The sequence below is a fragment of the Bradyrhizobium sp. CCBAU 65884 genome (assembly GCF_028128835.1).
GTDB lineage: Bacteria > Pseudomonadota > Alphaproteobacteria > Rhizobiales > Xanthobacteraceae > Bradyrhizobium > Bradyrhizobium ottawaense.
Genome location: NZ_LBJU01000005.1, coordinates 38,988 through 95,496 on the forward strand (window position 1 = coordinate 38,988; position 56,509 = coordinate 95,496).

General features: G+C 64.6%; 52 protein-coding genes and 2 tRNA genes (1 of these 54 running past the window's edge). 17 read left to right on the top strand and 37 right to left on the bottom strand.

Going from position 1 to position 56,509, the window contains the following annotated elements:
• The 7 genes from XI03_RS00345 to XI03_RS00375 form a co-directional block, all read right to left on the bottom strand.
• A partial coding sequence (locus XI03_RS00345) for an O-linked N-acetylglucosamine transferase, SPINDLY family protein (protein ID WP_271590985.1) occupies positions 1-1,693 on the bottom strand: 1,693 nt, incomplete at its 3' end.
• Between the two features lie 116 nt (positions 1,694-1,809).
• On the bottom strand, positions 1,810-4,083 hold the full coding sequence (locus XI03_RS00350; protein ID WP_271590986.1) for an O-linked N-acetylglucosamine transferase, SPINDLY family protein: 2,274 nt from the start codon (positions 4,081-4,083) through the stop codon (positions 1,810-1,812).
• Positions 4,084-4,196: 113 nt separating this feature from the next.
• Positions 4,197-6,437, bottom strand: coding sequence for an O-linked N-acetylglucosamine transferase, SPINDLY family protein (locus XI03_RS00355; protein WP_271590987.1), 2,241 nt, complete (start codon positions 6,435-6,437; stop codon positions 4,197-4,199).
• A gap of 101 nt (positions 6,438-6,538) precedes the next feature.
• Positions 6,539-7,276: an amino acid ABC transporter ATP-binding protein gene (locus tag XI03_RS00360; RefSeq protein ID WP_271590988.1), complete on the bottom strand. Its 738-nt coding sequence runs from the start codon at positions 7,274-7,276 to the stop codon at positions 6,539-6,541.
• Between the two features lie 11 nt (positions 7,277-7,287).
• Entirely contained in the window at positions 7,288-8,808 is a 1,521-nt protein-coding gene (locus tag XI03_RS00365; RefSeq protein WP_271590989.1) for an amino acid ABC transporter permease, read from the bottom strand.
• A complete protein-coding gene (locus XI03_RS00370; RefSeq protein ID WP_028144714.1) occupies positions 8,805-10,010 on the bottom strand; it encodes an amino acid ABC transporter permease in 1,206 nt (401 codons plus the stop codon). Before XI03_RS00370 ends, XI03_RS00365 begins: the two co-directional genes overlap by 4 nt.
• 24 nt (positions 10,011-10,034) lie before the next feature.
• Positions 10,035-11,051, bottom strand: a complete 1,017-nt coding sequence (locus XI03_RS00375) for an amino acid ABC transporter substrate-binding protein (RefSeq protein WP_028144715.1) — start codon at positions 11,049-11,051, stop codon at positions 10,035-10,037.
• A 389-nt stretch (positions 11,052-11,440) separates the two neighbouring features.
• Here XI03_RS00375 and metC point away from each other — a divergent pair, with 389 nt between their 5' ends.
• Entirely contained in the window at positions 11,441-12,625 is a 1,185-nt protein-coding gene (gene metC / locus XI03_RS00380) for a cystathionine beta-lyase (protein ID WP_271590990.1), read from the top strand.
• A gap of 154 nt (positions 12,626-12,779) precedes the next feature.
• Positions 12,780-14,471, top strand: a complete 1,692-nt coding sequence (locus XI03_RS00385; RefSeq protein WP_271590991.1) for a Na/Pi cotransporter family protein — start codon at positions 12,780-12,782, stop codon at positions 14,469-14,471.
• Positions 14,472-14,488: 17 nt separating this feature from the next.
• Here XI03_RS00385 and XI03_RS00390 read toward each other — a convergent pair whose 3' ends face one another.
• From XI03_RS00390 to XI03_RS00425, 8 genes are all read right to left on the bottom strand, one after another.
• Positions 14,489-15,394: a DMT family transporter gene (locus XI03_RS00390; RefSeq protein ID WP_028144718.1), complete on the bottom strand. Its 906-nt coding sequence runs from the start codon at positions 15,392-15,394 to the stop codon at positions 14,489-14,491.
• Between the two features lie 69 nt (positions 15,395-15,463).
• Positions 15,464-16,024: a TetR/AcrR family transcriptional regulator gene (locus XI03_RS00395; RefSeq protein WP_442869675.1), complete on the bottom strand. Its 561-nt coding sequence runs from the start codon at positions 16,022-16,024 to the stop codon at positions 15,464-15,466.
• Between the two features lie 134 nt (positions 16,025-16,158).
• Complete coding sequence (locus XI03_RS00400; RefSeq protein WP_028144720.1) at positions 16,159-16,497, bottom strand: lipid-A-disaccharide synthase N-terminal domain-containing protein; 339 nt, start codon at positions 16,495-16,497, stop codon at positions 16,159-16,161.
• Positions 16,494-17,246, bottom strand: a complete 753-nt coding sequence (locus XI03_RS00405) for a glycosyltransferase family 2 protein (protein ID WP_271590993.1) — start codon at positions 17,244-17,246, stop codon at positions 16,494-16,496. Before XI03_RS00405 ends, XI03_RS00400 begins: the two co-directional genes overlap by 4 nt.
• Positions 17,247-17,309: 63 nt before the next feature.
• The gene (locus tag XI03_RS00410; protein WP_271590994.1) at positions 17,310-18,155 is read right to left on the bottom strand and encodes a phosphatase PAP2 family protein; all 846 of its coding nucleotides are present in this window, start codon (positions 18,153-18,155) and stop codon (positions 17,310-17,312) included.
• A 1-nt stretch (position 18,156) separates the two neighbouring features.
• Positions 18,157-19,899 (bottom strand): ArnT family glycosyltransferase, encoded by a 1,743-nt coding sequence (locus tag XI03_RS00415; protein WP_271590995.1) that lies wholly within the window; start codon positions 19,897-19,899, stop codon positions 18,157-18,159.
• A 50-nt stretch (positions 19,900-19,949) separates the two neighbouring features.
• Complete coding sequence (gene pbpC / locus XI03_RS00420) at positions 19,950-22,058, bottom strand: penicillin-binding protein 1C (protein WP_038970279.1); 2,109 nt, start codon at positions 22,056-22,058, stop codon at positions 19,950-19,952.
• A gap of 134 nt (positions 22,059-22,192) precedes the next feature.
• On the bottom strand, positions 22,193-27,397 hold the full coding sequence (locus XI03_RS00425) for an alpha-2-macroglobulin family protein (RefSeq protein WP_271590996.1): 5,205 nt from the start codon (positions 27,395-27,397) through the stop codon (positions 22,193-22,195).
• Between the two features lie 408 nt (positions 27,398-27,805).
• Here XI03_RS00425 and XI03_RS00430 point away from each other — a divergent pair.
• Positions 27,806-27,882 (top strand) — tRNA-Arg (locus tag XI03_RS00430).
• Between the two features lie 144 nt (positions 27,883-28,026).
• Positions 28,027-28,254 (top strand): hypothetical protein, encoded by a 228-nt coding sequence (locus XI03_RS00435; protein WP_157158010.1) that lies wholly within the window; start codon positions 28,027-28,029, stop codon positions 28,252-28,254.
• Between the two features lie 33 nt (positions 28,255-28,287).
• Here the strand turns inward: XI03_RS00435 and XI03_RS00440 are convergent, their stop codons facing one another.
• Entirely contained in the window at positions 28,288-29,574 is a 1,287-nt protein-coding gene (locus tag XI03_RS00440; protein WP_271590997.1) for a hypothetical protein, read from the bottom strand.
• Between the two features lie 116 nt (positions 29,575-29,690).
• On the opposite strand from XI03_RS00440, the gene XI03_RS00445 reads away from it, so the two are divergent.
• The gene (locus XI03_RS00445) at positions 29,691-29,918 is read left to right on the top strand and encodes a DUF2171 domain-containing protein (RefSeq protein WP_028144728.1); all 228 of its coding nucleotides are present in this window, start codon (positions 29,691-29,693) and stop codon (positions 29,916-29,918) included.
• A 152-nt stretch (positions 29,919-30,070) separates the two neighbouring features.
• Here XI03_RS00445 and XI03_RS00450 read toward each other — a convergent pair whose 3' ends face one another.
• Both XI03_RS00450 and XI03_RS00455 read right to left on the bottom strand, forming a co-directional pair.
• Complete coding sequence (locus XI03_RS00450) at positions 30,071-30,289, bottom strand: hypothetical protein (RefSeq protein WP_028144729.1); 219 nt, start codon at positions 30,287-30,289, stop codon at positions 30,071-30,073.
• 283 nt (positions 30,290-30,572) lie between these two features.
• Positions 30,573-30,734, bottom strand: a complete 162-nt coding sequence (locus XI03_RS00455) for a hypothetical protein (protein ID WP_162832224.1) — start codon at positions 30,732-30,734, stop codon at positions 30,573-30,575.
• Positions 30,735-30,980: 246 nt separating this feature from the next.
• On the opposite strand from XI03_RS00455, the gene XI03_RS00460 reads away from it, so the two are divergent.
• On the top strand, positions 30,981-31,154 hold the full coding sequence (locus XI03_RS00460; RefSeq protein WP_271591010.1) for a hypothetical protein: 174 nt from the start codon (positions 30,981-30,983) through the stop codon (positions 31,152-31,154).
• Positions 31,155-31,206: 52 nt separating this feature from the next.
• On the opposite strand, the gene XI03_RS00465 is transcribed toward XI03_RS00460, so the two are convergent.
• The 4 genes from XI03_RS00465 to XI03_RS00480 form a co-directional block, all read right to left on the bottom strand.
• Positions 31,207-31,518, bottom strand: a complete 312-nt coding sequence (locus tag XI03_RS00465) for a hypothetical protein (protein WP_271590998.1) — start codon at positions 31,516-31,518, stop codon at positions 31,207-31,209.
• A complete protein-coding gene (locus XI03_RS00470) occupies positions 31,509-32,300 on the bottom strand; it encodes a hypothetical protein (RefSeq protein ID WP_028144731.1) in 792 nt (263 codons plus the stop codon). Before XI03_RS00470 ends, XI03_RS00465 begins: the two co-directional genes overlap by 10 nt.
• A 187-nt stretch (positions 32,301-32,487) precedes the next feature.
• A complete protein-coding gene (locus tag XI03_RS00475; RefSeq protein ID WP_271590999.1) occupies positions 32,488-32,718 on the bottom strand; it encodes a hypothetical protein in 231 nt (76 codons plus the stop codon).
• Positions 32,719-32,795: 77 nt separating this feature from the next.
• The gene (locus XI03_RS00480) at positions 32,796-33,032 is read right to left on the bottom strand and encodes a hypothetical protein (protein WP_271591000.1); all 237 of its coding nucleotides are present in this window, start codon (positions 33,030-33,032) and stop codon (positions 32,796-32,798) included.
• A 266-nt stretch (positions 33,033-33,298) separates the two neighbouring features.
• On the opposite strand from XI03_RS00480, the gene XI03_RS00485 reads away from it, so the two are divergent.
• Complete coding sequence (locus tag XI03_RS00485; protein ID WP_028144734.1) at positions 33,299-33,646, top strand: DUF6481 family protein; 348 nt, start codon at positions 33,299-33,301, stop codon at positions 33,644-33,646.
• A 108-nt stretch (positions 33,647-33,754) separates the two neighbouring features.
• On the opposite strand, the gene XI03_RS00490 is transcribed toward XI03_RS00485, so the two are convergent.
• Positions 33,755-34,000 carry a pentapeptide MXKDX repeat protein gene (locus XI03_RS00490; RefSeq protein WP_271591001.1) on the bottom strand — a complete coding sequence of 82 codons (246 nt, stop codon included), beginning with the start codon at positions 33,998-34,000 and terminating at the stop codon, positions 33,755-33,757.
• A 332-nt stretch (positions 34,001-34,332) separates the two neighbouring features.
• Here XI03_RS00490 and XI03_RS00495 point away from each other — a divergent pair, with 332 nt between their 5' ends.
• Genes XI03_RS00495 through XI03_RS00505 form a run of 3 tightly spaced genes read left to right on the top strand, consistent with a single transcriptional unit; the run spans position 34,333 to position 37,261 of the window.
• Positions 34,333-35,355 (top strand): TRAP transporter substrate-binding protein, encoded by a 1,023-nt coding sequence (locus XI03_RS00495; RefSeq protein ID WP_028144735.1) that lies wholly within the window; start codon positions 34,333-34,335, stop codon positions 35,353-35,355.
• Entirely contained in the window at positions 35,352-35,906 is a 555-nt protein-coding gene (locus tag XI03_RS00500; protein ID WP_038946715.1) for a TRAP transporter small permease, read from the top strand. The genes XI03_RS00495 and XI03_RS00500 overlap by 4 nt, the downstream gene beginning before the upstream one ends.
• Positions 35,903-37,261, top strand: coding sequence for a TRAP transporter large permease (locus XI03_RS00505; RefSeq protein WP_018323135.1), 1,359 nt, complete (start codon positions 35,903-35,905; stop codon positions 37,259-37,261). Before XI03_RS00500 ends, XI03_RS00505 begins: the two co-directional genes overlap by 4 nt.
• A 117-nt stretch (positions 37,262-37,378) precedes the next feature.
• Here the strand turns inward: XI03_RS00505 and XI03_RS00510 are convergent, their stop codons facing one another.
• Entirely contained in the window at positions 37,379-38,071 is a 693-nt protein-coding gene (locus XI03_RS00510) for a GntR family transcriptional regulator (protein WP_028144737.1), read from the bottom strand.
• Positions 38,072-38,287: 216 nt separating this feature from the next.
• Between XI03_RS00510 and XI03_RS00515 the strand changes: the two genes are divergently transcribed.
• From XI03_RS00515 to XI03_RS00530, 4 genes are all read left to right on the top strand, one after another.
• Entirely contained in the window at positions 38,288-38,911 is a 624-nt protein-coding gene (locus XI03_RS00515; protein WP_038946713.1) for a TRAP transporter small permease, read from the top strand.
• Positions 38,911-40,176: a TRAP transporter large permease gene (locus XI03_RS00520; protein ID WP_028144739.1), complete on the top strand. Its 1,266-nt coding sequence runs from the start codon at positions 38,911-38,913 to the stop codon at positions 40,174-40,176. The genes XI03_RS00515 and XI03_RS00520 overlap by 1 nt, the downstream gene beginning before the upstream one ends.
• Positions 40,177-40,200: 24 nt before the next feature.
• Positions 40,201-41,184: a TRAP transporter substrate-binding protein gene (locus XI03_RS00525; RefSeq protein ID WP_028144740.1), complete on the top strand. Its 984-nt coding sequence runs from the start codon at positions 40,201-40,203 to the stop codon at positions 41,182-41,184.
• Positions 41,185-41,258: 74 nt separating this feature from the next.
• Positions 41,259-42,185 (top strand): dihydrodipicolinate synthase family protein, encoded by a 927-nt coding sequence (locus XI03_RS00530; protein WP_271591002.1) that lies wholly within the window; start codon positions 41,259-41,261, stop codon positions 42,183-42,185.
• A 96-nt stretch (positions 42,186-42,281) separates the two neighbouring features.
• On the opposite strand, the gene XI03_RS00535 is transcribed toward XI03_RS00530, so the two are convergent.
• From XI03_RS00535 to XI03_RS00550, 4 genes are read right to left on the bottom strand one after another with little or no spacing between them, the layout of a single operon-like run.
• Positions 42,282-43,202: a hydroxymethylglutaryl-CoA lyase gene (locus XI03_RS00535; protein ID WP_271591003.1), complete on the bottom strand. Its 921-nt coding sequence runs from the start codon at positions 43,200-43,202 to the stop codon at positions 42,282-42,284.
• Position 43,203: 1 nt separating this feature from the next.
• Positions 43,204-45,207 (bottom strand): acetyl/propionyl/methylcrotonyl-CoA carboxylase subunit alpha, encoded by a 2,004-nt coding sequence (locus XI03_RS00540; RefSeq protein WP_161966454.1) that lies wholly within the window; start codon positions 45,205-45,207, stop codon positions 43,204-43,206.
• Between the two features lie 4 nt (positions 45,208-45,211).
• Positions 45,212-46,816, bottom strand: a complete 1,605-nt coding sequence (locus XI03_RS00545) for a carboxyl transferase domain-containing protein (protein WP_271591004.1) — start codon at positions 46,814-46,816, stop codon at positions 45,212-45,214.
• 24 nt (positions 46,817-46,840) lie between these two features.
• On the bottom strand, positions 46,841-47,968 hold the full coding sequence (locus XI03_RS00550) for an isovaleryl-CoA dehydrogenase (RefSeq protein ID WP_271591009.1): 1,128 nt from the start codon (positions 47,966-47,968) through the stop codon (positions 46,841-46,843).
• A 166-nt stretch (positions 47,969-48,134) separates the two neighbouring features.
• Here XI03_RS00550 and XI03_RS00555 point away from each other — a divergent pair, with 166 nt between their 5' ends.
• Complete coding sequence (locus tag XI03_RS00555) at positions 48,135-49,163, top strand: AraC family transcriptional regulator (RefSeq protein WP_271591005.1); 1,029 nt, start codon at positions 48,135-48,137, stop codon at positions 49,161-49,163.
• Positions 49,164-49,306: 143 nt separating this feature from the next.
• On the opposite strand, the gene XI03_RS00560 is transcribed toward XI03_RS00555, so the two are convergent.
• The 3 genes from XI03_RS00560 to XI03_RS00570 form a co-directional block, all read right to left on the bottom strand.
• A complete protein-coding gene (locus XI03_RS00560) occupies positions 49,307-49,603 on the bottom strand; it encodes a DUF3551 domain-containing protein (protein ID WP_038946709.1) in 297 nt (98 codons plus the stop codon).
• 250 nt (positions 49,604-49,853) lie between these two features.
• On the bottom strand, positions 49,854-50,345 hold the full coding sequence (locus XI03_RS00565; RefSeq protein ID WP_038946708.1) for an Lrp/AsnC family transcriptional regulator: 492 nt from the start codon (positions 50,343-50,345) through the stop codon (positions 49,854-49,856).
• 278 nt (positions 50,346-50,623) lie between these two features.
• Positions 50,624-50,929: an ETC complex I subunit gene (locus XI03_RS00570; RefSeq protein ID WP_028144749.1), complete on the bottom strand. Its 306-nt coding sequence runs from the start codon at positions 50,927-50,929 to the stop codon at positions 50,624-50,626.
• Positions 50,930-51,182: 253 nt separating this feature from the next.
• Here XI03_RS00570 and XI03_RS00575 point away from each other — a divergent pair, with 253 nt between their 5' ends.
• Complete coding sequence (locus XI03_RS00575) at positions 51,183-52,358, top strand: OpgC domain-containing protein (protein ID WP_038946707.1); 1,176 nt, start codon at positions 51,183-51,185, stop codon at positions 52,356-52,358.
• A gap of 100 nt (positions 52,359-52,458) precedes the next feature.
• On the opposite strand, the gene XI03_RS00580 is transcribed toward XI03_RS00575, so the two are convergent.
• The 5 genes from XI03_RS00580 to XI03_RS00600 form a co-directional block, all read right to left on the bottom strand.
• The gene (locus XI03_RS00580; protein WP_028144751.1) at positions 52,459-52,653 is read right to left on the bottom strand and encodes a hypothetical protein; all 195 of its coding nucleotides are present in this window, start codon (positions 52,651-52,653) and stop codon (positions 52,459-52,461) included.
• Positions 52,654-53,405: 752 nt separating this feature from the next.
• Positions 53,406-53,482: transfer RNA gene (locus XI03_RS00585), tRNA-Pro, on the bottom strand.
• A 121-nt stretch (positions 53,483-53,603) separates the two neighbouring features.
• A complete protein-coding gene (locus XI03_RS00590; RefSeq protein WP_028144752.1) occupies positions 53,604-54,089 on the bottom strand; it encodes a DUF192 domain-containing protein in 486 nt (161 codons plus the stop codon).
• Positions 54,090-54,258: 169 nt separating this feature from the next.
• The gene (locus XI03_RS00595; protein WP_026202878.1) at positions 54,259-54,921 is read right to left on the bottom strand and encodes a cold-shock protein; all 663 of its coding nucleotides are present in this window, start codon (positions 54,919-54,921) and stop codon (positions 54,259-54,261) included.
• Positions 54,922-55,118: 197 nt separating this feature from the next.
• Entirely contained in the window at positions 55,119-55,880 is a 762-nt protein-coding gene (locus XI03_RS00600; RefSeq protein ID WP_028144753.1) for an SIR2 family NAD-dependent protein deacylase, read from the bottom strand.
• A 242-nt stretch (positions 55,881-56,122) separates the two neighbouring features.
• Here XI03_RS00600 and XI03_RS00605 point away from each other — a divergent pair, with 242 nt between their 5' ends.
• The gene (locus tag XI03_RS00605) at positions 56,123-56,287 is read left to right on the top strand and encodes a hypothetical protein (protein WP_162832225.1); all 165 of its coding nucleotides are present in this window, start codon (positions 56,123-56,125) and stop codon (positions 56,285-56,287) included.
• A 68-nt stretch (positions 56,288-56,355) separates the two neighbouring features.
• On the opposite strand, the gene XI03_RS00610 is transcribed toward XI03_RS00605, so the two are convergent.
• Positions 56,356-56,509, bottom strand: the 3' portion of a protein-coding gene (locus XI03_RS00610) for a hypothetical protein (RefSeq protein ID WP_028144754.1). Its footprint extends 137 nt past the window's final position; the window shows 154 of its 291 coding nt (coding positions 138-291); the start codon falls outside the window, past its right edge; its stop codon occupies positions 56,356-56,358.

Consider the following 56,509-nt stretch of genomic DNA (forward strand, 5'->3'; position numbering starts at 1 on the left):
CGCGGATCGCCTCGTCCGAGATCTTGTTGACACGGTTGAACACGCCGAAAGTGACATGGCCGTTGCGGAGCATGGGAAGCTCCGAAGGCGGCACGTCCAGGATCGGATCGATGGTGTTGAGACACGGCAGGTCAAAGACCTTTTCGGCGAGCAGATGCCGTGCCGATTGCGGGATGAAGACGGGGTCCGCGAGCACATAGTCCATGGTCTGCATGCCCGTGCCCGTCGCGTGTCCGAATCCGGTGGCCTGGATCGGGGCCGGCTTCCGCGCGAAGACCTGCAGCCTGTTGCCGGTCGTGTGGCCCGAAACGTCGATCAGGATGTCGACCTTGTCGGCCTGGATGCGATCGGCGAGTTCGTCGTCCGAAAGCTGCCATGCATCGACCCAGACGTCCGCCAATGAGTTGAATTTGGCGGTCATCTCGTCTCGTGACGGCGAGCACGAATAGCAGATGATCTTGAAGTTGACGTGATCGTGATGACGCAGCACCGGCAACAAGGTGAGTCCCGCCGAGTGTTGTCGGAATTCGTTAGCGACATAGCCGACCACAATCTGCCTTTCCGGATCGAGCGACCGCTTCGGCAGCGTCCTTTGCGGCAGCCTGGAGCCGATCCGATCCCACCAGGATCTTCGTACCTCCTGCTGGACCGCGAAATCGGCCTCGGCGCGGAAGTCCTGCAAGAAGATCTTTCCCCGGATCGCATCTTCATAATCCGCCCGGATCGCCAGCGCGCGATCAAGATATTCGATGGCGGCGTCCATTTCTCCCTGGTTCGAATGAGCAAAGCCCATCAGCGCCAGCCCCGTCTCCGAGCGCGGATTTCGTTCGATCAGGGCGGCTGCGGCCGCCATCGCCTGCGCTGTCTTTCCCATCACGAGGCACGCCTGTGCCTTGCCCCGGAGAGCCAGTTCGAGCTTGGGCGAAATCGCAAGCGCCGCCTCGAAATCGGCAACCGCCGGCTCCAGGCGCTGCAGCTCGTAATTCAGCCGCCCGCGTTGCGCCAGTATCTTCGCCGAACCGGGCCTGATTGCGAGCGCCGCTGCGAGAGCAGCTTCCGCGTCATCGTAATGCTTGAGCTCGAGGCCGACCACGCCTTTGCCGACGAGCGCCTCGGCGTGACGCGGTTGAAACAACAAAGCACGCTCGAAGCTTTGCCTGGCGCGCTCAAACTGGCCCAGCGCCAGCTCGGCCAGACCACGATTGCAGAGCGCATCGGTATAATCGGGCTTCAGCTTGATGGCGCGATCGTACATTTCGATCGCCTGTTCGGGCAGGTTCATCTGGAGCAAGGTATTGCCGAGGCCCACCAGGGCCGGCAGAAAATTCGGCTTCAGCGCGATCGCCTTCTCCTGGGACGCACGGGCGGCCTCAAATTTTTGAAGGGCCAAGTGCACAGCCGCGAGATTGTTATGGGCCTCGTGCGAACGCGGATCGATCGCGATCGCGCGCTCGAGCAGCTGTTGCGCCTCCTCCAGGCGCCCGCCGTGTTGCGCGCTCAGGCCGAGCAGATGCGCAGCGTCGAAATGATCCGGAACGGCCTGCAGGATCTGACGGCAGAGTGCCTCGGTCTCCGCATATCTGCCCTGGCCATAGGCATTCGCCGCGGCAGGGATGATGGCGTCGGCCTGCTTCTTCAATTTCTTCTGCAACCGCGCATTCTGGAATGCGCGCGCGCCGGCGCTGCTCTGCAAGATGTCTCTCCGGAAGATGGCCCGCGGCGAGTCTAACTGATTCGCGTTCCGGGCCGGCCGGTCGGCGGGACTGGAAATCCTTCCGGGCTATTCCGGGGCTCGCTGCAGGATCCGGCTCAGGAACCGCCAGGTGCGTCTGCCCCGCTTGCCGCAGCCTCGTCGCTCTCCGCGGCGGCGGTACAATAGTCGCGCCAGAACTGACGATAACCCGCTTCGAGCTCGCGCGTGTAGATCTCGACATTACCGGCGGGCGAGGCTGCGATCCGAGCCGGCAATCCCGCGCGCAACTTCGCCAGATGCTCGGGCTGCGACGCAAATCTGCGGGCGATCTCGACATAGCCGTCGTCATCCTCGGCGACCCAGTCGCCGAGACCGACGGCGGCCACGATGGAGGCGCCGGCACGCGAAGAGGCTCCAATGCCGAGCTTGGCGACGACGGGAACGCCCTTGTAGAGGGATTCCCAGGTGCTGATGCCGCCATTCTGCGGGAACGTGTCGAGCGAAATATCGATCTTGTCGAAGGCCATCAGGTGGTCGTCGCGCGAGGTGGTGCCGAGGCAGGTGATGTCCTCCTCCGCAATGCCCTGCGCGATGAAGCGTGCGATCAGGCTATCGCGCAGCAGGGCATCATCGAGCAAACCATGCTTGAGGATGATCTTCGATCCCGGCACCTCCCGCATGATGCGCGACCACACACGGATCGCATCATCCGAAATCTTGTAGATGCGGTTGAACACGCCGAAAGTGACGTAGCCGTTGCGGAGCATCGGCAGCTCGGAGGGCTGCAGATTGGTGACTGGCTCCATCGTGATCAGGCACGGCAGATCGTAGATCTTTTCCGGAAACAAATGCCGAGCCGATGGCGGAATGAAGATGGGATCCGCGAGCACATAGTCCATGGTCTGCATGCCCGTGCCCGTCGCGTGCCCGAATCCCGTGGCCTGGATCGGAGCCGGCTTCCGCGCGAAGCATTGCAGCCGATTGCCCGTCGTGTGGCCGGAAACGTCGATCAGGATGTCGACGTTGTCGGCCTGAATACGATCGGCGAGCTCGTCGTCCGACATCTGCCAGGCGTCGACCCAGACGTCCGCCATTGACTTGAACTTGGCGGTGTACTCGTCCGCTCCCGGCCAGGAATAATAGCAGATGATCTCAAACTTGGCGTGATCGTGGTTGCGCAGCACGGGCAGCAGGGTAAGTCCCGCCGAATGCTGCCGGAATTCGGCGGCGACGTAGCCGACCACGATCCGCTTGTCCGGATCGAGCGGCCGCTTCGGCAGCGTCCTTCGCGGTATCTTCGAGCCGATCGCATCCCACCAGGACTTGCGTACCGCCTGCTGGACCGCGAAATCGGCGTCCGCGAGGTAGTCCAGCAAGAAGATCTTGCCCCTGATCGCGTCTCCATAATCCGGTCGGAGCGCAAGCGCGCGATCGAGATATTGGATCGCGGAGTCCATGTCTCCCTGGTTGGAATAGGCGAAGCCCAGCAGCGCCAACCCCATCTCGGAGCGCGGATTTCGCTCGATCAAGGTCGTCGCCGCCGCCATCGCCTGCGCGGTCCGTCCCATGACGAGGCAGACCTGCGCCTTGCCCCGAAGGGCCAGCTCGAGCTTGGGCGAAATCGCAAGCGCCGCATCGAAGTCCGCAAGCGCGGGCTCCAGGCGCTGCAGCTCGTAACTGAGCCGCCCGCGCTGGGCCAGGATCCTCGGCGCGCCGGGCTTGATCGCGAGCGCCATGGCGAGCTTGGCTGCCGCCTCCTCGTGGTGCCGCAGCTCCATGCTGACCATGCCGCTGCCGACGATGGCCTCCGCGTGACGCGGCTGAAACAGCAGGGCCCGATCGAAACTCTCCTTGGCGCGCATGATCTGCCCAAGCACGATCTCGACCATGCCGCGATTGCAGAGTGCGTCGGCATAATCCGGTTTGATCTTGATGGCGCGCTCGTGCAGCTCGAGCGCCTGTTCGTATAGCCCGAGATGCATCAGCGTGTTGCCAAGATTGGTCAGCGCAACCGCGAAATTGGGCTTCAGCGCGATCGCCCTCTCCTGGCATCGCCGCGCCTCCTCGTAATTGCCGAGGTCGAAATGCACGGTTGCGAGGTTGTTATGGGCATCGTGCAGGCGCGGATCGAGCGCAATCACGCGCTCCAGCAGCTCTTTCGCCTCCTCGAGGCGCCGGCCGTCATGGGCGCACATGCCGAGCAGATGCACAGCGTCGACGTGATCCGGAAGGGCTTTCAGGATTTCGCGGCACAGCGCCTCGGTCTCGGCATAGCGGCCCTGGCCATAGGCGTTCGCCGCAGCGGCGATGACGGCGTCGGCCTGCTTCATCAACTTCTTCTGCAATCGCGCATTCTGGAATGCGCGCGCGCCGCCGCCGCTGTTCTGCAAGGTGTCTCTCCGGAGGATGCCCTCAGAGGAGTCTAACTGATTCGCAGCCCTGGCCGGCTCGTCAGCAGACCGGCATCGCCTCCGGGATTTCCCGGGGGCGGCGCAAGGTCGGACTACGCCACCTCGCCGCGTTCCGAGGCGCCGGCACAATGATCCTGCCAGAACCGGCGATAGGCCGCCTCGACCTCACGCGTATAGAGTTCGACGTTGCCGGCAGGCGAGGTTGCGATCCGAGCCGGCAGTTCCGCCCGCAACGTCGCCAGATGAGCGGGCTGCGCCGCATATTTGCACGCGATCGCGGCGTAGCCGTCGTCATCCTCGGCGACCCAGTCGTCGAGGCCGACGGCCGCCACGATCGAGCCGCCGGCGCGCGACGAAGAGCCGTTGCCGAGCTTGGCGACGACCGGAACACCTGCATAGAGAGATTCCCAGGTGCTGATGCCGCCATTTTGCGGGAAGGTATCGAGGGAGATGTCGACTTGCGCGAAGGCCAGCAGATGCTCGTGGCGCGTGGTCGAGCCCAGGCAGGTGATGTTCTCTTCGGCAATGCCCTGGGCCACGAACCGTGCGATCAGGCCGTCGCGCAGCAAGGGATCGTCGAGCAGCCCGTGCTTGATGATGATCTTCGAACCCGCCGCCTCGCGCATCACTTTCGACCACACCCGGATCGCCTCATCCGAGATCTTGTAGATGCGGTTGAACACACCGAAGGTCACGTGGCCGTTCCGGAGCATGGGAAGCTCCGAGGGCGGCACGTCCAGGATGGGATCGATCGTGATCAGGCAGGGCAGATCATGGACCTTCTCAGTCAGCAAATGGCGCGCCGATTGCGGAATGAAGATTGGATCGGCGAGCACGTAATCCATCGTCTGAAGGCCCGTGCCCGTGGCGTGTCCGAAACCCGTGACCTGTATCGGGGCCGGTTTGCGGGCAAATACGGGGAGCCTGTTGCCAGCCGTATGCCCGGACACGTCGATCAGGATATCGATCTTGTCCGCCTGGATGCGATCGAGGAGCTCGTCGTCCGAAAGCTGCGCGGCATCGACCCAGACGTCCGCGAGAGGTTTGAACCTCTCGGTGATCTCGTCATGCAACGGCCAGCAGGAATAGCAGACGATCTCGAACCTGGCGTGATCATGATGGCGCAGCACCGGCAACAGCGCGAACGCTGCCGAGTGGTTCCTGAATTCCGAGGCGACATAGCCGACGACGATCCGCCTGTCCGGATCGAGCTCCCGGGGCGGCAGTGTCCGTTGCGGCAGTCGGGCGCCGATCGCATCCCACCAGGATTTTCGCGCCGCCTGCTGGACCGCGAAATCGGCCTCCGGCAGATAATCCAGGATGAATATCTTGCGGGCGATCGCATCCGCATAGTCAGGTGAAATCTCGAGCGCCGCGTCGAGATGCTCGAGTGCCGTCGCGACGTCTCCCTGGTTCGCATAGCAGGCGCCGAGAAGCACGATTGCGTAGTCGGACCGCGGATTGTCCTCAAGCAGGATCTTGACGGCCGCGATCGCCTGCGTCGTGTTCCCCAAGAGAAGGTTGACTTGCGCCTTGCCACGCAGCGCGAGCTCAAGCCGCGGCGATTGCGCCAGTGCCGCATCGAAGTCCGCCGCCGCCTGCTCCAGCCGGTGCAGATCGAAATTGAGCCGTCCGCGCTGGGCCAGAATCCGCGGTGAACCCGGCTTGATCGCGAGCCCTGCTGCGAGGGCGGCCTCCGCCTCCTCATAGTGCCGGAGCTCGATGCACACCATGCCCTTGCCGGCGATCGCTTCCGCATGACGCGGCTGAAACGACAGGGCGCGATCGAAACTCTCCTTGGCGCGCTCGGACCGGCCGATCAACAGCTCTGCCATGCCGCGGTTGCAAAATGCATCGGCATAGTCGGGCCGCAGCCCGATAGCGCGTTCGTGCAGCCCGATCGCCTGTTCGCCGAGGCCGACATTCAGGAGCGTATTGCCGAGATTGGTCAGGGTGATCGGACAATTCGGCTTCAGCGCAATGGCCTTCTCCTGGCATGCGCGGGCGTCCTGAAATTTCTGGAGATCGAAATACACGGCGCCGAGATTGCCATGGGCATCGGGCGAGCGCGGATCGAGCGCAACCGCGCGTTCGAACAGTCGTTGCGCCTCCTCCAGCCGCCCGCCCTCATACGCGCGCAGGCCGAGCAGGTGCGTGGCGTGGAAATGATCCGGAACCTCCTCCACAATGCCGCGGCAGAGCGTCTCGGCCTCGGCAAATCGGCCCTGCCGCAGCGCCTCGACCGCGAGCGACATGACGGCGTCCGCCTGCTTCCTCAACTTCTTTTGCAATCGCGCATTCTGGAATGCGCGCGCGCCGACACTGCTCTGCAAGGTCTCTCTCCGGAAGATGGCCCGGAAAGAGGCACAGCTGATTCGGATGGTGCCAGGCTGGCGGGTCAGTCAGGCCGGCGCGGCCTCCGGATGGCGAGTGCTCAGCGCAGGATCTGGCTCAGGAACAGTTTTGTGCGGGCGTGCTGGGGCGCCGCAAAGAACTCGTTCGGCGTGTTGGCCTCGATGATCTGGCCGGCGTCCATGAAGACCACGCGGTTGGCGACCTCGCGGGCAAAGCCCATTTCGTGGGTGACGACCAGCATGGTCATGCCTTCCTCGGCGAGGTCCACCATGGTGTCCAGCACCTCCTTGACCATCTCGGGGTCGAGCGCCGAGGTCGGCTCGTCGAACAGCATGACCTTCGGGTTCATGGTCAGGGCCCGCGCGATCGCGACGCGCTGCTGCTGGCCGCCGGACATCTGACCCGGAAACTTGTTGGCCTGATGCGGGATCTTGACCCGCTCCAGGAACTTCATCGCGTTGATCTCGGCGTCCTTCTTCGGGATGTTGCGCACCCAGATCGGCGCCAGCGTGCAGTTCTCCAGCACGGTCAGATGCGGGAACAGGTTGAAGCTCTGGAACACCATGCCGACTTCCCGGCGCACCGCGTCGATGTGCTTGAGGTTGGGGCCGAGCGCGATGCCGTCGACGACGATCTCGCCCTCCTGGAATTCCTCCAGCGCGTTGATGCAGCGGATCAGGGTCGACTTGCCGGAGCCCGAGGGTCCGCAGATCACGATGCGCTCGCCCTTCTCGACCGCGAGGTCGATGTCGCGCAGCACGTGGAAGTCGCCGTACCATTTGTTGAGGCCGAAAATCTTGACGATGGGGTCGGACATGGTGACCTCGATCAGTTGCGACGGTGGGCGTTGAGGCGGTGCTCGACGAACAGCGAGTAGCGCGACATTCCAAAGCAGAAGATGAAGTAGATGATCCCGGCGAAGGCGAAGCCGGTGAACGCGGTCGAAGGCGTTGACCATTTCGGGTCCGAGAACGAGGCCCTGAGCGAGCCGAGCAGATCGAACAGCGCCACGATCGAGACCAGCGAGGTGTCCTTGAACAGCGAGATGAAGCTGTTGACGAGGTTCGGAATGACGTGACGCAGCGCCTGCGGCAGCACGATCAGCGAGGTCGTCTTCCACCAGGACAAGCCGAGGGCCGCGGCGGCCTCGCCCTGCCCGCGCGGGATCGCAGCGAGCCCGCCGCGGACGTTCTCGGCCTGATAGGCGCCCGTGAACAGCGCGATGCCGATCAGCGCGCGGACGAGGCCGTCGACGGTGAAATTGCCGGGCAGGAACAGCGGCAGCATGTAGGTGGCGAAGAACAGCACGGTGATCAGCGGCACGCCGCGCCAGAACTCGATGAAGGCGATCGAGAATATCCGGATCAAGGGAATGGTGGAGCGGCGGCCGAGCGCCAGCGCGATGCCGATCGGCAGCGAGGTGACGATGCCGGTGACGGAGACCACCAGCGTCACCAGGAGGCCGCCCCACAAATTCGTCGTCACGACCGGCAGTCCACCGCGATCGAGCCCCATCAGCTTGATCACGATAGCGATGGCACCGAAGGCAACGATGCTCGAGGCCAGAGCGCGCCAGCCGGTGCGCAAGCCGCCGCCGAAACCGAAGGCGATCAACGACACGACCGCGGTGGTGACGGCGAAATCGGCCCAGATCGACTGACCCGCGCCCTGGATCTGATCGCGCAGCCAGGTCAGCGGAAGGATCAGCCAGGAGATCGCCGTGCCGACCAGCACGATAAAATTCCCGACCACCCACAACAACGGCGCGGCGGCGGATGTCTTGCTGAGACCGAGCACGGCCTGCCCGGCGCCGATGATGCTGTCGTCGAACAATTCCAGCAGGCCGGCGGTCCAGCTGAGACCAAAGCCCTTGATGCCGCCACCGTGCAGCAGAAAGAACGCGACCACAGGAAATGCGAAGAAGAACAGACTGGCGTTGAGCCCCTTCGCCGGCAGACGCGGCACGAGCAGCGGCACCAGCAGGGCCACCGCAAGAATGAAGGTGAGGTTGACCCGCCAGCGCTCGGCCTCGGGATAAAAACCGTAGATCAATTGCGGCAGTTTGGCCTGGATGTAGGGCCAGCAGGCGCCGACCGCAAAGCCGGCGTTCTCCGCGAGGCACGCCGTGCGGTCCTTGCCGCTCCAGACCGCATCGACCATCAGGAACCTGACCGAGGGAACGATGGTGAACCACAACAGCAAGGCGCCAACGATCGTGAGCAGGATGTTGGTCGGCGAGTTGAACAGGCGCGTGCGCATCAGCCCGACAAAGCCCGTGGTCTTCACAGGCGCGGGACGTTCGGTGAGCAGGTCCCGGCGGACGAAGCTGCTCGAGGCGATATCGCTCATGCGCCCAGACTCCGGCTGACGCGCCACCCGTAGACGCTCATGATCGCGCTGGTGAGGAGCGAGATCAGGAGATAGATGCCCATGGTCATCGCGATGATCTCGATCGCCTGCCCGGTCTGGCTCAGCGACGTGCCGGCGAACACCGAGACGAGGTCAGGATAGCCGATCGCGACCGCCAGCGACGAGTTCTTGGTGAGGTTGAGGTACTGGTTGGTCAGCGGCGGCACGATGACGCGCATGGCCTGAGGCACGACGACCAGCCGGAGCGTGGTGCCGCGGCTGAGGCCGAGCGAGGCCCCCGCCTCCATCTGCCCCTTGTGGACCGACAGGATTCCGGCGCGCACGATCTCGGCGATGAAGGCGGCGGTATAGGTCGACAGCGCCAGCGTCAGCGCCACGAACTCCGGAATGATCCGCGATCCGCCGGCGAAATTGAAGCCCTTCAGCTGCGGCAGCTCGAAGGTAAAGGGCAGACCGAACACCAATATCGTGGCGAGCGGCAGCCCGAACAGCAGGCCAAGCACAGTGGGCCAGATCCGGATCATCCGCCCTTCCTGAAACAGCGCGCGCCGCGCATAGAAGCGCAAGGCCAGGGACGCGACGATACCGAGCGCCAGCATCGCCAGAAATGGCTCCAGGCCGCTTCCGCCGACCGGGCTTGGAATGACGAGGCCCCGATTGCTGATGAAGGCGACGCCGAGCAGCGAGATGCTCTGCCGCGGATTGGGCAAGGCCGCCAGCACCGCGAGGTACCAGAACAGGATCTGGAACAGCAGCGGCAGGTTGCGGATGAGCTCGACATAGATCTCGCCGACGCGGGACAACAGCCAATTGGGTGACAGCCGGCACAGCGCGACGATGAAGCCGATCAAGGTGGCGAAGACGATGCCCACCACCGAGACCACGAGCGTGTTCAGGAGCCCGACCACGAACACGCGCAGGAACGTGTCCGAGCCGGTATAGGAGATCAGGGTCTGGTTGACGTCGAAGCCGGCATTATTCCTGAGGAAGCCGAAGCCGGCGGCAATGTGCTGGTTTTCGAGGTTGGCGCGGGCATTGGAGACGATCTCATAGCCGATCCAGCCCAGGATCGCCGCGAAGGCAAACTGGACGGCAACGCCGTTCCAGCCTGCCTTGCCACCCAGAACGCGCCTGATCTTCAGCGCGATCTGGGGTGGCGGTTTTCGGGCCTCGGTGCTCATGCCGCTGCCAGCGGATCAGGATGATCAGCGGATCGGCGGCGCGTACTGAAGACCGCCCTTGTTCCAGAGATTGTTGAGACCGCGATTGATGGCGAGCGGCGAGCCCGCGCCGACATTGCGATCGAACACCTCGCCGTAATTGCCGACCGCCTTCACGATCCGCACCACCCAGTCCTTGGTCAGGCCGAGCTGTTCGCCGAAATTGCCGTCGGTGCCGAGGACGCGCTTCAACTCGGGATTTTCCAGCTTTGCTTTCTCGTCGACGTTCTTCGAGCTCACGCCAAGCTCTTCGGCGGTGACCATCGCGAACAGCGTCCACTTCACGATGTCGAACCACTGATCGTCGCCGTGGCGCACCATGGGGCCGAGCGGCTCCTTCGAGATGATTTCGGGAAGCACCATGTGGTCGTTGGGATTGGCAAGCTTCAGGCGATTGGCGTACAGGCCCGACTGATCGGTGGTGAAGACGTCGCAGCGTCCGGCCTCATAGGCCTTGACCGTTTCGTCGTTGGTGCCGAACGCGATCACCTCGTACTTCATGTTATTGGCTTTGAAGTAGTCGGCCAGATTCTGCTCGGTGGTAGTGCCGGTCTGCACGCAGACCGAGGCGCTGTTGAGCTCGAGCGCCGAATTCACCTTGAGCGACTTCTTCACCATGAAGCCCTGCCCGTCATAATAGGTCACGCCGGTAAAATTGGCGCCGAGCGAGGTATCACGCGAGATGGTCCAGGTGGTGTTGCGCGAGAGCACGTCGATTTCGCCGGATTGCAGCGCGGTGAAGCGGTCCTTGGCGGACAGCGGCACGTACTTGACCTTGGTCGCATCGTTGAAGATCGCCCCGGCGATCGCCTTGCAGACGTCGACGTCGAGGCCGGTCCAGTTGCCCTTGTCGTCGGGCGAGGAGAATCCCGGCAGGCCCTGGCTGACGCCGCAGGACAGCATGCCCCGGTCCTTGACCGTCTTGAGCGTTTGCGCATCGGCGGCCTGGGCGGAGAGGCCGGCGGCGAGAGCAAGGGTGAGAGCCAGGGTTACGCGTTTCATGGGCTTTGGGCCTTTCAAAGTCGTATCAAGGAACGTTGTCTCAGGATCATCCCTGCCAGGGCCAGGCGTATCAAGGCCAGCCCTGCAAGAGTCATGCTGGAAAACCTTGCCGAACACCCGCCGATCCCGAAAGGCCATACCTTAATCCCCGCCGCAGGCGCCGGCCGATATGGCTGTGACGCAAGGTCCGGTCAGACGATGGATCGAAGGTCGCGGCAGGCCCCTCAACATGCGGCGACTGAATAGCACCTGCGCATCACAGAACGACTGGCGTGCCGGGTCAAGGGGTTGACGGGACTCTTCTGTGTTCTGTTATTGACGACAGCGGCCTTTCGGCCAGCCCGTCAGGCGCCAAGCCCGAGCGGAAACGCGGTTTTGAAAGCAGACGCATGGATTCCTCGCACCCCCAAGAGCAGCAGGCCGAAACCCGGCTGGTCACCTCCGGCCGCGACACCAAGGCGCAGAAGGGGTTCGTCAATCCGCCGGTCTTTCACGGCTCGACCGTGCTCTACCCGACCGCGGAGGACCTGCACGCCCATCGCGGCGAGTTCACGTATGGCCGCCACGGTTCCCCTACCACCAAGGCGTTCCAGGAGACGCTGATGGCGCTGGAGGGACCACAATGCGCCGGCGTCGGCATCGTCCCGTCCGGGCTGTCGGCGATCTCGACCACCCTGCTCTCGGTGCTCAAGGCCGGAGACCATCTCCTGGTCTGCGACAACGTCTATCGGCCCTCGCGCAATTTCTGCAACGGCATGCTCACCCGCCTTGGCGTCGAGACCAGCTATTTCGATCCGATGATCGGCGCCGGCATCGACAAGCTGTTCAAGCCCAACACCCGGGCCGTTCTGGTGGAGGCCCCGGGCTCGCAATCGTTCGAGATGCCGGACATTCGCGCCATCGCCGAGGTCACGCATGGGCACGGCGCGCTCGTCATCGACGACAATACCTGGGCGACGCCGCTCTATCACCGCTCGCTCGAACAGGGCGTCGACATCAGCATGCAGGCCGCCACCAAATATATCGGCGGCCATTCCGACATCATGTTCGGCACGATCTCGGCCAACGCCAAGGCGTGGCCGATGGTCACTGAAGGCATCCGCCTGCTCGGCGTCTGCGCCGGACCCGACGACGTCTTCCTGGCGCTGCGCGGCCTGCGCACGCTGTCGGTGCGGCTGGCACAGCATCACCGCTCCGGGCTCGACATGGCGCGTTGGCTCGCTGCTAGACCCGAGGTCGCGCGCGTGCTGCATCCCGGCTTGGAGACCGATCCCGGTCACGCGATCTGGAAGCGGGACTTCACCGGCGCCTCCGGCCTGTTCAGCATCGTGCTGAAGCCGGCCCCGCAGAAGGCCGTCGACACCATGCTCAACACGCTCAAACTGTTCGGCATGGGCTTTTCATGGGGAGGCTTCGAGAGCCTTGCGATTCCCTTCGATTGCGATGCGTATCGCACCGCGACCAAGTGGTCGCCGGGCGGCCCGACGCTGCGCCTGCATATTGGACTGGAGAGCGTCGACGACCTCAAGGCCGATCTCGACCGCGGCTTCGCTGCCCTCAAAGCGGCAATGTGAGCCTCCTCACAAGGCATCTCGACCGCGGACGCGCAATGTGCGCCGTGGGAACGTGCAGCTGGCGTAAACGTTAACGCCGACGCGCCAACAAAAGGTTTGAACCTCAAGCATTTGGCGCTAGCCTCACAAATCGACTCCAATCCGGACACGGAGCATGGGAACGTTGGTTCTGCTCGATCTGATGGGCGGCGTTGCGCTGTTGCTGTGGGGCCTGCACATGGTCCACAGCGGGATCTTGCGCGCCTTCGGTCCTGACCTCAGGCGGCTGCTCGGCAAGGCGCTGAGCAACCGCGGCAGCGCTTTCGCCGCCGGCCTCGGCCTCACCGCGCTGCTCCAGAGCAGCACCGCGACGGCCCTGATCACGAGCTCGTTCGCAGCCGAGGGGCTCGTCAGCCTTGCCGCGGCGCTTGCCATCATGCTCGGGGCCAATGTCGGCACGACGCTGATCGTGCAGGTGCTGTCGTTCAACATCGCAGCCGTCGCGCCGGTCCTGTTCGTGCTCGGCCTGGTCGCCTTCCGCTCCGGCCCGCGATCGCGGATCAAGGACATCGGCCGCGTCTGCATCGGCCTTGGCCTGATGCTGCTCTCGCTGCATATCCTGCTCGACACGCTGGCGCCGGCGGAGAACGCACCGGGCGTCCGCATCGTGATGTCGGCCATCACGGGCGATCCCATATTGTGCATCATCATCGCCGCCCTCGTCACCTGGGCCGTGCATTCAAGCGTCGCCAGCGTGCTGCTGATCATGTCGCTGGCCTATTCGCAGTTCATCACGCCCTACGCGGCGCTGGCGCTGGTGCTCGGGGCCAATCTCGGCAGTGCCATCAATCCCGTGTTCGAGGGCGCCAGGCGTGACGATCCCGCGAGCTACCGCCTGCCGGTCGGCAATCTCGTCAACCGCGTGATCGGGATTGCGCTCGTCCTGCCCTTCCTCGGCACGATCGCCGAGCACATGCACGCCTGGCAGCCTGATCTGGCCAAGATGACGGCGGCTTTCCACATCGCCTTCAATGTCGGCACGGCCGTCGTCTTCATCGGCCTGCTCGACACCATGTCGCGCCTGTTGACACGCCTTCTGCCGGATCGCGTGCAGGAGGCCGATCCGGCCCGCCCGCGCTATCTCGACGAGACTGCGCTGGAGACGCCATCACTGGCGCTCGCCGACGCCGCTCGCGAGACGTTGCGGATGGGAGATCTCGTCGAGGTCATGCTGCGGAAGGTGATGGCGGCGATGATGACCGGCGACCGTGCGCTGGTCGACCAGGTCTCCAAGATGGACAATTTCGTCGACGGTCTCGACGAGGCCATCAAGCTCTACGTGACCAAGCTGATGCGGGGCAGCCTCGACGAGAGCGAAGGGCGGCGCGCGATGGAGATCATCTCCTTCGCCATCAACCTCGAACATATCGGCGACATCATCGACAAGAGCCTGAGCGAGCTCGCCACCAAGAAGATCAAGCGGCGCTTCCAGTTCTCGGCGGAAGGGGCCGACGAGCTCGCCGCCTTCCACAAGCGCACCATGGACTCGCTGCGGATCGCCTTCGGCGTCTTCATGTCCGGCGACGCCAACGAGGCGCGCAAGCTACTGGTGGAGAAAACTGCACTGCGCAACACCGAGCTTGCCGCAGTCGAGCGCCACCTCGACCGCCTGCGCGAGGGCCGCCCCGAAACCATCGAAACGACCTCGCTGCATCTGGACGTGCTGCGCGACCTCAGGCGTATCCACTCGCACATCTGCTCGGTCGCCTATCCCGTGCTCGACGCGGCCGGCGTGCCTTATCGCAGGACCGAAGCGGAGACAGCGGCCCTGCCAGCCTCAGGCGCGGCCTCGGTGCTACCGCGTTAGAAGGCCGGGTGGGAATGTCATGACGGACCAATCCGGGAAGTCGACACGACACGAGGTCGAGCGGTCAAACCTGTCGAGCGCGCAGGCACCTGTGTCAGGGCGACGCCTGAGATCGCGAGTATCCCGCCAACGATCAGCTTTGGGCTCAAGCGTTCGTCGAGGAACAGAATGCTTGAAATCAATGCGAACACCGGAAGCAACAGACCGAAGGGCGCGACCCGCACCATCGAGCAACGGGCGATCAGCCAGAACCAAAGGCTAAACCCAACAATTCCTCCGATGAAAATCGTATAGGCGAGCGCCAGCCAGCCCCGTTCGTCCGCCGTGACAAGGCTTGCCATTTGTCCGGATTCCAGCAGCAACGACATCAACACGACCTGCGGGACCGTGAGCAGGGACGACCAGCCGATCAACATCAAGGGATCGAAGGGGCCGTAGCGCTTCGTCAAGACGTTGGACACCGCAAATGCGAAGGCTGCCCCGACCACGAGCAGCAAGGGAAGCGCATTTGCCGTCAGGCCTGGCCCCGCTGCCAACACAACCACCCCGACGAATGCCAGCACCACGCCGGCCGACGTGGCGAGAGACGGCCTCTCCGCGAGCAGTGGCCAGGCGAGCAGGACGGTGAAGGGCGCGGCGAGTTGATATGCGACGGCCGACATGCTTCCCGAGCCGAGCCCGAGACCAACGTAGAAGAGCCCGAAGTTCAATCCGCCAAGGAAAAGCGAAATGGCTGCAACAGGTCCGAGCTGCTGACGCGTGGGCCTTTCGACGAACGGAACGAGCAGCAGCGCGATCGCCAGGAAGCGCAGCGCGAGGAAGAAAAGCGGCGGAAACTCCGCAACGCCCACCTTGATGACCACGAATTGATAACCCCAGAGCAAGGGAACCGCCACCGCGCAGACGATCTGGATGGCAGACATGGCATGTCCTTTCACGACCAAACGGTCCAAATATCGTCACGTCGATGGGCGGAGACGTCCATGGGATACCTACCTGACGAAACGATCGAGAAGAGCGACGACGGTGGCTTCTGATGTCGTCCGCGCCGGTGCCGTCTTGCCGACCACTCGCAGCCCCTCGACGAAACAGACGAGGATCCGGGCGGCACTCGCAGGCTCGACCCTGTCGCTTAACTTGCCCGCAGCCTGCGCGCGGGAAAGTGCATCCGCCACCCTGGCCTCCATCGCCTTGAAAAAGCTCGCCACGCGCCGAGCGACCTCGGCGTCCTGGCCAGCCAGCTCCATGGCTGTAGCCACCAGCAGGCACCCGCGCCGACCATTCATCCCGCTGGTGCGCTCAACGTAGCCGGCAAGGTAGGTCCGCAAGCCCTCGACCGGATCCTTGCGGGAGTCGAATTCGATATCCATCCGCGCCAGGGCATCGGCGATGTAGCGGTCAAGCGCGCGCAGGAAGAGCGAGTGCTTGTCGCCGAAAGCGGCGTAGAGGCTGCCCCGCGACAGTTTCGTCGCGCGCAGAAGGTCCGGCAGCGCCGTGGCGTGGTAGCCACGGGACCAGAACACACCCATCGCGCTTTCGACCGCGGCGTCCACGTCGAAACTTCGGGGCCGCCCACGGGGCAATTGCATGCGGGATCGAGGGCTCATCGCCATATATGAACCAATCGGTCTTAAAATGGCAACCGAATTCGGATCAGTTCCAGCGGCGCAGCCGCGGGGAGCCCTGCTCAGCGCTCCAGCGTCTTCGACGCCTTGCCGCGGTTCTTGATGATCAGCATGATGTTGCGGATATAGATGATGGTCGCGAGCGATTGTCCCAGGATGATGACCGGCTCGCGCTTCACGACGCCGTAGACCAGCGTCATCAGTCCGCCGCCCATCGAGCAGAACCAGAACGCCATCGGCACCACGCTGTTGCCGGCGCGCTCGCTCGCGATCCACTGCACCAGGAAGCGCGCGGTGAAGAACAGCTGCGCGACGAGGCCGAACGCCAGCCAGAAATCGAACTTGGCGACGAAGACGTCGTAGAGATAGTTGCTCAGCGCCTGACCGTATTGAATGATCATGCGTTCACCTCAGTCACATCTGGTGTCGGCTTCTTGCGGCGGATCAGCCACCATACGCCGGCGAGATCCATGATGCCGATCCACAGCCGGTCGAAGAAGCCGTAGTTGGACACGCCGGAATGGCGCGGCCGGTCGATCACGTCGACATAGGCGATGTCGTAGCCTTCACGCCGGACCAGCGCCGGCAGGAAGCGATGCAGCCCGTCGAAATAGGGCATCATCAGGAAGACCTCGCGCCGGAATGCCTTCAGCCCGCAGCCGGTATCCCGCGTGCCGTCCTTCAGGATGGAGTTGCGGACGCCGTTGGCCACGCGCGACTGGAATTTCTTGAAACCGGTATCCTTGCGCCCGACACGCTGCCCCGCGGCGAGGCCGACGCGCCCTGCTCCCTTCTCGACCGCCGCGATCAGGTCGGGCAGAAAGGCCGGATTGTTCTGGCCGTCGCCATCGAGGGTCGCCACGATCGCCCCGCGCGCCGCGCGCACGCCGCTGCGCACGGCCGCGGATTGGCCACCTGATCTGGCATGGCGAAGCTGGCGCAGATTGCTCCGCCGCGCCATGATCGCCACGAGCCGCTCGCCGGTCGCATCGGTCGAGCCGTCGTTGACGTAGATGATCTCATAGGCCCAGCGGCCATCGAGCGCCGCGCCGATCTCCGCGATCAGCGGCGCGATGTTGTCGGCTTCGTTACGCACGGGAACGACGATGGAAACCGAGGGCTGGGAAACCGAAGGCTGGGACGACGACAAATCGAGGCTCGTGGTTGGAATGGGCCTTCCCGGGGAACCGGCGGCCCCGACAGGCAGCCGCTTTTATGGGGCGGATGCCCCGCGGGCAACCCTTTTGAGATGGCCCGAAACCGCCCCGGCAAGGGGCACAATGGTGCCATCGGCGCAGATGGCAAAGCCCAGCCGCCTGGCCGCGAACCAATAGCGGACCGCCATGGCGCCGACCGTGCCGACCAGGGCGCCGGCCACGACGTCGCTCGGGTGATGCGCGACCAGCACCAGACGCGTCAACAGGATCACGATTGCGTAAGTGAACATGAACACGCGCACGCGCGGCCACAATGCCGATACTGCAAATGCCAGAGCGAACGCCGCCACGGCATGGCCCGACGGCAGGCTGGCATAAGCCCCCGTCCCCTCGAACGGCATGAAGTTGAACGGATTGGCCTTGCCGCCGACAAACGGACGTCCGCGGCCGATGATATATTTCAGGACCTCGGCAACGAATGCCGACACGGCAATCGACAGAAACACAAACTGCAGCCGTGTGCCGAGACCGAGGAGCAGCGCGCGCCGAGTCCCGTGAAGTCCTGCCGCAACGACCGCCAACAGGACCAGCAAGCCCCCGAGGACCGAGAGCAGATACTCGTCCTTGCCGAAATCGGTGAGGATGCGGATCGGCCACAGGCTTGGCGTGCCGCGAGCCGGCATCAGCTGGATCTCGGTCTGGTCGAACGCGAGCATCAGCGCGATGACGAGAGCCGCGCCCGCCGCACTGAGCCACAGCGAATGCCGCGCCAGTTTTCGCGCGGCCTCTGCGCGGCGTGAATGCGAGGGCGTGCGGACGAGCTGCGCCAGCGCGCTCCGGGACACGGCGAGCAATTGCGCGGGATAGCCCGGACGGGGCGCGGGGCTGGTCGTAACAGGCATCCTATTCGGTGCCTTCCGAGCGGAAGATCGAGATCGAGATCGCGCGCCCTTGCGAGAAATTGTAGCCGTCGATGCGGGTGCCGACCTTGTAGCGCAGCCCGATCGCCTCGGCGCGCTGCACGAAGCTCCGCTCCGAACGCTGCTCGATCAGCGCAAAGCGGCAGCTCCCCTGCCTCAGGAAGTCGGCCGCGCCCGACCCGTCCGTGAGCAGGGTTTGGGTGCCCGTCAGGAAGACGAGGCTCGGCTCGTGATAGCCGGCAGCAGCCGCCTTCGGCCCGACGCAGGTGACGTTGCGCAGCGCGCGCGCGATCTCGATGCTCGGAAACAGGGGCGTCAAGGACGGCAGCACGATGCCATACACCACCACCGCCAGCATCAGGGCCGCGACCAGCGCGTTGAGCAGCGAGCGCTCGGCGCGGTTGTTGTCGTAGAGCCACCAGGCGAACAGGCCGAAGATCAGCGATGCCGCGATGAACGGCCAGGCCACAAAAGCCGGCTGCCGCGTCAGCATCACCGCACCAACCACCGCGATGATCGAGGCGGCCGCGGGGATCGCGAACCACCAGGCCGAGCCGCGCATCAGCCAGGAGCGCGACAGCACGCGCCGCTCCACCGCACCGGCGGTGAGAATGGCGATCGCCGGATACAGCGGCAGCACGTAATGCGGCAGCTTGGTCAGCACAGCCTCGAACACGATCCAGGACGGGATCAGCCAGGCCAGCAGAAACTGCGCGCCGGGCTCACGCCGCGCCCGCCACACCGCGGGTGCCGCCATCGCCGCGAGCGGCGCGCCCGGCCAGAACGTGATCCAGAACAGCGCCAGATACATACCGGGCGGCGCGCCGTGGGATTCCTGGGCGCCGATCTTGCTCAGCATGTCGCCGCCGACGGAATCGGCGAAGAAGGCATCGCCCGCGCGCCAGAAGATCGCGACGAACCAGGGCAGCACCAGCACCAGCATCCACATCAGGCCCCAGACCGGGCGCAGCTTCCACAGCCAGGAGGCATCGCGGTCCTGGATCGCGAGCGCCACGATGGTCAACCCCGCGAACATCAGGATCAGCGGACCCTTGATCAGGATGCCCACCGCAAGCGCGGTCCAGAAGATCGCAGGCCAGCTCCACGGCGGATGCGTCTCGTCCTCGGCGCGCTGCCAGGACAGATAGGCGCGCGCCATCGCCCCCATCGCGGCGGTCACGCAAAACAGCAGCATCGCGTCGGTCTTGGCCAGCCGCGCCTCGACGCCGAGCAGCACCGAAGCGCACATCATCAACGCCGCCAGCACCGCGGCGCGCCGCGTGACGAATCCGAGCGCCGCCCAATAGGTCATGAGCACGGCGCCGATCGCTCCGAACAGCGACGGCAGCCGGTAGACCCAGATCCGCAATTCGGCCTTCGGCAGCTTGAGCATCGAGGCGGCTTCGACCGTCGCCGATTGCAACCAGTAGATGCCGACTGGCTTCTTGTAGCGGACGTCCTCCTGGAAGCGGATGTCGACATAGTCGCCGCTCTCGACCATCTGCTTGGTGGCCTGGGCGAAGCGCGCCTCGTCGCGATCGATCGGCGGGATCGTGAAGAAGCCCGGCAGGAACAACAGCAGCGCGCACAGCAGCAGGAAGGCGACGGCGCGGGCATGGCTGGCCGTGACGACATCGAGCATGCTCACGAGCCGGCTGCCCGGATTTGCGGGCGATTTCGGCTCGCGGGGCGCTCCAAAACGGGGAGTAGGATAGGTCTCGGCCATTGGTTCCGCTTACGCTGAAACCGCCATCGCCACAACCGCTTGAGGCAGGGTCATTGAATTCGAATGACGACTGTGTCCGCGGCGCCCGTGGCGTCGATCACGGTGAGCCGCGCAAAGCCCGGACCGGGCGGATCGATCAGGCGCTGGCGGCGGCCATCGATCTCGCCGAGCGCCGTGCCGTTAACCATGACAGTCATGGGCAGCACGCCGCCAGCGACCTTGACCGGCATCGCGGCGCTCTCCTGCCCCCCGGAGCGATCGACGTCGATCCGCGAGCCATTCAGCGGAAACTGGATATGCAGCGCCTGCTCACGGCCGGTCCGCACCAGTTCCCCCACCGGGCGGAACCGCTTCAGCGGCAGCGGCAGCTTGGCGTTGCTGGCAACCAGGGTTCCCCTTGGCGGCTTCGGCAAGGCGGCCAGCGTCTTGCCGGTGCGGGCGAAGGCATCGAACAGGATCGGAGCGGCGGCGACGCGCCCGATCAGGCCCGGAACCGGCGCACCATCGGGCCGGCCGACCCAGACGCCGACGGTCATCCGGCCGTCGAACCCGACCGACCAAGCGTCGCGATAGCCATAGGAGGTGCCGGTCTTGAAGGCGATACGGTTGTGAGCGGCGTTCTCCGGCGGCGGCGTGCCCAGCAGCACGTTGCCGACCTGCCAGGCCGCGACCTGGTCCAGCAGCCGGAGCGGCTCGCGGTCGTCCTTGTCAGCCATCACCTCGCGCAGCGGCTTGGTGGTGCCGAGGCGGGCAAAGCCCGTATAGAGCTGGGCGAGATCCTGCAGCGTCACGCCGACGCCGCCGAGCCCCATGGCGAGCCCCGGCGCTTCGTCCTTAGGCAGAACCAGATTCCCGCCGGCCTGCCGGAGCCGCGAGGCCAGTCGGCTGGAGCCGACGCGGTCGAGCAGCACGATCGCGGGCACGTTCAGCGAGAGTTGCAGCGCCTTCCTCACGGGCACCGTGCCCTGGAAGGTCATGTCGAAATTTTCCGGCGCGTAGGAGCCGAAGCGGACCGGCCGGTCGTCGATCAGGCTCTCCGGATGGACGAAACCGTCCTCGAAGGCGAGCCCGTAGATGAAGGGTTTTAGCGTCGAGCCCGGCGAGCGGATCGCGCGGGTCATGTCGACCTGCCCTGCCCGGCTCTCGTCGAAGTAATCGGCCGACCCTACGCGTGCGAGCACGTCGCCGCTCTCGTTGTCGACCACGATGATGCCGACGGAGATGTTCGGCCCGAGCGCAATGGCGCGGTCGCGCGCCAATGGCTCCAGCACCTTCTGCAAATTCGCATCCAGCGTCAGCTTGATGACCGGCGTATCCTTGACCGTCGACAGCGCAGTGTCGGACGCATGCGGCGCCAGGATCGGCATCGGCCTGCGCAGTCTTGGCACGGGCACGGCCTTGGCCTGCCTTGCGTCGTCTGCGCTGACCACATGCTCCTCGACCATGCGGTCGAGCACGCGATCGCGCGCCTTGCGCGCGGCCTCCGGATGGCGATCGAGGCGGCGCGTCTCCGGCGATTGCGGCAGCGCGACCAGCAGCGCGGCTTCGGCCAGCGACAGGCGCTTCGGCTCCTTGCCGAGATAGCCGATCGAGGCGGCGCGGATGCCCTCGAGATTGCCGCCATAAGGCGCCAGCGCGAGATAGAGGTCGAGGATCTGCTCCTTGCTCATGCTGCGCTCGATCTCGATCGCGCGCACCATCTGCCGCAGCTTGGCGTAGAGCGAGCGCTGCCGCCGCGGCTCCATCAGTCGCGCCAGCTGCATACTGATGGTCGAGCCGCCTGAGACGATGTGGCCGCGCGTTGCCAGCTGCAAGGCGGCGCGCCCGAGTGCGAGCGGGTCGAGCCCGTTGTGGGCGTAGAAGCGCTGGTCCTCATAGGCGAACAGCAGCTTCAGATAGGTCGGGTCGACGCTGGATTTGGCATCGACCGGCAACCGCCAGCGGCCGTCGGCCATGGCGTAGGCCCGCAGCAGCTTGCCGTTGCGGTCGACGATGGTAGTGGACACGTGCCGGGCCTCGTCGAGCGGGAGAGGTCCGAGCGAGTAGACCCAGGTCACGAAGCCGACGATGGCGAGGATGAGGGTGAGAGCAGCGCCGGAGAGGATACGAAGGCCCCTGCCCCGGACTCCGTCATGGCCGGGCTTGTCCCGGCCATCCACGCCCTTGCCGGCCGCGCCGCAGTTCGTGGATGCCCGGGCCTTCGCCGCGCCGAAGCGGCTTCGGCCGCGCAGGCGGGACAAGCCCGGGCATGACGACTGAGTATGTGGCTCCGCTGCGCTCATCCCATCAGCACTCACTTCGCCGGCCGCACCTCGACCGTTCCCGTGCCCGTCCGCCCATAGCGCGAGGGATTGTACATGTCCTCGACATAGGCTTGCGGCAGCACGTATTTGCCGGGCGAGACCACGCGCACAATATAGGCGACGGTGAAGACCGACTTCGAATCCGAGGCGCGATCGACCGCCGCAGTGAAGCGGTCGTCGCGGAACTCGGTATCCTCGGGCTCCTCGCCGTCCTCGATCCAGTCCAGCGTGCCGCTGTCGCCCGACGACACCAGCTTCGGGTTGTCGATCTCAAGGCCTGCCGGCAGATAGTCGGACACCATGATGTGGCCGTACTCAGGCTTGGCCTCGGTGATCTTCAGTACCACCGCGAAGCGCTGGTTCTGCTTGACCTTGCTGATGTCGGCCGGCTTGCCGTCGAGCGTGAAGTAGTTGCGCTCGATCTTGAAGCCGTTGGATGCAGCCGGCTCCGGCGTCACCGGCGAGCCCGACACCGAGACCACCGCCTGCACCGGCGCATCGCCGGTATTGGTGATCTTCAGCGGCTTGCCCTCCAGCGTCGCGGCCTTATAGCTGCGGTACAGCGCGGTCTTGACCGGCTGACCGTCCACTTCCATGGACAGGTTCTCCTTGGCCAGCGCGCGCGCCGCCAGCACCAGCCATGCATTCTCCTGCGTGGAGGTGTAGGGCGTCAGCCCGCGCGCGGTCTCGACCCGCGACACCGCCTGCGTCAACGTCGCCTTCGGCGCGTTGCCTTCGCTGGCAAGCGACACCAAAGCCGCCGCATCGCGAAGCTGCGAGCCGTAGTCGGTACGGCCGAACTCCAGCACGGGCTTCGGCGCGAGGCTGTCGAGCGCGGCGCCGTACACGCGTTCGGCGCGGTTGCGATCGCCGACCAGAGCGAGCGCCGCCGCGAGCTGCGACTTCGCGATCGGGGTTGCGAGGTTGCTGAGCTTGGTGTCGGCGAGATAGCGGAGATCGCCGATCGGCGCTGCGCCGTTACGTGCGAGCACATAGAGGCCGTAAGCGAGATCGCGCCCGCCGTCCTTCTCCGGCTCGTTGCCGTTGACGACGGAGTTTCTGACACGGTCGAGCGCGTTCTTGAACAGGACGTCCGGCACCGCAAAACCCTTCTCACGGGCACGGGTCAGGAAGTCCGTCACGTAAGCGTCGAGCCAGGCGTCGTCGCCGCCGGCCGACCACAGGCCGAACGAGCCGTTCGAACCCTGACGCGCCAAGAGCCGCTCGATCGCGTCGCGGATGCGCTGATCGACCTCGGTGTCCATGGCCAGATGCGCACCGGCAGCAAGGTCGTTGACATAGAGCAACGGCATCGCGCGGCTCGTGATCTGCTCCGAGCAGCCATACGGATAACGGTCGAGCGCTTTCAGGATCGTCGCCGCATCGAGCGCGGTCGACAGGCTGGCCGAAACGGAGACGCTGCCGGTGCCCGGCACGAGGTCGGAGAACATGTCCGAGGTCAGCGTCAGGCTCTCGCCTTTCGCCAGCGTCCGGATCGACCGCCGTGCCAGGACCTGCGTCGCCGCCTTGACGTCGAACGCGTAATGGCGCGCCAGCGTCAGCCCGTTCGGCCCCCTGATGTCGACGTCCAGCGTCGCCTGCCCGGCCGCGGTCGCGTCGATCGCCAGCGCAAACGAATTGCGCTGCTTGGCGGCGAGCTTGACCGTGGTGGCGGGATTGCCCGTCATCTTCACCGGGCCGCCGGTCTTCACGTTGATGACGTAGTCGCCGGCCTGTCCCTCGACATTGTCGATCTCGAGGTTGACCGTGCCGTGGTCGCCATTGAGCAGGAAGCGCGGCAGGGTCGTGGTGAGCACGACGGGGTCGCGGATCACGACATCGGTGTTGGCGCGGCCAAGCTTGGTCGCGGTCCACGCCACCGCCATCACGCGCGCGGTGCCGGCGAACTCCGGAATGTCGAAGCTGACTTCCGCGCTGCCGTCGGAACCAACCGTGACAATGCCGGAATAGAGCGCCAGCGGCTTCTGCGCGGGCGGCGAACCCTGCAGCTCGGCAGCTCCAGCGTCACCACCGGACTTGATCTGGCCTCGCGTGCCGGACATGCCGTCGATGAGCTGCCCATAGAGGTCGCGGATCTCGGCGCTCAGGCGGCGCTGGCCGAGATAGTAATCGTCCGGCGCCGGCGGCTTGTAATTGGTGAGGTTGAGGATGCCGACATCGACCGCGGCGATGACGATCTTGGCGTCCTCGCCCGGATTGAGTCCGTCGAGCTTGACCGGGATCTTCAACGTTGCGTTGGGCCGGATCAGCGCCGGCGGCGACAGCTTGACCTGCAAGGTGCGGGCCTGCTTGTCGATGCCGAACCATTTCAGCCCGATCGCCCGGCCCGGCATGCGCTGGGCAGCGGCATCGAGCGGGCGGCGCAGCGTCGCCACCACGTAAGCACCTGTGCCCCAGTCCTTACCAACCGGGAGCTTCACCTGGGCAGTGCCTTCCTTGACGTCGATCGTCTGCGTCGTCAGCAGGCGGTCGCCGAGCACGTTGACGGTCAGCTTGCCGGCGCTGCGGACGTTGACCGACACCGTCATGGTGTCGCCGGAGGAATATTGCGGCTTGTCGATCGAGGTCTCCAGGAGGTCCGGCGTGTCGGCGCTGCCGTCGGAATACCAGCCGACGTCGAACTGCACCGAGGTCACCGGGCCATCGGCGTCGTTCGACTTCACATCGAGACGGTAGCGGCCGGGCTGGGGAGTGAGCGAAATCCGCGCCGGCTTGTCGGCCGTAACGGTCACATCACCGTCGGCAACGCGCGAGGTCGACTTGACCGGCTCGTACTCCCAGTAATTGTTCTGGCGATACCACTGGTAGCGCGACTCCATCTTCAGGAGCTCGTAGCGCAGGCCGTCGCGGCGCAACCTCTCGCCCTCGGGCGAGACGAACAGGACATCGAACTCGGCCTTGTCGCCCTCGGCGACGTTCTTGTCACCGAATAGCGGCTTGACGCCGATCAGGGCGGTCGCGGGCGCCACCGGCAGCACGATCTTGCGCTCGACGGCGCGGCCGCCGGTCTCCACCATGCGGACGAAGATCTGGGCTTCCTGCGGACGGGTCGAAGCCGGCTGCTTGTCCAGCGTCACCGGGAAGGTCGCAACGCCATTGGCGTCGGCCTCGGGCAGATTCTCAAGCGGCGTGCGCTCGTTGGAGGTGGTCTCCTCGTCGGCGACGCCGAACTGGTAGCCGGCAAAGCCCGGACGTTCGCTCGCGGTCGCGACCAGCATGTCGCCTTCAAGCTGCAGGCCGGACGCGGGCGCGCCATAGAGGAAATGGCCGTCCGCCTTAAGCTCCACTGGAGCGCTAGCCTTGATCAGCTTGTCCTTGGCGGACAAGTCGAATTCGATCCGATCAGGAACGTAGTCCTCGACCATGAAAGTGGTCTCACCGACCGAGGAGCCTTTCGGGTCGGTGAAGGCGCGCACCCGCCACGTCCCGGTCGGAACGGCCGAGTTGAGCGGCACGGACAGCGTACGGCCGCCGGCGCCCTGGTCGGCGAGCACGGCACGTCGGTATTCGACGCCATCAGGGCGCTCGATCACCAGCGTCAGCGGCCCGCCGCTGACGGCATTGCCCTGCCCGTCGCGCAACAGCGCGGTGAGATAGACGGTCTCGCTGGAGCGGTACACACCACGCTCGGCATAGACGAAGGCATCGGCGCCTGCAGGCACCACGCGGCCTGAGACGCCGCGATCGGACAAATCGAAGGCGGAGGACTTCAGGCTGAGGAAGGCATAATCGGCCTTCTCGCCCGTGACCGTCAGCATCGCCGGCGACAGGCCGCCCTCGCCGCGCGCAAGGCCCGCCTCGAACAGCACATGGCCGCTGTCGTCGGTCTTGCGCGTCGCCAGGATCTCGTTGTTGCGGGCAACGAGCCGCACCTCGGCCTTGCCGACCGGATCGGTCGAGGCCAGCGAGTTCACGAAGACGTGGATACCGTCATTGCCGGAATAGGCTGACACCCCGAGATCGGAGACGATGAACCATTGGGTGGCGAGCTGGTAATCGTCGTCCGAGCCCGGACCCTTGGCGGCGGCCGTCATCACGTAGACGCCCGGCTGAAGCTCGCCGAGCGCCTGGTCAACCGGAAAGGCCGTGGTGACGTCCTGGTTCAGCGTCATCGCGGTTGCGAGCTCGCCGGTCCAGACCTTCACGCCGCGCTCGCCGCCGAGATCGGAGAGCTGGTATTTCGACAGCGTCTTCTGGAAATCGCTGTCGACCACAGTGTTGATCAGATTGCGGTCGCCGATCCGGAACACGTTGATGTTGACCGCGGGCGTGTTGACGCTGACCACGGGAATGCCGCGCTGGCCGGTCCGCGGCAGCACATAGGCCCGGCTGGTGAAGCGCACGAACGGCTTGCGGTCGCGCACATAGACGTTGAACTCGGCCGATTTCGGCAGCCCCTCCTTCACGGTGGACGGCAGGCCGGCGCGCAGACTGATGTTGTAGCGCTCGCCGTGCTTCAGCCCGTCGACGCAGAGCTGCTTGCCTTCGGTCGACAGCGCCGGCTTGTCCTGGCCCGCCAGCGCCAGGAACGGCGCAAAGTCGGTGCGTTTTGCCAATTCCTCGGAGAACTGGAAGCAGGCGCGCGGGCTCGCCGAATCCGAGTCCACGGTATAGTCGAGCAGCCGGAAGCCGTGCTCGTCGCGCATCTTCTCATACTGGCCGCGGACGTCGGCGACCTCGCGCATGTCGAGCGACAGCCGCAGCGAATCCAGCGCCGGCCGCCACAGCTTGCGTTCCGACAACGACTTGCCGAGCACGGCGAGGGCGTCGGCCTCCTCGCCGGCATTGCCGGCGCGCTGGTAGGCGATGTAGGCCGCGGTCGAGGCGCGTTCCAGCAGGAAGGTCTGCTCGCTCGAGCTCTTCGGCGATATCTGGAAGATGACCTTGGCAAGCCGTAGCCAGTTGGCGGCGTCCTCCGGCGTGGTCGCGGCGATCTGGCCGAGCACCGACAGGCCGGTGCGATAATCATTGCGCCGGAAGGCGGCGTCCGCGTCGGTGCGCAGCGTCGCGTTGGACTTGGCGACCGGCCCGGCCTCGCTCTTGATCTGGGCCTCCAGCTTGATCGCGGAATCGGCGAGGTCGTCGCGCTTGAACGCCTTGTCCGCGGCATGCGCGGCGGCGAGGCCGAGCGCCAGCGTGGCGCAGAGTGTGACGGCGCGAACAAGACCGATCATGATGGACTCCCGGAAATCGCGGACAGCCGCCCGCGGGCAGCATGAAATGCGCGGAAAGGTGACGGACTCAAGGCGATGGAACCAAAGGTGCAATTCGTCGCATTCGCCATGGAAAGGCAAGCCCAGAGGAGACCGATCAAGATACCGCCGCTCACACCGTCCTGATGGCGCAGCGATACCCGACCCGTCGACCGGCGGCCACATCCCGGAAGCTGGCCAGCGTTCCCGGCGATGTGATCCATCGTCCAGTCCGCTGCCGCTCAACCCGGCACCCTGACATGCCACCGTCTCGCTTTGTCGCGGCTCTGAGGAAAACGGTTCGGTTCAGACTTGGCGAAAGACGATATTTTTCATATTTGGCATGGTAGATGAACCAGCCGGCCTCCAAACGGAGGCTGGCGCAGCGACGGTCCCATAGCTCAACTGGATAGAGTAGCGGATTTCTACTCCGCGGGTTGCAGGTTCGAGTCCTGCTGGGATCGCCAGTCTCATTTCGAAATCCACCGCCCTTCACGAACGCGTGGGTAACCATACGCGGGCCTTTGAACCGTGCCGATCAGCCCTATGTAAGCGGCGGGCGAATTGCGCCCGCGTTAAGGACTCCGATGCTTCCTGCCGAATGGACGAGAATGGCCATCGCATCTGCGGTGGCGATCGTCGCAATGTCGTTTTTGGCAATCGACGCAGGCGTTGTGAACACCAGTGTGGTCACCAGGCCCATCAAGGTGGCTCAAGCATCGATCATTGGCGCCGCCATGGGCCAGCATCACCTTTCCTTCGCCGTTCAGGAGTGGGCGCGTCCCAGCCGCGATAACAGCGAAAAGCCGGCCTTGGAGCACTGCCTGGCTATCGACTGATCGAGGCGCCCTCTTCCGCGCAAGCGACGACATTCATCCTCGGCCACCTGCCGACTGACGAACGTGCCACCATCGCGCAATCGCCGCGGTGAGATCATCCCAGACCTCCGTCGGCAAGTCCGAGACCGCCACCCGCACGCTGTATTGGTCCGTGGTCGCGTCGTGAAACCACTCGGTCGCGGCGAAGTCGAAACCGAAGCTGCCGGCATGGCGAATCGGGAGGCCCTCGGCGCGCAGTTCGTTGCTCATGTCCTCGGCGGCCTGCCGCGCGCTCGCCTCGTCGAGAGGGCTCCTGCCCCGCAAGGTGACATAGAGACCGTGGGCGAAATGGAGTTCGGCAGAGAGTGCCGGGAGTGTTGCAGCAAAATGGCGGGCCATGCTGCGGCCGTTGCGCAGGATCGCCGCAACACGCCTCTTTGTGAGGGCCCAGTAGACCGCGCTGCCGACAAAGGGCGGGAAGTGCGCCGGCAACGCCGCGCCGCCGAGCAATCGCACCGCGTTGCGGGTTTCGGCCGCGAGACGTGTCCATTCAGGCCGCCCTGCCCGCTGCTGGTCATTATTCCCCTGCACGAAAACCGCCGAGCCCAGGCGGCCATATTCCGCCCCGAGCGAATCGAGCTTGTTGTGGCTTCGCACCAGCACCAGTGGAATTCCGTATCGCCGGGCCCAGCTCAGGACGCGCCGGATCCGGCCCGAGCTGCCCGCGAAGCATGTCGTATCGAAAATCACGAGATCGAGACCCGAGCCGTCGCTTCGGATCGCCGCCTCAAAAGCGCCGGCGCGGGAGCAGGAATCCAAAAGCAGAATTTTCGGCGAATTCGCCGAAGCAAACGCATCACCCAACGGCGGCCTCAAAGCCACGAGCCGCAAATGAGGAACAAGGCCCCGGATCAGCTCCAGCGTCTCGCCATAGGAGCCGGGAAGCACCAGCAAATCAGCCTTCTCGACGATTTGCGCGGAGGCCAGCAGGACGGCGGAGATCGCAGCCATGCCCGAGGCAGTATAGATCGCCGCGCTCATGCAGCCGCATTCGAACTCATAGAAGGAAGGACCGCGCACCGTAAGATCGGCCCGCTGGTAATCGTAACTGAACTTGAAGGGCCCGCTGACGGGATCGGCGCTGTGCGACCAAGCTGTTTCCGTTGCCTTCCACTCGTGCAGCTCGTGCTCTGCCCTGAGCGCCGCAGTGATCTGGAATTTGGACCTGACGACCTCGTCGACCGATCGCGGACGCGTCAGATCGAGCCGATGGCTCAGGCAGTCATTCAACAGCCCGAGTTCCCTGTGCTTCCGTTCCAGATAGGCCTGAATAGTCTCCATGCGCGTCTTGGGCAGATCCGATCGGACGTCAACGTGCGGAAATCGCCTTGGGTCCAACGCACGCCTGCTGCAACGAACAACGATCCTGGCCGTTGAGACGGTGCAAGGAGGACAACATGTCTGAGATCAGAGAGCACATGAAAATCATCGGCAAGGACGGCGCACATGTCGGCACCGTCGACCGCGTCGAGGGCAATCGCATCAAGCTGACGCGGAAGGACAGCCCGGAAGGTCACAAGGACCATCATCACTACATCGACATGAAATATGTCGGCGCCGTCGAAGGCGATGTCGTCAAGCTTTCAATGAACGCCGACGCCGTACCGAAGACGGAAGCCGCCTGAACATTGAGCCCCCTGAACATTGAGCCCCTTCGGGGGCTTTTTGTTTGTTCACGATCCGACTCCGCTTCGTTCCAAAAGCACGAATCGTAATCGTAATGTCGGCGCGGCGCATTTCTTAACGTCGCGTTTCGTCGGATCGATCACGTCGCCATTCACGTATCCATGGGCACGAGCGTCGGCCGCAGCAGGTAGGCGTCGATCGCAGCGTTCGACAACAACAGCCTGCGGCGCTCTCCTCGCAGCATCAACCGATCGATCCTGTTCAGGATGAAGCGAGCGGAGTCCTCGTGTTCGCCTGTGAGCAAGCCGGATCGGTCGAGATATTTCCAGGCAATGTCGAAGGACTGTGCGCGTAACTCGGGGTCGGTCATGGACGGCCAACGTCCGCGGGGAACGGAGGTTCCTGTTCGAGCGCGAGCGAGGCGGGTCGCCTTGCGCAATGCCAGGCGTATCGAACACGGCACAACAAAATGAGCAGCGGCATGGAACGAGATCACGACCGGCACGTTGGATGGCTTGAAATCAAGTGGTGCCGACCTGCCAGCCCCGGTCGGCTTTGAAGGGCCCCGTGCTTGTCCCCCGAGCACGGGGCTTTCTCATGCAGATCAGCCGGCCGGCCGAGTTCGGCCCGTCATCGTCTGACGCGAAATTCCCCTAAGAATGCCCGCAGTCCGCCCGCTCATCGCGCCGGTCGCGGGCCAGCTCGTGCCAGGCCAGAGCCAATTGGATCAGCCTTTGCCGGTCGGCACCTTCCGATGCCGCGGCCCGCTTCATCGCGGCCTCCGCTTCGTGCTGTGGGTCGTACTTGGTATACATGCGACCGACTCTAGCCGGCCATCTGGACAAGCCCATGGCAATTTCGTCCGTATGATTGCGGGGTAACGTCCGCGTCTCCCGGACCGAGGCAAACGCTCGGGCACGATTGCCTCACTGCACGCATGCGCTGATTGCGAAGCCATTCGGCTGGGCATCATCCAGGCGATCTGTGAATTGTGTCACAGTCCGCGACCTGTATCTCGGTTAAACCATGTTTCGACGCTCCAGCAGCACGCGGAGGCATCGATGGTATTTCCCGTCATGACACAAGAAGCAGCAGCTCCGGCCAACGTCCCGACGCGACGACAAAGGACCGACCTGCTCGGCATCGCCTATCTCGGGACCATCGGCATCGTGATGCTGGCCTGGATCGCCGGCCTGGTCTGGGGCGCAATTGCGTTCTTCAACTGGCTCGTGTGACGCAGGGCGATCCGTCGCGTTGGCGAGCAAGGCTCGCGGCCGGCTTCGTTCGCTAGAACAGGCAGTGCAGCATCTGCCCCAGCTTGATCCCGCCGCAAACGATCATGGCCCAAAGCGCCAAGCTGATCTGGATTGCATCCAGCATGTCCCACGTCCCCGCGAATCGTTTTCCCAACGTTTTTTCTTTTGAGAATCGCGTGAAGCGGCACCGGGCGCCAGTGCTATTTTGAGGCAGTTGTTGTGCGCCGCCGAACGTCGCGCCGACATACCCATCGAGACAATCGGTTGACGGCACCAGAACAAAAAGAGGCGGGCTTTCGCTCGCCTCTTTCAGGTCAGGATGCGACCAGTGCCTTAGCGGCACGCTCGCGGATCGGTCGCCACGTACTGCCCGTCCGGATAGCGGTAGTAGCAATTGCCCTGCGCCCAGTAGTAGCCCGGCTGGGATGCGGCGGTGGCACCGGCGATGGCTCCGGTCGCGCCGCCGAGGACCGCGCCCGCGGCAGCCCCTGTTGCGTTGCCCGAGATCAGTCCGCCCAGCACGCCGCCGACGATGGCGCCGCCAAGTGCGCTCGCGCCGGGATCAGCCGGCGGCGGCGGAGGTGGCGGTGCATAGGCGACCGGAGGCGGCGGCGGGGCATAGGCCACCGGCACGTCGTCGTAATATTCCTCGGAGATGTAGGCCGGCGGGCCGGCCATCCGCTGCGGATAATAATACCAGACGCCGCCAACGTCCCACCACCAGCCGGAGCGGCCGTTGTGGACTTCGTGGCGCCAGCGCCCGCCATCCCAGGAGCGATTGCCACGATAGGCATGTCCGCCCCAGTCGCGCGTCGGAGCGGGACCACGGGCGACATAGCGTCCCGGCGGCGGGCCGCCGGCGCTGTGCTGGCCGGGACCAGCATGGGGCTGGCCACCGGGCTGCGGCGCGGGTCGGGCCGCCTGCTGCGGCGGCGGGCCCCTGCGCATGTTCTGACTGTCCGGAGCCGGTGCTCCTGCGCCCGGGCGGGCCGGAGGCTGGCCGGCATCCCTCGACGGCCCCGCGTCCCTGGACGGCCTGGCGTCCTGGGCCTGTGCCGAAAGCGCGAGCAACGACATGGCCGAAACCAAGGAAATGATGATCTTCATGCGGCTGGACGCACTCATGCGTGCTTGACCCCTACTCTTTCGATTGCTCTCGCAATTGCCGTGGTGCCTGGCGCGATAGACGATTCGGATCGCGCTCGGCTTGATGCCGGCTGACATAGCTGACCTGCTTTGTTCGGCTAAGTCGCGTTACAAATGATTAAGATCACGGCAATTTTTCGGCTCGACGGGCCGCGCTGGAGCGCTTCTAGCGGGCCGGCTCGATCACGTTGCAATTGCTCCGCCCGGACATCAGGCAGTCCTGCATCTTGCTGGCCGCGGTAAGGTCCCGCGCGAGCCACCAGCCGACACCGAGGATCAGGATCGCGATGATCAAGCCGGCGATCGCGCCGCGGCGGTTATCGCCGGATCGAGGCTTCAGCCGGGATTTCGGCTTCTCGCCCGGTTCGGGCTTGGACTCGAGCTTGGACGTGGACATGGCTACCTACCGTGCGGGCGCCGGCTTACCACCTCTGCGACGTCCCGTCACATCCCGATCGGTCCAGCTCGTCAGGTTCAGCCTCGGGTCGCCCGGATCGCATCCTTGCGCGAGGTTTCGACCGCCGGGATCGCCTGCTGGAGCCGCGGTGCACAGGTCGTGAGCACGAACGCGGTCTGGGTGCATTCCCAGTCGGCCCCCAGGACGGCGCTCTCGATGGGCTGGGGACGAGCGAGCAGCAGCGCGGCGCCGGCCACGGTTATCAGAGCCAAGGCGATTGCCAGCGCCTTCTGGCGGAAGCGGAAGATCGTCATGCCCGTGCTCCGTCTCGTATCGGGGCGGACGCTAGGCGTCGCCCCTCGTGCTCCCTTATGAGGGACATCACAATTCGGCAGTTTTTCCGGGCTACGAGATCGTCGGGGCGACGATTTTTCGTCTACCTGATCGGCTGCGATTATGGGTGGCTTCGCGACGCGCGCCGATGTACACGCTTCTGCGTCGCGTGGCGCCCGCTATGCCCAGCCGACGTACCAACACGCAGTGATGTAGGGCTGAAAGTGAGGAAGACAAGGTTCGTTCGATGAGTGGATTCAGGGAACCAGGCTTCTCCGACCGACAAAAGGCGGCGCAGGAAGCACGCAAAAATCTTTTGAACAAATTCAAGTCGCAACCGGGTCATGACGATCCGGCGGTCGCGGCACGACGCGCCGAGCGCGAGGCCCTCGCGGCCAAGCGCGCCGAGACAAAGGCAGCGCGCGAGGCCGAAAAGGCCGAGCAGAAGCGTATCGCCGAAGAAGCCGCAGCCGCGGAGGCAGCCCGGATCGCCCGCGAGGCGGAGGAGGCGGTCGCCAAGCAGGCTGAAGTCGAGGCCGAGCAGAAGGCCAAGCGCGACGCCCGCTACGCCGCCCGCAAGGCCAAGCGCAAGTAGCATTCACGGTCGCGTTCAACTGAATTTGAACTGACTATCCGGGGCGGTCCACGTGACCGCCCCTGGATTTTCGACGCACGTCCGTCTGCTGCGGACCACAGTCGAAGATCAGTTCTTCTTCATCATCCCGTCGTCCTTCTTCATCCCGTCCTTCGACATGTGATCCTTCTTCATGCCGTCGTCCTTGGACATGTTGTCCTTCTTCATCATGCCGTCCTTGGACATCGTGTCCTTTTTCATCATGCCGTCATCCTTGCCCATCTTGTCCTGAGCAAAGGCGGCCGGCGCGAGCGCGAGGCCGAGCGAGAGAGCGGCAGCGGAGACGCCGAGCACGATACGGGTGCGAATGGTCATGGATCATCTTCCCTTCGAGATGGTGTTTGTCAGCGACGGACGCCGCTATTCAATCTCGACGGAAGCGAGTCCCGCATTGTTACCCCGCCGCCGATAAATTTTTGACGAGCCCGCTGCGATCCGACGTTCGGGGGAGTCCAGAGCCTGCGGCGGTAAGAGGATGTGTGCAGCGCAGCACGGCCACCCCCTTGCCGTGGCATTCGGTCTCGAACTATCAGATGAGAGAATATCGGGTGAAAGACCGGCTAGGATGGGCCTACGTGCCGGTCACATGACCCGCCCAAATCACGCCAACAAGAACCGTTCGAAGAAACGTTCAAAGGGATCACACCATGCTCACGCGCCGCCATCTGCTCGCGACCGCGGTCGCCGCACCCGCCATTCTCCGCTTCGGCACCGGCACCGCGCAGGCCGCGACCACGCTGAAAATCTCGCACCAGTTCCCGGGCGGCACCATCGACAAAGGTGATTTCCGGGACCGGCTCTGCCGCATGTTCGCTGCCGAAGTCAGTAAGCGCAGCAACGGCGACATCGCCGCCGAGATCTATCCGAACTCTTCGCTGATCAAGACCAACGCGCAGTTCTCCGCGATGCGCAAGGGCGCGCTCGACATCAGCCTCTACCCGATGCCGTACGCTGGCGGTGAGCTGCCGGAGACCAATATCGGCCTGATGCCCGGCCTCGTGACCACCTACGACCAGGGCCTGCGCTGGAAGAAGGAGCCGGTCGGCAAGGCGCTGACCGACTTCCTCGCCGACAAGGGCATCATCCTGCTCTCCTGGGTCTGGCAGGCCGGCGGAGTCGCCAGCCGCTCCAAGCCGATCGTCGCGCCGGAAGACGCCAAGGGCCTGAAGGTGCGCGGCGGCTCGCGCGAGATGGACATGGTGCTCCAGACCGCCGGCGCCTCGGTGCTGTCGGTGCCCTCGAACGAAATCTACGCGGCGATGCAGACCGGCGCCTGCGATGCCGGCATCACCTCCTCGACCAGCCTGATCTCGTTCCGTCTGGAAGAGGTCGCCAAGTCCCTGACCTCGGGCGCAGGTGCCTCCTACTGGTTCATGCTCGAGCCGCTGATGATGTCGAAGGCGATCTTCGACAAGCTGCCGAAGAACCAGCAGGACATCCTGCTCGCGGTCGGCACCGAGCTCGAGGCCTTCGGCCGCAAGGGCGCGCAGGACGACGACGTCGAGGTCGCCAAGGTCTACGAGAAGGCCGGCGCCAAGGTCTCGGTGCTCGACGCCGCGACCGTCGGCAAGTGGCGTGACATCGCCCGCGACACCGCCTGGAAGGACTACAGCGCCAAGACCGCGACCTCGGCGAACCTGCTCAAGCTCGCCACCGACGTCGCCGCATGAGCCACGGTCCGCTTCCGGATCGTGACGATCAAACCAGCGCGGCCGCAAGGACAGGCCTTGCGGCAGCGATCGATCGTGGTCTCGCCATCCTCAACAGCATCATCGTGGTGTTCGCCGCGATCGCGCTGGTCGCGGCCTGCGCCATCCTGAGCTACAGCGTGCTCAGCCGCGCCTTGTTCAAGGCCGCCAATTACTGGCAGGACGAGGCCGCCGTGTTCCTGCTGGTCGGCGCGACCTTCATGACGGCCGCCTACGTGCAGCAGAACCGCGGCCATATCGGCATCGAGGCCTTTGTCGGCCTGCTCTCGCCGCTCGCGAACCGGATCAGGCTCTGGCTGGTCGATGCCGCCACGTTTCTGTTCTGCGCCTTCTTCACCTGGAAGTCCTGGACACTGGCCCACGAGGCCTATGTCGACGGCCAGGTCTCGAACTCGATGTGGTCGCCGCCGCTCGCCATTCCCTATTCGCTGATGGCGTTCGGCATGAGCCTGCTCTGCATCCAGATCCTCGTGCAGCTTGCGCTGCCGTTTACCGGAGCCAAGCGGCCATGAGCGTGTTCGGTATCGGCGTTGCCTACGGTGTTGCGACGCTGCTCGTGATGTTCTCGGGCATGCCCATTGCGTTCGCGCTCGGCGCGGTCGCGGTCGTGTTCATGGGCATCTACATGCCGGCGGCGTCCCTCGATACGGTGACGCAAAACGTCTATGAGGAAATGGCCTCGATCACGCTGTTGTCGATCCCGCTCTTCATCCTGAAGGGCGCCGCGATCGGCAAGTCGCGCGCCGGCCAGGATCTCTATTCGGCCCTGCATGCCTGGCTGCATCGCGTTCCCGGTGGGCTCGGCGTTGCCAACGTGTTCGCATGCGCGCTGTTCGCGGCGATGGCGGGCTCCTCGCCTGCGACCTGCTCGGCGATCGGCTCGGCCGGCATTCCCGAGATGCGCAAGCGCGGCTATTCCGGCGGCTTTGCCGCAGGGATCATCGCTGCCGGCGGCACGCTCGGCATCCTGCTGCCGCCCTCGATCACCATGATCCTGTTCGCGGTCGCAGCCGAAAAATCGCTCGGACGGCTCTTCCTCGCCGGCATCGGCCCCGGCCTGCTGCTGGTCTCGCTGTTCGGCGCCTACGCCGTGATCCGCTTCCGCCAGGAATATGCCGCCGCAGAAGCGATCTACAAGAACGGCGGCCCGGAAGCAGCGATCCTCGCCCGCGACGAATACACGCTCGCCGAACGCTTCAGCGTGCTGCCGCGCGTGATCCCGTTCGTGCTGCTGCTCACCGGCGTGATGATCGCGCTCTATGGCGGCTACGCCACGCCGTCAGAGACCGCCGGCCTCGGCGGCCTGCTGGCACTGGCGCTGATCGCGGCGATCTACAGCGTGTGGCGGCCGAGCGACCTTGCGCCCATCATGAAGTCGACGATCCGGGAATCGACCATGCTGATGATGATCATCGGCATGTCGCTGCTCTATTCCTACGTGATGAGCTATCTGCACATCTCGCAATCGGTCGCCGAATCCATCGTCGCGATGCACCTGCCGCGCTGGGAGCTGCTGTTCGCGATCCTCGTCATGGTCGTCGTGCTCGGCTTCTTCCTGCCGCCGGTCTCGATCATCCTGATGACGGCACCGATCATCCTGCCGCCGCTCCGTGCCGCCAACTTCGACATCATCTGGTTCGGCGTGGTCATGACCATCGTGATGGAGATGGGGCTGATCCATCCGCCCGTCGGCCTCAACATCTTCGTCATCCGCAACGTCGCGCCGGACATCCCCTTGCGCGAGGTGATCTGGGGCACGCTACCCTTCGTGCTGCTGATGATGCTGGCAGTGCTGCTGCTGTGCTTCTTCCCGGCGATTTCGACCGGGCTGCCGGATCTGGTGATGGGGCCGGACGGGAGCAGGTAACGGCGTCACAGGTGCCGTAGGGTGGGCAAAGCGCAGCGTGCCCACCACCTGTCGATGATCACGGAGACATGGTGGGCACGGCGCGATGCGCCTTTGCCCACCCTACGCGTGCAGCGATTACGGCTCGGTCTTCCGCCGCACCTTCGGCGCGACCACGCTACCGGCCACCACCTGCAACAGATCTTTGCGCACGGCTTCGATGTGCCGCTCCAGGAAGCGGCAGGCCTCCTCGACCTTCTGCGCGCGGCAGAGCGCGATCATATGGGCGTGCTCCTTTTCGGCCGTCCCCATCGCTTTGGTGTTGGAGAGCTGCAGCCGCGTGTAGCGGTCGCTGGTCTGGAGCAGCGACAGCACGATTGCGCGCGTGCGCGGCTGCGGGGCGTGAACATAGAGCGCCATGTGGAAGTCGGCGTTGAGCTGGCCCCATTCGCTGACATTGCGCGCCTTGATCGCCTTCTCGAAACTCTTGTGGATGTCGTCGAGCCCGTCGAAATCGTCAGCAGTGAAATGCGGCGCCGACTGCGCCAGGAGGCGCGGCTCCAGAATGCGCCGCAGATCGAAGACGTCGTTGATCTCGTCCAGTGACAGCTCGGAGACGATGGCGCCCTTCTGCGGAACAATCCGCACCAGGCCTTCGGCCTCGAGCTGAAACAGCGCCTCGCGCACCGGGATGCGGCTGACGCCATAGGCCTCGCCAAGGGCATCCTGCCGCAACTGCGATCCGGCCGGATAGGTACCGTCGAGGATCGCCTGCCTGAGCTGGTCGACGATCGCGGCCGACAGGGTGCGATGCTTCAGAGGCTGTTTCATCTGACCTTCTGTTGTCCTTCCCGACTCGTCCGGCCGAAGCGGTCTCTCTCTTGCATGTCGGGCGCTCCAGCAAAAGCCGGGTGCCCCGCAAAGCGGCGTGCCCAGCAAAAGCGCGGCCTGCCGCCGAAATGACCCCAATCTCCGTTTGACACCCAAATTGTATAAATTATACATTTGTCGATAGCACGACAATTTTCGGGGTGTGGGGCCTCTTTCATGATCGAGCAGACGATCCCGGCCAACCGCGCGTTCAGCGTTCGACGGATGGTCATTCGCGCCTCCAGCGCCCTGCTCGCCGTGGAGCGCCTTGCGCTGATGGGCCTGATGTACGTGCTGACCGGCCTGATCCTGGTGAACGTCGTCACCCGCTACGCGCGCTTTCCGATCTACTGGATCGACGAATCCGCTGTTTATTGCGTGGTCTGGCTGACCTTCATCGGCGCCTCCGCGATGACGCGCCTGCGGCTCGACTTCGCGGTGACCATGCTGACGGAACGTCTTTCGCCGCAGCACCAGAAGATCGCGAAGGTGATCTCGACCGGCCTCGTCGTCGTGTTCGGTGCCGCCCTGATCGTCACCTGCATGCTCTGGATGGATCCGGTTGGCCTCGCCCGCGCCGGCTTCGACGGGCGCAAGCTCGCGGCCGAAACCTTCAACTTCCTCTACACCGAGCACACGCAGACGCTGAACTGGCCGACCTGGGTGCTCTACCTGACGCTGCCGATCTTCGCGGTGTCGATGACCGTTCACGGCCTCGCCAATTTGCTGGAAGATCTCGGGCTGGTGCCGCGCGTGCCGCCAAAGGGCTTCCAGCTCTCCGAGCTCGACGGGGTCAACTGATGATCACGTCAGCGGCCTTTATGGTTTTCATGCTGGTCGGCGTGCCGATCGGCCTCTGCCTGTGCCTCGCCGGGCTCGTCTACATCGCGGCATCCGGCAATCCCGTGCTATTCCAGTCCTATCCGCTGCAGCTGTTCGGCGGCGTCGACAGCTACGGCCTGATCGCCATCCCGCTCTTCATCCTGATCGGCGAGATCATGAACGGCGGCGGCATCACACGGCGCATCGTCGACATGGCGATGGCCTTCGTCGGCTCGCTCAAAGGCGGGCTCGCCTACGTCAACATCCTCGCCAACATGTTCATCTCCTCGATCCTGGGATCGGCGACCGCACAGGTCGCGATCATGGCCCAGATCATGGTGCCGGAGATGGAGAAGAAGGGTTACGACAAGACGTTTGCGGCGGGACTGACCGCCTATGGCGGCATGCTCGGACCGATCATACCGCCCTCGGTGATGTTCGTCGTCTACAGCGTGCTCGCGCAGGTCTCGGTCAGCGACATGCTGATCGCCGGCATCGTGCCGGGCGTCATCCTCACCGTGATGTTCTGCCTCGTCATCGCGCTGATGGGCTATGTCTACAACTATCCGCGTGCGGATTATCAGACACCGCGCCAGCGCGTCATGACGATCCTGCGGACGTCGCCGACGCTGCTGATCCCGGTCGTCATCGTCGGCACGATTCTGAGCGGCCTTGCCAATGCGACGGAATCCGCCGCCGTCGGCGCGGTGGCTGCCGCACTCGTCGGAAAATACTGGACCAGGGAGTTCGAGTTCTCGCAGCTGCCGCAGATGATGCTGCGCAGCGCGATCTACTCGGCGATCGTGCTGTTCCTGGTCGCGGCCGCCGCCGTGTTCTCCTGGGTCCTGATCTTCGGCAAGGTGCCGCAGGAGACGGCTGCCTGGATCCAGACGGCTGCCAAAGACCCGGTCAGCTTCATGCTGATCTGCAACGTCATCTTGCTGGTGATCGGCACGGTCATCGACGGCATTCCCGGCCTGATCATGACGGTGCCGATCCTGCTGCCTGTTGCAACCGAGGTCTATCACATCGATCCCCGGCATTTCGGCGTCGTGGTGGTCATCAATCTCGTGCTCGGCCTGCTGTCGCCGCCGGTCGGGCTCTGCTTCTTCGTCGCGGCCGCCGTCACCGGCGCCAAGCCCGGCAAGATGTTCATGGTGACGCTGCCCTTCTTCGTCATCTCCTGCGTCCTCCTCGTGCTGCTCTCGCTCTATCCGTCGCTCTCGCTGATCCTCATCAAATAGGCCCGTTCAAAAGGAAGCCCGACCATGCCGCTTACACGCCGCCGCTTTCTCGCCGCCAGTGCCGCCACATCGGTGTTCGCACCGTCATTGGCGCTCGCCCAGACCAAGGAATTCCGCCTCGGCCTGATCACGCCGAACGGCCATTCCTGGAATAAGGCCGCGCTCAAATTCGGCGACGATCTCAAGGCCGCAACCAACGGCCGCCTGACCTTGACCGTGTTCCATTCCGGCCAGCTCGGCAACGAGCCCGCGATGATGCAGCAATTGCAGTCCGGAGCGCTCGACATGGGCTTCATCCAGGCCGCCGAGCTCGGCTCGCGCGTGCCGCACATCGCCGCGATCAACGCGCCCTACATCGTGCGCTCGACGCCGGCGGTGGCGAAATTCGTGCGGCATCCGGCGGCCGTCAAACTGTTCGACGTGCTGCCGCAGGAAACCGGCACCATCGGCCTCGGCTGGGGCATCACCGGCATGCGCGCGGTGTTCTCGTCGAAGGATTTGACGACGCTCGCCGACATCAAGGGCATGAAGCTGCGCATCAACCCGACGCCGGTCTATCGCGACTTCTACTCGTCCCTCGGCGCTGCGCCGACGCCGATCCCCACGCCACAGGTGTTCGACGCCATGGCCAACGGCCAGGTCGACGGCCTCGAGGCCGATCTCGAATTCTCCTGGAATCAGCGTTTCGACAAGGTCTCCAAGGTGATCCTGCAGATGAATGCCGTCTTCATGCCGATGGCGGCCGTCGTCTCCGGACGGGTCTGGCAGTCGCTCCCTGCTGCCGACCGCGAGCTGATCGCCAAGACGGTCAAGGCGACGCTGGATGCGCAGATCGACGAACTCGCCGGCAACGAGCCCGCGCTGATCGAGAATTTCAAGAACGCGCCGATCCCGATCCGCCAGGTCCCCGCCGGCGACACCGAAGCCGTCATTGCCGAGTTCGACAAGATCTGGCTGCCCAAGGCACCGGTTCTCGCCGAGCTGCGCAAGGTCGGCGCGACGCTCTGATCCCACCCGTCAGCCTCTTCACCACGCCCGGCGGATCCAGCCCCCCGCCGTCAATCTTACTTGGAGTCAAATCAATGAGCCGCCGCGTTTCCTGGGAAGGCGTCTTCCCGGCCGTCACCACGCAATTCCACGACGATCTCTCGCTCGACATCGCTGCAACCGCGAAGGTGATGGACGGTCTGATCCGCGACGGCGTCTCCGGACTGATCGTCTGCGGCTCGGTCGGCGAGAACACCTCGCTGGAGCGCAAGGAGAAGGTCGCGATCATGGAGACGGCCAAGTCGGTCGCCGCCGGCCGCGTGCCCGTATTGTGCGGCATCGCCGAATTCACCACGGCGTTTGCGGTCGAGACGGCGAAGGAAGCCGCGCGCGTCGGCATCGACGGCGTGATGGTGATGCCGGCGCTGGTCTATTCGTCCAAGCCGCACGAGACTGCCGCGCATTTCCGCGCCGTTGCCTCCGCGACCGACCTGCCCGTGATGCTCTACAACAATCCGCCGATCTACAAGAACGACGTCACCCCGGACATTCTCGCCACGCTCGCCGACGTCGAGACCGTAGTCTGCTTCAAGGATTCGTCCGGAGACACGCGGCGCTTCATCGATACCCGCAACATGGTCGGCGACCGCTTCGTGCTGTTCGCAGGCCTCGACGACGTCATCGTCGAGAGTATCGCCATGGGCGCCGTGGGCTGGGTCTCCGGCATGTCGAACGCCTTCCCGCGCGAGGGCGAGACGCTGTTTCGCCTCGCCAAGGCCGGCCGCCTCGCCGAGGCGATGCCGATCTACGAATGGTTCATGCCGCTCTTGCACCTCGATGCGCGCCCCGATCTCGTCCAGTGCATCAAGCTGTGCGAGCACATCATGGGCCGTGGTACCGCGCTGACCCGCCCGCCGCGCCTCGCGCTGCTGCCGCAGGAGAAGGCCGAGGTCGAGGCGATGATGGCCAAGGCGCTGAAGAGCCGGCCGCGTCTGCCGGATGTGGGGCTGAAGGCGGCCTGACGGGAGGTCTCGTAGGGTGGGCAAAGCGAAGCGTGCCCACCACCTGTCTCAACAATCGAAAGATGGTGGGCACGGCGCTTCGCGCCTTTGCCCACCCTACGGAGCTGAAGTCGCCGCCCGCTTCTTCTTCGCATTCAGTGCGGACGCGACCCGGCTCACCGGCGCCTTGCCCAGCACGCCGCTCATCTCGTTGGTCGCTGCCAGCAGCTTCTCCATGTCGACGCCGGTCCTGACACCCATGCCCTCGAGCATGTAGATGACGTCCTCGGTCGCGACGTTGCCGGTGGCGCCCGGCGCGTAGGGGCAGCCGCCGAGGCCGCCGGCCGCGGCGTCGATGACGCGGACGCCCTCCTCCAGGCCGGCATAGAGATTGGCGAGCGCCTGGCCGTAAGTGTCGTGGAAATGCATTGCAAGCTTGGCGGCGGGAATGTTGGCGGCAACCGCGCGCAGCATCTCCTTGGCCTTATCAGGCGTGCCGACGCCGATGGTGTCGCCGAGCGAGATCTCGTAGCAGCCGAGCTCCGACAACTCGCTCGCAAGATCGGCGACGGCCTTCGGCTTGATCTCACCGTCGAACGGACAGCCCAGCACGCAGGAGATATAGCCGCGCACCCTGACGCCGTCAGCCTTGGCACGAGCCAGCACCGGCCTGAACCGCTCAATGGACTCCGCAACGGTGCAATTGATGTTGGCGCGCGAAAAGCCCTCGGACGCCGCCGCGAACACCGAGACCACTTTCGCGCCCGCGGCGCGCGCGGCGTCATAGCCCTTCTCGTTGGGCACCAGCACGTGGAATTCGGCGCCCTTGATGCCGCTCACGCCGCGCAGCACGGCATCCGAGCTTGCCATTTGCGGGATCGCCTTGGGTGAGACGAACGCCCCGACCTCGACCGTATCGAGGCCGGCCGCGACCAGCGCCTCGACGAAGGCGATACGGGCTTCGACGCTGATGGGCGTCTTCTCGTTCTGGAGGCCGTCTCGCGGCCCCATTTCGATGATGCGGACGGGGTCGCTCATGTCACTCTCCCGCAGGATCGACCACCGCGAGTTCGACGCCCTCCTGCACGATGTCGCCGACCTTGCACTTGATGGACTTCAAGACGCCGGCATAGGGCGCGCGCAGCGTCTGCTCCATCTTCATCACTTCCAGCGTCAGGATCGGCGCCCCCTTCTCGAGCTTGGCCCCCTCCTCGGCCAGCACGGCGACGACGGTGCCCGGCAGCGGCGCTGCGATCTTGTCCTCGCCGGTCTGCTCTTCGGTCTCACCGCCGAACGGATCGACCCAATGCAGGTCGAAGCGGCCGTTGCGCGTGCGCAAGTAAAGCTCATGGCCGGCGATGACTGCGGCGACCGAGGATTTGACGCCATCAAGCGTCAGGTCGAAGCCGCCGTCGCGTGGCGTGATCGCGAACGCCAATTCGCGTTCGCCGATGACAAGCGTGGACGGGCCGCTGCCGTAGTTCAGCACGATCTTCTGCTCGGGGCCGTGACCGACGCGAAAGGCAAAGCTGCGCTGCCGGCGGCCGACCGGCTGCCAGCCAAAGGTTTGCCATGGCGAATTCGCCTCCGCTTGGGCAGCCCGCTGCTCGTCGCTGATGATAGCGGCCACTGCGGCGCAGAGCTCGAGCTCACCCGGCGCCGGCGCGGCCTGTGTCAGCACCGCCAGCTCACGCTCGATGAAGCCGGTATCGATCGCATTCGTCCGCACCTTCGGATGCGTCATCAGCGCCGACAGGAACGGGATGTTGCTGACGATGCCGCGGACATCGGACTCTTCCAACCCGCGGTTCAGCCGTTCGATCGCGACATCCCGCGTCGGCGCCCATGCGATCATTTTTGCGAGCATGGCGTCATAGTAAGGCGAGACGCTATCGCCCTCGCGGTAGCCGGCGTCGATGCGTAGGCCACCGGTCTCGGCGGGTAGCCGCCAGGTCGAGATCCGCCCGACTGACGGCATGAAGTTCTTGGTCGGATTCTCCGCGTAGACGCGCGCCTCGACGGCGTGGCCGTTGAGCTTGATCTCGTCCTGCTTCAGCGGCAGCGCCTCGCCGAAGGCGACGCGCAGCTGCCATTCGACGAGGTCGATCCCGGTGATCAGCTCGGTCACGGGATGCTCGACCTGCAGGCGCGTGTTCATCTCGATGAAGAACACGTCCTTGCCGTCGGAGACGAACTCGATGGTGCCGGCACCGACATAGTTCACCGCTCCGGCCGCCTTTCGCGCGGCGGCACAGACTGCCTCGCGCTGGGCGGGATTGAGCGTCGGCGACGGCGCCTCCTCGATCACCTTCTGGTGCCGGCGCTGCAGCGTGCATTCGCGCTCGAACAGCGACAGCAGATTGCCATGGCTGTCGCCAATGATCTGCACTTCGATATGCCGGGGATTATCGACATACTTTTCGATCAGCATGCGATCGTCGCCGAACGCGGCCTTGGCCTCGCGCTTGGCGCTGACGATCGCAGGCGCAAGCTCGTCGGCCGAGCGCACGATGCGCATGCCGCGGCCGCCGCCGCCGGCGGACGCCTTCACCAGGATGGGAAAGCCGATCTTGTCGGCCGCCTTCGAAAGCGTCGCCTCGTCCTGGGCTTCGCCGTGATAGCCGGGCACCAGCGGCACGCCGGCCTTCTCCATCAGCTCTTTCGAGCCGGACTTCGAGCCCATCGCCGTCATCATCCCGGCGGTCGGACCGACGAACACCAGCCCTGCATCGAAGCAGGCCCGTGCGAATTCGGCATTCTCCGACAGGAAGCCGTAGCCGGGATGCACGGCCTCGGCGCCGGTCTTGCGCGCGGCCTCGATCAGCCGCTCGACATTGAGATAGCTGTCGCGGGCCCGCGCCGGCCCGAGCAGCACGGCCTCGTCGGCGAGCGCGACATGCATCGCGTCGCGGTCGGCCTCAGAATAGACCGCGACCGTGCGCAGCCCCATGGCACGCGCGGTGCGGATGACGCGGCAGGCGATCTCGCCGCGGTTGGCGATCAGGAGCGTGCGAAAACGACGGTAGAGCTTTGAGTGGTCCATCGCATCACATCCTGAACAGGCCGAATTTCGTCGGCTCGATCGGCGCATTCGACGCCGCCGAGAGGCCAAGGCCGAGCACCAGCCGGGTGTCGGCGGGGTCGATCACGCCGTCGTCCCACAGCCGCGCGGTCGCGTAGTACGGGTGTCCCTGGCTCTCGTATTGTGCGCGGATGGGCTCGCGGAATTTGTCTTCCTCTTCCTTCGACCAGCTATCGCCCTTGGCCTCGATATTGTCGCGCCGGACCTGGCTCAGCACCATCGAGGCCTGCTCGCCGCCCATCACCGAGATGCGCGCGTTCGGCCACATCCAGAGAAAGCGCGGCGAGTAGGCGCGGCCGCACATGCCGTAATTGCCGGCGCCATAGGAGCCGCCGATCACGACGGTGAATTTCGGCACCGATGCCGTCGCAACCGCGGTCACGAGCTTGGCGCCGTCGCGCGCGATGCCGCCGGCCTCGTATTTCTTGCCGACCATGAAGCCCGTGATGTTCTGCAGGAACACCAGGGGAATGCCGCGCTGGCAGCACAGCTCGATGAAATGGGCGCCCTTCAGTGAACTCTCACTGAAGAGAATGCCGTTGTTGGCGATGATGCCGACCGGATAGCCCCAGATATGGGCGAAGCCGCAGACCAGCGTCGTGCCGTAGAGCTTCTTGAACTCGTCGAACTCGGAGCCATCCACGACGCGGGCGATGATGTCGCGCACGTCGAACGGCTTTCTGCCGTCGACCGGCACCACGCCGTAGATCTCCTCGGCCGCGAACAGCGGATCGCGCGGCTTGTGCATGTTGAGGTTCGGCCGCATCGACGGCTTCAGCGTGCCGACGATGCGCCGCGCGATGCCGATCGCATGGGCATCGTTCTGGGCATAGTGATCCGTGACGCCCGACTGGCGCGAATGCACGTCGGCGCCGCCGAGCTCCTCGGCGCTGACGACCTCGCCGGTCGCGGCCTTCACCAGCGGCGGGCCGCCGAGAAAGATGGTGCCTTGATTGCGCACGATGATGCTCTCGTCCGACATCGCGGGGACATAGGCACCGCCGGCGGTGCAGGAGCCCATCACGATGGCGATCTGCGGAATGCCCTGGGACGACATCTGCGCCTGGTTATAGAAGATGCGGCCGAAATGCCGCTCGTCCGGGAAGATCTCGTCCTGCAGCGGCAGGAAGGCGCCGCCGGAATCGACCATGTAGACGCAGGGCAGATTGTTCTGCCGCGCCACGTCCTGCGCGCGCAGATGCTTCTTCACCGTCATGGGGTAGTAAGTGCCGCCCTTGATGGTGGCGTCGTTGGCGACGATCATGCATTCGCGCCCCGAAATACGACCCACCCCCGTCACGACGCTCGCCGAATGCACGTCGCCGCCATAGAGGCCATAGGCCGCGAGCGGCGACAGCTCCAGAAACGAGGTGCCGGGATCGACCAGCAGGTCGACGCGCTCGCGTGCCAGCATCTTGCCGCGCGAGGTGTGGCGGTTGCGCGAGGCCTCGCCGCCGCCGCCAGCGACTTGGGCGAGCTTTTCGCGCAAGTCGGCGACAAGCGTGCGCATGGCTTCTGCATTGCGCGAAAAGTCTGATGAAGATGGATCGATGCTGGAATGGAGCGGCATGTTGATTCCAATGAGGTGAAGGTTTTAAGCCGTCTCGGACATCAGTTCGCGGCCGATCAGCATGCGGCGAACTTCGGACGTCCCCGCGCCGATCTCGTAGAGCTTGGCGTCGCGCCAGAGACGCCCCACGGGGAATTCGCTGGTGTAGCCGACGCCGCCAAGCGCCTGGATTGCCTCGCCGGCCATCCACGTTGCCTTCTCCGCGGAATAGAGGATCGCCGCCGCCGCATCCTTGCGCAAGCTGCGGGCGTGGTCGGCGCGGTCGCAAGCGCGTCCCACCGCATAGACATAGGCGCGAGTGGCCTGCCACGTCGCATACATGTCGGCGAGCTTGCCCTGCATCAGCTGGAAATCGCCGATCGGCTGGCCGAACTGCTTGCGCTCGTGCATGTAGGGCACGACCGCGTCCATGCAGGCCGCCATGATCCCGAGCGGACCGCCCGACAGCACCGTGCGCTCATAGTCGAGGCCGGACATCAGCACCTTGACGCCCTCGCCCACCTTGCCGAGCACGTTCTCCTCCGGCACCTCGCACTCGTCGAAGAACAAGGGATAGGTGTTGGAGCCGCGCATGCCGAGCTTGTCGAGATGCTGGCCGTGGGTAAAACCCTTGAAGCCCTTCTCGATCAGGAAAGCGGTCATGCCACGCGGGCCGGCCGCCGGATCGGTCTTGGCGTAGACGACGAGCACGTCAGCGTCGCCGCCATTGGTGATCCACATCTTCGAGCCGTTGAGGACGTAGCGGTCGCCGCGCTTGTCGGCGCGCAACTTCATCGAGACGACGTCGGAGCCGGCGCCCGGCTCGGACATGGCGAGCGCGCCGACATAGTCGCCGGAGATCAGCTTCGGCAAATAGCGCTGGCGCTGCGCGTCATTGCCGTTGCGCCGGAGCTGGTTGACGCAGAGGTTGGAATGGGCGCCGTAGGACAGCCCCACGGCAGCGGAGCCGCGCGAAATCTCCTCCATGGCGACGATGTGGGCGAGATAGCCCATGTTCGAGCCGCCATATTGCTCCGGCGCGGTCATGCCGAGCAGGCCAAGGTCGCCGAAGCGCTTCCAGAGGTCTGCGGGGAACAGATTGGCCTTCTCGATGTCGGCCGCGCGCGGGGTGATCTCCGCCTCCACGAAGGCGCGAAGCGTGTCGCGCAGCATGCCGACGTCTTCGCCCAGTTCGAAGTCGATGCTCGGGATGTTCAAGGCGATTCCTCCGTATTTGACCTTCGAACCTAGCCGGATCGAAGCCCTCTTGCGGTCGAAAAGGTTGCATTTTCCGCCAAACTTGGCGAGGATTTTCGAGAGGAATTCCCAAAGGTTCGCAATGCCTTTTCAAGCCGCCACCGCGACCTCGCGCCGCGCCGTGACCCCCACCGCCTTCGTGCGGGGCGTGGTTGCCGCCTATGCGCGATACGGACGGGATCCGGCCGAAGCGCTGCAGCGGGGACAGGTAGCGCCAGACCTTGTCAATTCTCCGGGTGGGCGGATCACCGCCGCCCAGTTCGAGGCGTTGGCGGGCCATGCCATGCGGGAGCTCGACGACGAGGCGCTCGGCTGGTTCTCGCGCCGCCTGCCCTTCGGTACCTACGGCATGCTGTGCCGCGCCTCGATCACGGCGCCGACGCTGGAGGTCGCGCTCAAGCGCTGGTGCCGGCATCATCGTCTGCTCACCGAGGACGTGCTGCTCGATCTCGAGCTCAGTGAGGAGACCGCGGTCGTCTCGATCCGGGAACTGCGCGACCTCGGGCCCTTGCGCGAATTCTGCCTCGTCACTCTGCTCCGCTACGCCCTCGGCTTCTCCTGCTGGGCGGTCGATTCCGCGATTGCGCTACGCGCGGCGGAATTCCCTTATCCTGAGCCGGGACACGTTTCGGTCTACCCGACCATCTTCTGCAAAAGCGTCCGCTTCGACGCGGACTGCGCTCGGATCGTCTTCGACAAGCATTATCTATCGCTGCCGCTGACGCGCAGTCCGGTCGATCTCGACAACATGCTCAAGGGCGCGCTGCGGTTGACCGTGCTGCCCTATCGGCGCGACCGGCTGCTGGTCGAGCGTGTCCGCCGCGTGCTCCGCAATGCGCGCGGACGCAGTCTCGGTGCCGAGGATGTCGCAAGCGAGCTTGCGCTCTCCACTCGCACCATGCATCGGCGCCTGCGCGAGGAGGCCACCTCGTTGCGCGACCTCAAGGAAGAGGCAAAATTCGAACTGGCAAAACAGGAGCTGATGCGAGGCCGCACGCCGATCAAACGCATCGCGGAGATCGCCGGCTTCCGCAACGAGAAGAGTTTTTCGCGCGCCTTCCGCAGCTGGAGCGGCGCCAGTCCCCGCGAGTTTCGCGGGCGGTATCGCTAAGACATCATCCGGAAAGCACGTCGCGGTCTTCCGTGCGTGCCGAGAGGGCGAGCACCCTGAGGCGCCGTACTCCTCAGACGTTTACGGCCCCCGGGATCACTCCCGAAGGCCGTAAAGGTCGAAACCACCAGTCCTATCTCTGATCAATTCGAGTTGGTCTGCGCGCCGCTCCGAAGCTTGCTGCGCGACTGCGAGTGCTTCGGCTGATAGGCGAGAGAGTCGGTCGCGCTCTTCCCACCGCTCTGCGCGCACGTTCCACCGATACCGCCGGCAGCGGCGCGGCAGGCTTCCATCGTCGGATAGCCGCAGCCGTGAGCGGCCTGGGCGCCGTTCGTGATGCAATAATCTTCCGCTTTCGCAGTCGGTGCCGTCAGCACCAGAAACGCGGACGCAAACAGCGTCGCGGCGGAAACTGCGAACGTCTTCGAAACCGAGGTCATGATGTCTTTTCCTGCTTAAGAAGTCCCACATGCGAGCCCTCGACTCGCAACGCGCGCTGAGGCTCACACCTGGCATGTAGGCCAACCACGGGAACCATCAATCACGGCTCAGCGCATTGCTGGGATGTGATAATCACATTTCTCAATTAGGTGAGTTGATCAGCATTATAGTGCCGCCAGGGCGATCGCCTCCAACTCTTTCGCAATTGATGCAAATGCAGTGCAGGCTGCCCTCGGGCGCGGCCTGCCGCTAGCCCGCAGACGCCGCCGCGACGTTCTGCAACGGCAGTGGCACATCCTTCGCGACACCCAGCACGGGGAAGCTCCGAACGTTCTTCACGTCAGGCATGGCCGCGAAATGCAGCAGCTGCTGGCGCATGCTCTCGACGCTCGGCGCCACGCATCTCAGGAGATAGTCGGTGTCGCCCGAGATCCGCCAGCACTGCTGGATGCGCGGGATCGCGGCGATCGAGCTCTCGAACGCCTCCAGCACCGGCTGGGCCTGGCTGCCGAGCTGGATCGAGACGAACGAGACCACCTCATAGCCGAGCCGCCGCTCGTCGATGACCGCGCGCACCGCCCGGATCACGCCACGGCTGAACAGCGATTTTAGCCGCCGCAGGCAGTTCGGCGCGGATACGCCGACGCGTAGCGCCAGCTCGTTGTTGCGGATACGCCCGTCCTGCTGCAGCTCGGACAGTATCTTTAGATCGACGCCGTCGAGCTGGTCACGCCCGGCCATAGCCGTACCCTCGTCATGGTCGTGTCATGCGGGGCAGCGAAGCACGCGGCGGAATTGGTGCCAAGGGTCCGAACCCGGGGCGCGACGCCATCGCGTTCGGGAGGAATGCCTTCCCCCCACCGTCATGGCGGGCCTGTCCCGGCCACCCATGTTCGTTCACGCGCTCAAAACGTCGATGCCCGGGCCTTCGCCTCGCCGAAGCGGCTTCGGCCGCGCAGGCGGGACGGGCCCGGGCATGACGAGTACATCACGTCGATTAACGTCGCAGCAGCCGCCCCTCAATGCGTCCAGGGCTCGCCGCGGCGGAAGGAGAAATTATCGGCATAGGCGGCCGGGCGGCGGATCGAATCCTGCGGCTCGATCACCTGGTACGCGATGCCCTTGCGCTCGCAATAGGCGATCGCCTCTTCCTTGCTGTGGAAGCGCAGCGTGATCTGCTGCTTCATGTCGCCCGACGAGGTCCAGCCCATCAGCGGCTCGACCGAGCGGGGCTGCTCCGGCTCGTAGTCGAGCTGCCATTCCTTCGTCTTGGACCGGCCGGATTGCATCGCGTTCTTGGCGGGCTTGAAAATGCGTGCGGTCATTGGCGGTCCGGCCTCTTCGTCTTTTCGTTCGATTTCGATGCGTCACGGTAGCAGTTGGTGGAAACCTCAGGGATAGTATACAGACACCGATTGGGAACTGATCGGTGATTCCGGCCCCGGGCAACCTTCTCCGACGGTATAGTCATTATGCTGCACCGTGACAATTGCGTACCCGCCGTTCGCGCTGGGGTCCCGCCCGGCGGCACTGCTTCGCCGACATCAGCGTAACCGCCCCTCCGAGAGCTTCCGTCGCATGGCCTTCCTGAACATCAACGCCACGCTCCCTGAAAAAGGCCGTGACCTCAGGCTCGACCTGTTTCGCGGGGTCGCCAACTGGGCGATCTTCCTCGACCACATCCCCGACAACGTCGTGAACTGGGTCACGACGCGCAATTACGGCTTTTCCGACGCCGCCGATCTGTTCGTGTTCATCTCCGGCTATACCGCCTCGTTCGTCTATGCGCGGATGATGCTGGAGCGTGGCTTCCTGGTCGGCGCCACCCGGCTGACCAAGCGGGTCTGGCAGCTCTACGTCGCCCACATCATCCTGTTCGTGATCTATATCGCCTCGATCAGCTATCTGGCGCTGCGCTTCGGCGATAGCGAGATGATCAACGAGTTCAACGTCGCCGGCCTCGTCGACAACGCCACCGAGACGCTACGCCAGGGCCTGTTCCTGCGCTTCAAGCCGCTCAATCTCGACGTGCTGCCGCTCTACATCGTGCTGATGGGCCTGTTCCCGCCGGTGCTGTGGTTCATGCTGCGCAAGCCCGATTTGACGATGGTGCTGGCGATCGTGCTGTGGCTGGCGGCGCGTCACTTCGGCTGGAATCTGAATGCCTATCCGGCCGGCCAGTGGTACTTCAACCCGTATTGCTGGCAGGTGCTGTTCGTGTTCGGCGCCTGGTGCGCGATGGGCGGCGCGCGGCGCTCGATGACGCTGATCAACGCGCCGATCACACTCTATCTCTGTCTCGCCTATCTCTTGTTCGCGCTGGTCATGACCATGGCCGGCCGCTTCCCCGCGTTCGGCGGCATGTTCCCGGAATGGCTGTTCTCGGCCTTCAATCCCAACGACAAGACCAACCTTGCGCCCTACCGCTTCCTCCACTTCGTCGTGATCGTGATCCTGGTGATCCGCTTCGTGCCGAAGGAATGGCCGGGGCTGGAATGGAAAGTGTTCGATCCCCTGATCGTCTGCGGCCAGCAGTCGCTCGCCGTGTTCTGCGTCGGCGTGTTCCTGTCGTTCGTCGGCCATTTCGAGCTGTCGATGAGCTCGGGCTCGCTGCTCGCACAGATCTTCGTCAGCGTCGCCGGCATCGCGATCATGACGACGGTGGCCTATTACATCTCGTGGTCGAAGAAGCAGGACAAGCCGCTGAAGCCACCGCCACCCAAGCCGGCGGCAGCCGCGGCGAAGGCGGCCTGATCCGGCAACGCCTGGCGGTTGAAGCGCGGCCTTCAGCCGCCATGGGCCAAGATCGATGGCCTCAGCAACGGCCCAAGGCGCGACGATGGTTCGGCGCGCTTCAGGCGGCTTCTTCGCCGTCGAACTCGGTGAATTTCTTGTAGATCCAGTCGCGGCCGTCATGGCGGCGCCAGACCTTGCCGACCACGAGCTGCCCGTTGATCGAGCGGCGGGGCACGATCACGGTCCAGAGGTGCCAGATCTCGCTCCAGCTCGATTGCGGACCGACGGTTTTGAAGTTGCGATCGAAAGACATGACGCAGAACTCACAGGATACGCGCGCTGCGACGAACCGTGACCTTGTGTGAGCACGAATTGCAGGCAGCCCATCGCGAGCCGGAATCGATCTGATAACGATCGCCGAAGCGGCCGCAACAACCGCTCATCCTTAACCTAACCGGTCAACCTTACTTCTCCCGGCCTGGGGCCGAGATCGGTTGAAAGCCGGCGCCGACTTATCTACAATACGCGCACGATTTGAGAATGACCGCGCCATCTTGGGCGCGTGGCGATTTGATTGAGCTGACGTCCAATTTTGTGAATTGAAATTTCGAGAATCTCGTCAGGGCGACCACAATGAATTTGCAGTGTGAACGTCTGCGCCTGGCGCTGCGATCGACACCTCCTGCGCCAATCGCAAGGACGCCGGCGCAAGAACCGACCAAAGCCGCCAACGACAACCACGGGATATGGCCGCTGCTGCCGTTTCCGCTCGGCTGGTACGCCTCGAGCTGATTGGCCGGATCCGAAAAGGCGGCAGCCGAAAAGCGCAACGCCGCTCAAGCGGAATATCATCGCTTGGCGGCGTCCGTTTAGACATTGGGCGCTGAAATCCCCAATACACATATGTCTGTGGCGACAGCGAAAGGTTCGATGCTGCGTCGGCAATTCTGTCCCGGTCAGCGCGCCGCAACCGCTTGAAACATCGCGCCGAAGTCGCGGAAACGCCGCCTGTCAGATCACGTCGGAGGTCGGATGGAAAAAGTCCAGGAGATTCACCCTCGGGACTGGTCGGGGCAGCTGGATTCGAACCAACGACCTGCAGTACCCAAAACTGCCGCGCTACCAGGCTGCGCTATACCCCGAATGTCCGGCGAGCCCCGTCGATACACGCTTCCCAAGGCGCCAGCAAGGCTTCCAAGGCGCCAGCAAGGCTTCCAAAGCGCCGGCAAGCTTCCAGGGTCCGGCAGGCGCTCGCCCGCCCGCCTATTTGCTGCCGAACAGCGGATGGCCGACGCGGTCGCCGGGGCGGATGCCGTATTTCTGCGCTGTTCCCGCCACCACCTCCAGCACGGCCCGGGCGGGCCCCCGGGACGAGATGATCTTGGTCGACATCGGCTCGGTATTCTCGGCGATGCGCAGGATGCGGCCGTCGGCGCGGATGAAGATCATGTCGAGCGAGACATAGGTGTTCTTCATCCACATCGACACCTCCTGCTCGGGGTTGAAGTCGAACAGCATGCCTTTGCCGTCCGCCAGCTCCTTGCGGTACATCAGGCCGGTCTGCTTCTCCTCCTCGGTCGTCGCCACTTCCACCGAGAACACCTGCACGCCGTTCTTGGTGACGATCTCGAGCGGCTGGAAGCTGGCGGCGCCGGCGGGCGCGCCGGCAACAGCACAGCCGGCGATGACGAGGATGGCGGCAAGCCAGCCCTTCAGGGCGGACCAGACAGCCTTTCGATCAGGATTCATGGGGGCACTCGAGGCGTGGGACTGGACCAGTCCTTACGCGGCGGTCGCCGGAAAAGCCAGAGGCGCACCGGTCTGCCGACGCGGCCCTGCTCACGATTGCGGGAAATGAAGCTTGGGGGATTTGAAAGCTTGCAGGGACTTGGACGCCAGAGCGCGAGTCTCCTCGCGCTTAGTGCGACTGCAATCCCGGCGATCCGGTCTCGGGATGGATCTCGGCCGCCATCATGCCCTTGGAGCCGGGCCCGAAGCGCACCAGGACATACTGGCCGGGCCTGAGCTCGGTCATGCCGAAGCGGCGCAGCGTCTCCATGTGCACGAAGATGTCGGGCGTGCCCTCGCCGCAGGTCAGGAAGCCGAAGCCGCGCAGCCGGTTGAACCATTTGACCTGGGCCCGTTCCAGCCCGCTGGTCGCGGTGACCGTGACATGGGTGCGCGGCGGCAGCATCTGTGCCGGATGGATCGCGGTCGACTCGTCCATCGAAACCACGCGGAACGCCTGGTAACCCTTGGCGCGCTGGATGCACTCGACGACGATGCGGGCGCCCTCATAGGCGGTCTGGAAGCCGTCGCGCCTAAGCACGGTAACGTGTAGGAGCACGTCCGGCCAACCATTGTCGGGAACGATGAAGCCATAGCCCTTGGAGGCATCGAACCATTTGATGACGCCGTGGACTTCAACGAGATTGGCGCTGGTCTCGCCGAGCCCGCTGAACGGACTGAGCCCGCTCTCGCGACCGGCACTGCCGTGCTCGCCCGGCGTGATCCGCCCGGGCGATGCCCCCTGCCCGGGAACCCCGAGCTTCTTGGACTCAAATCCGTCCGACGACCCCATAACCCCGGACCCCACACTGTCATGCGACCCGCCTCAGCAGCGGTATCGAATCACGCGTCTTTCGAGAACCTTCTCAACTGGACGCGACGCGAATCTTTCGACTCAAAAGATAACACTCCCGGTTGCGAGGCATAGATAAAAAAGAGATTCGCCGGAACCTATGAACAGCTTGCACAGCCGCGAATCAAATTGATGCCTCAATTGCCGACAAAGGGCCCGAGTGCTTCGCCGATGTCGTGGTGGATGACGAGATCGGCAATGTCGTCCTGCTCGGTCGGCTCGCGGTTGATGATCACCAGACGTGCACCGGCGTTCTTCGCCATCATCGGAAAGCCCGCCGCGGGCCACACCACGAGCGAGGAACCGATCGCGATGAAGAGGTCGCAGGCCTGCGACAATGCGGTCGCGCGCTGCATTTCATCATCGGGCATCATCTGGCCGAAGGAGATCGTGGCGGTTTTCACCGGCTCACCGCACGCGGTGCAGTTTGGCGCGAGGCCGTCGCCGTCGAAGCGACGCTTCACCCAGTCGAGCGGATAGGCCTGCCCGCATCCGATACAACGCGCATAAGTGGTATTGCCGTGAAGTTCAATCACGTGCTCGCCGGCGAAGCCGGAGGCCTGGTGCAGATTGTCGATGTTCTGGGTGATGATGGCGGGAACCTTGCCGGCGCGGTAGAGCGAGGCCAGCGCCCGATGGCCGCGGCCGGGTTTTGCCGCCGCGAAGACCTCCTCCATCGCAAAACGGCGGCGCCAGGACTCGTCCCGCGCTGACTGGCTCGCGACGAATTCGTCGAACGGGATCGGACGGTTGCGCGTCCAAATTCCGCCCGGCGAGCGGAAGTCGGGAATGCCGCATTCGGTCGAGATGCCGGCGCCGGTGAACGGCACGATGACCCTTGCCTCGGCGATCATGTCGCCGAGCCGTTCAACGCCGCTCTGAAGATCCGATGCAATCAATCGCGGGCCTCCGATTCGTTTCGCCTGCCAGCATCATGCACAAGCGGCAAGATTGTTGACGCTCTTATCAAGCGCTAACGCGAGACGCTCGGCAATTTTTTCCGACCTTCGCATATCACAATCCTGCAATGCCTCCTCCCCATTGACGCCCCATTCAGGAGCCCCAATGGATGGGTCAATGCGACTCAAGATGATGCGGCGGCAGTGCTTGAGTTGAGTTAAGTAAACCCGAGGGGATGGTCATGACCGAAGACGAAGAACGCAAAGCTCGTGAGCGCGACGAAATCGCCGCCCGTGTCGCCGCCTTCCGTGCCACGCAGGAAAAATTCAAGCGCGAGCGCGAAGAGTATTTCGTGTCGACCCTGGAGAACGCCCGCAAGGTCGAACGGCCCTCGCTCTGGCCGTAATTCACGTCCCGATCAATGCACGTGAAAAAAGCCCGGAGCATCGCTCCGGGCTTTTCGCTTGAAAGAGACTACCAGTGGCGCCAGTGGCGGTGGTGCCGGTAGTACGGTCCGCCGCCGTAATAGGCGTAGGAGCCCGGCCCGTAATAATAGTCGGGGCCGTCGTAATAGCCGTAGCGCGGGCCGTAATAGCCGTACGGATGGGACGCTGCGACCGCACCCGCG

Coding starts and splice junctions, on each gene's coding strand:
- XI03_RS00360 (WP_271590988.1), bottom strand. CDS start 7,276: ATGTCCGACCCCATCGTCAAGATTTTCGGCCTCAACAAATGGTACGGC.
- XI03_RS00365 (WP_271590989.1), bottom strand. CDS start 8,808: ATGAGCGATATCGCCTCGAGCAGCTTCGTCCGCCGGGACCTGCTCACC.
- XI03_RS00370 (WP_028144714.1), bottom strand. CDS start 10,010: ATGAGCACCGAGGCCCGAAAACCGCCACCCCAGATCGCGCTGAAGATC.
- XI03_RS00375 (WP_028144715.1), bottom strand. CDS start 11,051: ATGAAACGCGTAACCCTGGCTCTCACCCTTGCTCTCGCCGCCGGCCTC.
- metC (WP_271590990.1), top strand. CDS start 11,441: ATGGATTCCTCGCACCCCCAAGAGCAGCAGGCCGAAACCCGGCTGGTC.
- XI03_RS00385 (WP_271590991.1), top strand. CDS start 12,780: ATGGGAACGTTGGTTCTGCTCGATCTGATGGGCGGCGTTGCGCTGTTG.
- XI03_RS00390 (WP_028144718.1), bottom strand. CDS start 15,394: ATGTCTGCCATCCAGATCGTCTGCGCGGTGGCGGTTCCCTTGCTCTGG.
- XI03_RS00400 (WP_028144720.1), bottom strand. CDS start 16,497: ATGATCATTCAATACGGTCAGGCGCTGAGCAACTATCTCTACGACGTC.
- XI03_RS00410 (WP_271590994.1), bottom strand. CDS start 18,155: ATGCCTGTTACGACCAGCCCCGCGCCCCGTCCGGGCTATCCCGCGCAA.
- XI03_RS00415 (WP_271590995.1), bottom strand. CDS start 19,899: ATGGCCGAGACCTATCCTACTCCCCGTTTTGGAGCGCCCCGCGAGCCG.
- XI03_RS00425 (WP_271590996.1), bottom strand. CDS start 27,397: ATGATCGGTCTTGTTCGCGCCGTCACACTCTGCGCCACGCTGGCGCTC.
- XI03_RS00435 (WP_157158010.1), top strand. CDS start 28,027: ATGGCCATCGCATCTGCGGTGGCGATCGTCGCAATGTCGTTTTTGGCA.
- XI03_RS00440 (WP_271590997.1), bottom strand. CDS start 29,574: ATGGAGACTATTCAGGCCTATCTGGAACGGAAGCACAGGGAACTCGGG.
- XI03_RS00445 (WP_028144728.1), top strand. CDS start 29,691: ATGTCTGAGATCAGAGAGCACATGAAAATCATCGGCAAGGACGGCGCA.
- XI03_RS00450 (WP_028144729.1), bottom strand. CDS start 30,289: ATGACCGACCCCGAGTTACGCGCACAGTCCTTCGACATTGCCTGGAAA.
- XI03_RS00455 (WP_162832224.1), bottom strand. CDS start 30,734: ATGTATACCAAGTACGACCCACAGCACGAAGCGGAGGCCGCGATGAAG.
- XI03_RS00460 (WP_271591010.1), top strand. CDS start 30,981: ATGGTATTTCCCGTCATGACACAAGAAGCAGCAGCTCCGGCCAACGTC.
- XI03_RS00470 (WP_028144731.1), bottom strand. CDS start 32,300: ATGAGTGCGTCCAGCCGCATGAAGATCATCATTTCCTTGGTTTCGGCC.
- XI03_RS00475 (WP_271590999.1), bottom strand. CDS start 32,718: ATGTCCACGTCCAAGCTCGAGTCCAAGCCCGAACCGGGCGAGAAGCCG.
- XI03_RS00480 (WP_271591000.1), bottom strand. CDS start 33,032: ATGACGATCTTCCGCTTCCGCCAGAAGGCGCTGGCAATCGCCTTGGCT.
- XI03_RS00485 (WP_028144734.1), top strand. CDS start 33,299: ATGAGTGGATTCAGGGAACCAGGCTTCTCCGACCGACAAAAGGCGGCG.
- XI03_RS00490 (WP_271591001.1), bottom strand. CDS start 34,000: ATGACCATTCGCACCCGTATCGTGCTCGGCGTCTCCGCTGCCGCTCTC.
- XI03_RS00495 (WP_028144735.1), top strand. CDS start 34,333: ATGCTCACGCGCCGCCATCTGCTCGCGACCGCGGTCGCCGCACCCGCC.
- XI03_RS00500 (WP_038946715.1), top strand. CDS start 35,352: ATGAGCCACGGTCCGCTTCCGGATCGTGACGATCAAACCAGCGCGGCC.
- XI03_RS00505 (WP_018323135.1), top strand. CDS start 35,903: ATGAGCGTGTTCGGTATCGGCGTTGCCTACGGTGTTGCGACGCTGCTC.
- XI03_RS00510 (WP_028144737.1), bottom strand. CDS start 38,071: ATGAAACAGCCTCTGAAGCATCGCACCCTGTCGGCCGCGATCGTCGAC.
- XI03_RS00515 (WP_038946713.1), top strand. CDS start 38,288: ATGATCGAGCAGACGATCCCGGCCAACCGCGCGTTCAGCGTTCGACGG.
- XI03_RS00520 (WP_028144739.1), top strand. CDS start 38,911: ATGATCACGTCAGCGGCCTTTATGGTTTTCATGCTGGTCGGCGTGCCG.
- XI03_RS00525 (WP_028144740.1), top strand. CDS start 40,201: ATGCCGCTTACACGCCGCCGCTTTCTCGCCGCCAGTGCCGCCACATCG.
- XI03_RS00530 (WP_271591002.1), top strand. CDS start 41,259: ATGAGCCGCCGCGTTTCCTGGGAAGGCGTCTTCCCGGCCGTCACCACG.
- XI03_RS00535 (WP_271591003.1), bottom strand. CDS start 43,202: ATGAGCGACCCCGTCCGCATCATCGAAATGGGGCCGCGAGACGGCCTC.
- XI03_RS00540 (WP_161966454.1), bottom strand. CDS start 45,207: ATGGACCACTCAAAGCTCTACCGTCGTTTTCGCACGCTCCTGATCGCC.
- XI03_RS00545 (WP_271591004.1), bottom strand. CDS start 46,816: ATGCCGCTCCATTCCAGCATCGATCCATCTTCATCAGACTTTTCGCGC.
- XI03_RS00550 (WP_271591009.1), bottom strand. CDS start 47,968: ATGCTGCGCGACACGCTTCGCGCCTTCGTGGAGGCGGAGATCACCCCG.
- XI03_RS00555 (WP_271591005.1), top strand. CDS start 48,135: ATGCCTTTTCAAGCCGCCACCGCGACCTCGCGCCGCGCCGTGACCCCC.
- XI03_RS00560 (WP_038946709.1), bottom strand. CDS start 49,603: ATGACCTCGGTTTCGAAGACGTTCGCAGTTTCCGCCGCGACGCTGTTT.
- XI03_RS00565 (WP_038946708.1), bottom strand. CDS start 50,345: ATGGCCGGGCGTGACCAGCTCGACGGCGTCGATCTAAAGATACTGTCC.
- XI03_RS00570 (WP_028144749.1), bottom strand. CDS start 50,929: ATGACCGCACGCATTTTCAAGCCCGCCAAGAACGCGATGCAATCCGGC.
- XI03_RS00575 (WP_038946707.1), top strand. CDS start 51,183: ATGGCCTTCCTGAACATCAACGCCACGCTCCCTGAAAAAGGCCGTGAC.
- XI03_RS00580 (WP_028144751.1), bottom strand. CDS start 52,653: ATGTCTTTCGATCGCAACTTCAAAACCGTCGGTCCGCAATCGAGCTGG.
- XI03_RS00590 (WP_028144752.1), bottom strand. CDS start 54,089: ATGAATCCTGATCGAAAGGCTGTCTGGTCCGCCCTGAAGGGCTGGCTT.
- XI03_RS00595 (WP_026202878.1), bottom strand. CDS start 54,921: ATGGGGTCGTCGGACGGATTTGAGTCCAAGAAGCTCGGGGTTCCCGGG.
- XI03_RS00605 (WP_162832225.1), top strand. CDS start 56,123: ATGACCGAAGACGAAGAACGCAAAGCTCGTGAGCGCGACGAAATCGCC.